Annotated in this window: 56 protein-coding genes (2 of these 56 cut by a window edge); 32 read left to right on the forward strand and 24 right to left on the reverse strand. The window is 60.3% G+C overall.

The genetic code is table 11. The features are described 5' to 3' along the window. From R6X40_RS08275 to R6X40_RS08295, 5 genes are all read right to left on the reverse strand, one after another. Window positions 1-721, reverse strand: partial view of a glutamate--cysteine ligase gene (locus tag R6X40_RS08275; protein ID WP_318412556.1) — the 5' portion only. The gene continues 653 nt to the left of window position 1, outside the view; the window shows 721 of its 1,374 coding nt (coding positions 1-721); it begins with the start codon at window positions 719-721; the stop codon falls past the left edge of the window. Between the two features lie 145 nt (window positions 722-866). After that, on the reverse strand, window positions 867-1,604 hold the full coding sequence (locus R6X40_RS08280) for a 16S rRNA (uracil(1498)-N(3))-methyltransferase (RefSeq protein ID WP_318412558.1): 738 nt from the start codon (window positions 1,602-1,604) through the stop codon (window positions 867-869). A gap of 9 nt (window positions 1,605-1,613) precedes the next feature. Next, on the reverse strand, window positions 1,614-3,119 hold the full coding sequence (locus R6X40_RS08285) for an inorganic phosphate transporter (protein WP_318412560.1): 1,506 nt from the start codon (window positions 3,117-3,119) through the stop codon (window positions 1,614-1,616). Between the two features lie 105 nt (window positions 3,120-3,224). Further along, a complete protein-coding gene (locus R6X40_RS08290) occupies window positions 3,225-3,731 on the reverse strand; it encodes an NUDIX hydrolase (RefSeq protein WP_318412562.1) in 507 nt (168 codons plus the stop codon). Between the two features lie 276 nt (window positions 3,732-4,007). Next, complete coding sequence (locus R6X40_RS08295) at window positions 4,008-4,802, reverse strand: FadR/GntR family transcriptional regulator (RefSeq protein ID WP_318412563.1); 795 nt, start codon at window positions 4,800-4,802, stop codon at window positions 4,008-4,010. 188 nt (window positions 4,803-4,990) lie between these two features. On the opposite strand from R6X40_RS08295, the gene R6X40_RS08300 reads away from it, so the two are divergent. Together R6X40_RS08300 and R6X40_RS08305 are read left to right on the forward strand one after the other, a co-directional pair. Then, window positions 4,991-6,274: a DUF3422 family protein gene (locus R6X40_RS08300; RefSeq protein ID WP_318412565.1), complete on the forward strand. Its 1,284-nt coding sequence runs from the start codon at window positions 4,991-4,993 to the stop codon at window positions 6,272-6,274. 41 nt (window positions 6,275-6,315) lie between these two features. Further along, on the forward strand, window positions 6,316-7,755 hold the full coding sequence (locus R6X40_RS08305) for a DUF6880 family protein (RefSeq protein WP_318412567.1): 1,440 nt from the start codon (window positions 6,316-6,318) through the stop codon (window positions 7,753-7,755). On the opposite strand, the gene R6X40_RS08310 is transcribed toward R6X40_RS08305, so the two are convergent. After that, window positions 7,740-8,636 (reverse strand): LysR family transcriptional regulator, encoded by an 897-nt coding sequence (locus R6X40_RS08310; protein WP_318412569.1) that lies wholly within the window; start codon window positions 8,634-8,636, stop codon window positions 7,740-7,742. The genes R6X40_RS08305 and R6X40_RS08310 overlap by 16 nt on opposite strands. A gap of 117 nt (window positions 8,637-8,753) precedes the next feature. On the opposite strand from R6X40_RS08310, the gene R6X40_RS08315 reads away from it, so the two are divergent. From R6X40_RS08315 to glcF, 3 genes are all read left to right on the forward strand, one after another. Continuing rightward, on the forward strand, window positions 8,754-10,193 hold the full coding sequence (locus R6X40_RS08315) for an FAD-binding oxidoreductase (RefSeq protein ID WP_318412571.1): 1,440 nt from the start codon (window positions 8,754-8,756) through the stop codon (window positions 10,191-10,193). Further along, a complete protein-coding gene (gene glcE / locus R6X40_RS08320; protein WP_318412572.1) occupies window positions 10,190-11,392 on the forward strand; it encodes a glycolate oxidase subunit GlcE in 1,203 nt (400 codons plus the stop codon). The genes R6X40_RS08315 and glcE overlap by 4 nt, the downstream gene beginning before the upstream one ends. Before the next feature lie 208 nt (window positions 11,393-11,600). Continuing rightward, window positions 11,601-12,908, forward strand: a complete 1,308-nt coding sequence (gene glcF / locus R6X40_RS08325; RefSeq protein ID WP_318412573.1) for a glycolate oxidase subunit GlcF — start codon at window positions 11,601-11,603, stop codon at window positions 12,906-12,908. 46 nt (window positions 12,909-12,954) lie between these two features. Here glcF and R6X40_RS08330 read toward each other — a convergent pair whose 3' ends face one another. The 3 genes from R6X40_RS08330 to R6X40_RS08340 form a co-directional block, all read right to left on the reverse strand. Further along, the gene (locus R6X40_RS08330) at window positions 12,955-13,587 is read right to left on the reverse strand and encodes an outer membrane protein (RefSeq protein WP_318413226.1); all 633 of its coding nucleotides are present in this window, start codon (window positions 13,585-13,587) and stop codon (window positions 12,955-12,957) included. A gap of 421 nt (window positions 13,588-14,008) precedes the next feature. After that, window positions 14,009-14,701, reverse strand: a complete 693-nt coding sequence (locus R6X40_RS08335; protein WP_318412575.1) for a L,D-transpeptidase — start codon at window positions 14,699-14,701, stop codon at window positions 14,009-14,011. A 168-nt stretch (window positions 14,702-14,869) separates the two neighbouring features. Then, a complete protein-coding gene (locus R6X40_RS08340) occupies window positions 14,870-15,631 on the reverse strand; it encodes a L,D-transpeptidase (protein WP_318412576.1) in 762 nt (253 codons plus the stop codon). A gap of 350 nt (window positions 15,632-15,981) precedes the next feature. On the opposite strand from R6X40_RS08340, the gene R6X40_RS08345 reads away from it, so the two are divergent. Continuing rightward, window positions 15,982-16,611, forward strand: a complete 630-nt coding sequence (locus tag R6X40_RS08345) for a DNA-3-methyladenine glycosylase I (RefSeq protein ID WP_318412578.1) — start codon at window positions 15,982-15,984, stop codon at window positions 16,609-16,611. A gap of 32 nt (window positions 16,612-16,643) precedes the next feature. Here the strand turns inward: R6X40_RS08345 and R6X40_RS08350 are convergent, their stop codons facing one another. Beyond that, window positions 16,644-16,862 carry a hypothetical protein gene (locus R6X40_RS08350; protein ID WP_318412580.1) on the reverse strand — a complete coding sequence of 73 codons (219 nt, stop codon included), beginning with the start codon at window positions 16,860-16,862 and terminating at the stop codon, window positions 16,644-16,646. A gap of 125 nt (window positions 16,863-16,987) precedes the next feature. Beyond that, entirely contained in the window at window positions 16,988-17,395 is a 408-nt protein-coding gene (locus R6X40_RS08355) for a DUF305 domain-containing protein (protein WP_318412582.1), read from the reverse strand. A gap of 218 nt (window positions 17,396-17,613) precedes the next feature. Here R6X40_RS08355 and R6X40_RS08360 point away from each other — a divergent pair, with 218 nt between their 5' ends. Continuing rightward, window positions 17,614-17,907: a hypothetical protein gene (locus R6X40_RS08360; protein WP_318412584.1), complete on the forward strand. Its 294-nt coding sequence runs from the start codon at window positions 17,614-17,616 to the stop codon at window positions 17,905-17,907. Here the strand turns inward: R6X40_RS08360 and R6X40_RS08365 are convergent. Continuing rightward, window positions 17,890-18,291 carry a hypothetical protein gene (locus tag R6X40_RS08365; protein WP_318412586.1) on the reverse strand — a complete coding sequence of 134 codons (402 nt, stop codon included), beginning with the start codon at window positions 18,289-18,291 and terminating at the stop codon, window positions 17,890-17,892. The two genes, R6X40_RS08360 and R6X40_RS08365, sit on opposite strands and share 18 nt — an antisense overlap. Before the next feature lies 1 nt (window position 18,292). Continuing rightward, window positions 18,293-18,415 (reverse strand): hypothetical protein, encoded by a 123-nt coding sequence (locus tag R6X40_RS08370; RefSeq protein ID WP_318412587.1) that lies wholly within the window; start codon window positions 18,413-18,415, stop codon window positions 18,293-18,295. 161 nt (window positions 18,416-18,576) lie between these two features. Between R6X40_RS08370 and R6X40_RS08375 the strand changes: the two genes are divergently transcribed. The 5 genes from R6X40_RS08375 to hisG all read left to right on the forward strand — a co-directional run bounded on the left by R6X40_RS08375 (window position 18,577) and on the right by hisG (window position 23,059). Then, window positions 18,577-19,200, forward strand: coding sequence for a helix-turn-helix transcriptional regulator (locus R6X40_RS08375; protein WP_318412588.1), 624 nt, complete (start codon window positions 18,577-18,579; stop codon window positions 19,198-19,200). Between the two features lie 111 nt (window positions 19,201-19,311). After that, window positions 19,312-20,835 carry a histidine--tRNA ligase gene (gene hisS, locus R6X40_RS08380; protein ID WP_318412589.1) on the forward strand — a complete coding sequence of 508 codons (1,524 nt, stop codon included), beginning with the start codon at window positions 19,312-19,314 and terminating at the stop codon, window positions 20,833-20,835. A gap of 3 nt (window positions 20,836-20,838) precedes the next feature. Then, window positions 20,839-21,207 (forward strand): VOC family protein, encoded by a 369-nt coding sequence (locus R6X40_RS08385; protein ID WP_318412591.1) that lies wholly within the window; start codon window positions 20,839-20,841, stop codon window positions 21,205-21,207. Between the two features lie 17 nt (window positions 21,208-21,224). After that, the gene (locus tag R6X40_RS08390) at window positions 21,225-22,364 is read left to right on the forward strand and encodes an ATP phosphoribosyltransferase regulatory subunit (protein ID WP_318412593.1); all 1,140 of its coding nucleotides are present in this window, start codon (window positions 21,225-21,227) and stop codon (window positions 22,362-22,364) included. After that, a complete protein-coding gene (gene hisG / locus R6X40_RS08395; RefSeq protein ID WP_318412595.1) occupies window positions 22,361-23,059 on the forward strand; it encodes an ATP phosphoribosyltransferase in 699 nt (232 codons plus the stop codon). Before R6X40_RS08390 ends, hisG begins: the two co-directional genes overlap by 4 nt. Before the next feature lie 62 nt (window positions 23,060-23,121). Here the strand turns inward: hisG and R6X40_RS08400 are convergent, their stop codons facing one another. Next, window positions 23,122-23,445, reverse strand: coding sequence for a type II toxin-antitoxin system RelE/ParE family toxin (locus tag R6X40_RS08400; RefSeq protein WP_318412597.1), 324 nt, complete (start codon window positions 23,443-23,445; stop codon window positions 23,122-23,124). A gap of 5 nt (window positions 23,446-23,450) precedes the next feature. Then, complete coding sequence (locus tag R6X40_RS08405) at window positions 23,451-23,714, reverse strand: ribbon-helix-helix domain-containing protein (RefSeq protein ID WP_318412598.1); 264 nt, start codon at window positions 23,712-23,714, stop codon at window positions 23,451-23,453. A gap of 180 nt (window positions 23,715-23,894) precedes the next feature. Between R6X40_RS08405 and R6X40_RS08410 the strand changes: the two genes are divergently transcribed. After that, window positions 23,895-24,602, forward strand: a complete 708-nt coding sequence (locus tag R6X40_RS08410) for a glutathione binding-like protein (RefSeq protein ID WP_318412600.1) — start codon at window positions 23,895-23,897, stop codon at window positions 24,600-24,602. A 93-nt stretch (window positions 24,603-24,695) separates the two neighbouring features. Beyond that, the gene (locus R6X40_RS08415) at window positions 24,696-25,913 is read left to right on the forward strand and encodes an NAD(P)/FAD-dependent oxidoreductase (protein WP_318412602.1); all 1,218 of its coding nucleotides are present in this window, start codon (window positions 24,696-24,698) and stop codon (window positions 25,911-25,913) included. A 23-nt stretch (window positions 25,914-25,936) separates the two neighbouring features. Here R6X40_RS08415 and R6X40_RS08420 read toward each other — a convergent pair whose 3' ends face one another. The 3 genes from R6X40_RS08420 to groES form a co-directional block, all read right to left on the reverse strand. Continuing rightward, the gene (locus R6X40_RS08420) at window positions 25,937-26,386 is read right to left on the reverse strand and encodes a hypothetical protein (RefSeq protein ID WP_318412604.1); all 450 of its coding nucleotides are present in this window, start codon (window positions 26,384-26,386) and stop codon (window positions 25,937-25,939) included. 603 nt (window positions 26,387-26,989) lie between these two features. After that, the gene (gene groL, locus R6X40_RS08425) at window positions 26,990-28,633 is read right to left on the reverse strand and encodes a chaperonin GroEL (RefSeq protein WP_318412606.1); all 1,644 of its coding nucleotides are present in this window, start codon (window positions 28,631-28,633) and stop codon (window positions 26,990-26,992) included. 66 nt (window positions 28,634-28,699) lie between these two features. Next, window positions 28,700-28,996, reverse strand: coding sequence for a co-chaperone GroES (gene groES / locus R6X40_RS08430; protein ID WP_275789194.1), 297 nt, complete (start codon window positions 28,994-28,996; stop codon window positions 28,700-28,702). Between the two features lie 175 nt (window positions 28,997-29,171). Here groES and chrA point away from each other — a divergent pair, with 175 nt between their 5' ends. From chrA to R6X40_RS08465, 7 genes are all read left to right on the forward strand, one after another. After that, the gene (gene chrA, locus R6X40_RS08435; RefSeq protein ID WP_318412610.1) at window positions 29,172-30,542 is read left to right on the forward strand and encodes a chromate efflux transporter; all 1,371 of its coding nucleotides are present in this window, start codon (window positions 29,172-29,174) and stop codon (window positions 30,540-30,542) included. Window positions 30,543-30,666: 124 nt separating this feature from the next. Continuing rightward, window positions 30,667-31,515 carry a TIGR01459 family HAD-type hydrolase gene (locus R6X40_RS08440; RefSeq protein WP_318412612.1) on the forward strand — a complete coding sequence of 283 codons (849 nt, stop codon included), beginning with the start codon at window positions 30,667-30,669 and terminating at the stop codon, window positions 31,513-31,515. Window positions 31,516-31,563: 48 nt separating this feature from the next. Beyond that, window positions 31,564-32,562 carry a bifunctional riboflavin kinase/FAD synthetase gene (locus tag R6X40_RS08445; RefSeq protein WP_318412614.1) on the forward strand — a complete coding sequence of 333 codons (999 nt, stop codon included), beginning with the start codon at window positions 31,564-31,566 and terminating at the stop codon, window positions 32,560-32,562. Between the two features lie 12 nt (window positions 32,563-32,574). After that, window positions 32,575-32,814: a BrnA antitoxin family protein gene (locus R6X40_RS08450; RefSeq protein WP_318412616.1), complete on the forward strand. Its 240-nt coding sequence runs from the start codon at window positions 32,575-32,577 to the stop codon at window positions 32,812-32,814. A 290-nt stretch (window positions 32,815-33,104) separates the two neighbouring features. Next, complete coding sequence (gene ileS / locus R6X40_RS08455; RefSeq protein WP_318412618.1) at window positions 33,105-36,008, forward strand: isoleucine--tRNA ligase; 2,904 nt, start codon at window positions 33,105-33,107, stop codon at window positions 36,006-36,008. Between the two features lie 135 nt (window positions 36,009-36,143). Then, complete coding sequence (locus R6X40_RS08460) at window positions 36,144-36,761, forward strand: hypothetical protein (RefSeq protein ID WP_318412619.1); 618 nt, start codon at window positions 36,144-36,146, stop codon at window positions 36,759-36,761. Window positions 36,762-36,767: 6 nt separating this feature from the next. Continuing rightward, window positions 36,768-37,244, forward strand: a complete 477-nt coding sequence (locus R6X40_RS08465; RefSeq protein ID WP_318412621.1) for a GNAT family N-acetyltransferase — start codon at window positions 36,768-36,770, stop codon at window positions 37,242-37,244. 18 nt (window positions 37,245-37,262) lie between these two features. On the opposite strand, the gene R6X40_RS08470 is transcribed toward R6X40_RS08465, so the two are convergent. Further along, complete coding sequence (locus R6X40_RS08470) at window positions 37,263-37,712, reverse strand: nucleoside deaminase (RefSeq protein ID WP_318412622.1); 450 nt, start codon at window positions 37,710-37,712, stop codon at window positions 37,263-37,265. A 76-nt stretch (window positions 37,713-37,788) separates the two neighbouring features. Here R6X40_RS08470 and R6X40_RS08475 point away from each other — a divergent pair, with 76 nt between their 5' ends. From R6X40_RS08475 to R6X40_RS08485, 3 genes are read left to right on the forward strand one after another with little or no spacing between them, the layout of a single operon-like run. Continuing rightward, window positions 37,789-39,822 carry a pseudouridine synthase gene (locus R6X40_RS08475; protein ID WP_318412624.1) on the forward strand — a complete coding sequence of 678 codons (2,034 nt, stop codon included), beginning with the start codon at window positions 37,789-37,791 and terminating at the stop codon, window positions 39,820-39,822. Window positions 39,823-39,828: 6 nt separating this feature from the next. Beyond that, window positions 39,829-40,389 carry a 16S rRNA (guanine(966)-N(2))-methyltransferase RsmD gene (rsmD, locus tag R6X40_RS08480; protein WP_318412626.1) on the forward strand — a complete coding sequence of 187 codons (561 nt, stop codon included), beginning with the start codon at window positions 39,829-39,831 and terminating at the stop codon, window positions 40,387-40,389. A 19-nt stretch (window positions 40,390-40,408) separates the two neighbouring features. Continuing rightward, complete coding sequence (locus R6X40_RS08485) at window positions 40,409-41,278, forward strand: patatin-like phospholipase family protein (RefSeq protein ID WP_318412628.1); 870 nt, start codon at window positions 40,409-40,411, stop codon at window positions 41,276-41,278. Window positions 41,279-41,335: 57 nt separating this feature from the next. On the opposite strand, the gene R6X40_RS08490 is transcribed toward R6X40_RS08485, so the two are convergent. After that, window positions 41,336-42,583: an alpha/beta hydrolase family protein gene (locus tag R6X40_RS08490; RefSeq protein WP_318412630.1), complete on the reverse strand. Its 1,248-nt coding sequence runs from the start codon at window positions 42,581-42,583 to the stop codon at window positions 41,336-41,338. A 170-nt stretch (window positions 42,584-42,753) separates the two neighbouring features. Here R6X40_RS08490 and R6X40_RS08495 point away from each other — a divergent pair, with 170 nt between their 5' ends. Beyond that, window positions 42,754-43,377, forward strand: coding sequence for a TetR/AcrR family transcriptional regulator (locus tag R6X40_RS08495; RefSeq protein WP_318412632.1), 624 nt, complete (start codon window positions 42,754-42,756; stop codon window positions 43,375-43,377). 9 nt (window positions 43,378-43,386) lie between these two features. On the opposite strand, the gene R6X40_RS08500 is transcribed toward R6X40_RS08495, so the two are convergent. After that, window positions 43,387-45,249: a monovalent cation:proton antiporter-2 (CPA2) family protein gene (locus tag R6X40_RS08500; RefSeq protein ID WP_318412633.1), complete on the reverse strand. Its 1,863-nt coding sequence runs from the start codon at window positions 45,247-45,249 to the stop codon at window positions 43,387-43,389. A 170-nt stretch (window positions 45,250-45,419) separates the two neighbouring features. On the opposite strand from R6X40_RS08500, the gene R6X40_RS08505 reads away from it, so the two are divergent. From R6X40_RS08505 to R6X40_RS08525, 5 genes are all read left to right on the forward strand, one after another. Then, entirely contained in the window at window positions 45,420-46,766 is a 1,347-nt protein-coding gene (locus R6X40_RS08505) for a TldD/PmbA family protein (protein WP_318412635.1), read from the forward strand. 56 nt (window positions 46,767-46,822) lie between these two features. Next, window positions 46,823-47,635, forward strand: coding sequence for a 3'(2'),5'-bisphosphate nucleotidase CysQ (locus R6X40_RS08510; RefSeq protein WP_318412636.1), 813 nt, complete (start codon window positions 46,823-46,825; stop codon window positions 47,633-47,635). A gap of 60 nt (window positions 47,636-47,695) precedes the next feature. Continuing rightward, entirely contained in the window at window positions 47,696-47,932 is a 237-nt protein-coding gene (locus R6X40_RS08515) for a DUF4170 domain-containing protein (protein ID WP_318412638.1), read from the forward strand. A 100-nt stretch (window positions 47,933-48,032) separates the two neighbouring features. Continuing rightward, entirely contained in the window at window positions 48,033-49,346 is a 1,314-nt protein-coding gene (gene waaA / locus R6X40_RS08520) for a lipid IV(A) 3-deoxy-D-manno-octulosonic acid transferase (protein ID WP_318412639.1), read from the forward strand. 23 nt (window positions 49,347-49,369) lie between these two features. Next, on the forward strand, window positions 49,370-50,077 hold the full coding sequence (locus R6X40_RS08525) for an HAD family hydrolase (RefSeq protein ID WP_318412640.1): 708 nt from the start codon (window positions 49,370-49,372) through the stop codon (window positions 50,075-50,077). 23 nt (window positions 50,078-50,100) lie between these two features. On the opposite strand, the gene R6X40_RS08530 is transcribed toward R6X40_RS08525, so the two are convergent. Continuing rightward, a complete protein-coding gene (locus tag R6X40_RS08530) occupies window positions 50,101-51,183 on the reverse strand; it encodes a flagellin (RefSeq protein ID WP_318412642.1) in 1,083 nt (360 codons plus the stop codon). Between the two features lie 322 nt (window positions 51,184-51,505). Between R6X40_RS08530 and lpxK the strand changes: the two genes are divergently transcribed. After that, window positions 51,506-52,537, forward strand: coding sequence for a tetraacyldisaccharide 4'-kinase (gene lpxK, locus R6X40_RS08535; protein WP_318412644.1), 1,032 nt, complete (start codon window positions 51,506-51,508; stop codon window positions 52,535-52,537). Between the two features lie 58 nt (window positions 52,538-52,595). Here lpxK and R6X40_RS08540 read toward each other — a convergent pair whose 3' ends face one another. Together R6X40_RS08540 and mutL are read right to left on the reverse strand one after the other, a co-directional pair. After that, entirely contained in the window at window positions 52,596-52,823 is a 228-nt protein-coding gene (locus R6X40_RS08540) for a DUF2093 domain-containing protein (protein ID WP_318412646.1), read from the reverse strand. 165 nt (window positions 52,824-52,988) lie between these two features. Then, on the reverse strand, window positions 52,989-54,788 hold the full coding sequence (gene mutL / locus R6X40_RS08545) for a DNA mismatch repair endonuclease MutL (protein WP_318412648.1): 1,800 nt from the start codon (window positions 54,786-54,788) through the stop codon (window positions 52,989-52,991). A gap of 281 nt (window positions 54,789-55,069) precedes the next feature. On the opposite strand from mutL, the gene R6X40_RS08550 reads away from it, so the two are divergent. Continuing rightward, window positions 55,070-56,278: the 5' portion of a response regulator gene (locus R6X40_RS08550; protein WP_318412650.1), read on the forward strand. It continues 528 nt past the right edge of the window; the window shows 1,209 of its 1,737 coding nt (coding positions 1-1,209); its start codon is at window positions 55,070-55,072; its stop codon lies beyond the right edge, outside the window.

The raw sequence follows: 56,278 nt of genomic DNA on the forward strand, positions 1-56,278 counted from the left end.
CGGCGCGCTGGTTGTCGGTGTCGCGCCAGATATCGCCGCGCCAGGACAGGAGGCCGTTCGGCTTGCCGTCGGTGAACGGCGAACTGGCAAACAGCGCCGTCGACAGCGGCTGAAGCTTCAGAGAGACCTGCATCTTGCGGCGCATGTCTTCTTCGGACGAAAAGTCGAGGTTCACCTGGATCGTGCAGGTGCGATACATCATGTCGAGGCCCTGCGTGCCGACCTTCGGCATGTAGCGGCTCATGATGTCATAGCGGGATTTTGGCATGCGCGGGGTTTCGGCAAGCGTCCATTTCGGCGAGCCGCCGATGCCGAGGAAACGGATGCCGAGCGGCTCGGCGATCTCGCGCAGAACAGCAAGATGCCGGTTGGACTCCTTGCAGGTCTGGTGCAGATTTTCGAGCGGCGCGCCGGACAGCTCGAATTGGCCGCCGGGCTCCAGAGAAATCGCACCCTGTCCGGATTGTTCGGCAAGGCCGATAATATTGCCGGCGTCGATGATCGGATCCCAGCCGGTCTTTTCCGCCATGCCATTGAGAAGAGCAGAGATGCTGGCCTCACCGAAATAGGGAACCGGGCTGTTGTCCGCCTTGAAGAAGGCAAACTTCTCGTGCTCCGTGCCGATACGGAACTTATCTTCCGGTTTGTTACCCTCAGCCAGATATTCGGTCAGGTCTGCAACGGAGGTAACCGGCGTCTGGTCGGTAGTATCTCTGGCCATGGGTATCTTCTTTTGAAAGGGCGGGATCTGCCGGACGGCAGGCATCAGGAGGCTGATTGAACCGGTTTCAGGTGTGGTGCAAGTGAAATTGTTTCAAGGCCGGTTCAATTTTTTAACACTTCGAATGACTTGAATTTCTCAGTTTCTATCGCCAGTCGCCAATCGCTGCCTGGATAACGGCCATCGCGGCCACGGCCGCCGTATCCGCCCGGAGAATACGCGGTCCGAGCGGGATGGCTGTAATGAAATCGAGGCTGCGCAGCAGAGACCGTTCGCTATCCGAAAAACCACCTTCCGGACCGATCAATAGCGCCAGTTTGCGCTCTTTTACCGCCGCCAGCACCGGCAGCGGATTTTGCCCGGCATCGCCTTCGTCGCAAAAAATGATCCGCCGGTCTTTCGGCCAGCCGTTGAGAACGTCCTCCAACCTGCGTGGCTCGGCGACTTCGGGAATGCCGAGAACACCGCATTGCTCGGCCGCTTCGATGACATTGGCGCGAACGCGGTCGATATTGCTGATCTTGCCCTGCACATGCTGGGTCATCACCGGCTGCAGCACGCCAGCACCCATCTCGACCGCCTTCTGCACGAGATAGTCAAGCCTGCCGACCTTCAGCGGCGCAAACAGGTAATGCAGGTCACACGGTGCCGGCTGTGGTCTGGCCTGCTCGGTCGCGGTCAGGAACAGGCGTTTCTTGGTCGGGAACGAAAGTTCGGCCTGCCATTCGCCGTCCTGTCCGTTGAAGACGAGCACGGCATCGCCCGCCTCGAAGCGTAGTACGTTGACGAGATAGTTGAACTGTTCCCGGCTGGCTTCGTAGATCGTGCCTTTTGCGAGCGGCACATCGATGAAAAGCCGCTGCATTCGGAAGTTGGCGCGCATGGAAAACCCTTAAATGAAGAGCGCCGCAAGGACGCTGTAGATGGCCGCCGAAAGCAGCGCGGAAACGGGGACGGTGATCACCCAGGCACTAACGATCGTCAGGAAGTGCGAACGCCGTACCAGCCGGCGGCGTTGCCATTCCTCGGGACTATGTTCGACCCGGCGCTCGAAGTCCAGTTGCCCGGTTTTCTGCCGCACATATTCCAGCCGCCGCTTTGAATTGCGGGTGTACCATTCGCGGAAGAAGCCGATGCCGAAGACAGCGCCAACGGCGGTGTGCGTGGTTGAAACGGGCAGGCCGAACGACGTCGCCAGGATCACGGTGATCGCGGTTGCCAGCGCTACACAATAGGCGCGCATCGGATTGAGCTTGGTGATTTCCTGCCCGACGACCCGGATCAGCTTCGGGCCGAACAGCAGGAGACCGCAGGAAATGCCGAAGGCACCGATCAGCATGACCCAGAGCGGAACATAGGTTGTCTGCGCGACAGCAAGGCCATTGACGTTTGCTACGATCGCTGCGAGCGGACCAACCGCATTCGAGACGTCGTTGGCGCCATGGGCAAACGACAGAAGTGCTGCAGACAGAATGAGCGGGATGCGAAACAGCTTGCGCAGTGATTGATTGCGGTTTTCGAGACCCCGAGCCTGGTGCCTGATCCAGGGTTTGCTGGCAACAGCGGTGATGGCGGCGACGGCGAGGCCGATCAGAAGGCCTCGGCTCATCGAGAGGTGGGCGACTTTCTCGACGCCGATCAAAGCAAAATAAGCGGCAAACGAGCCTGCCATCACGGCGGTCAGGATGGGCGTCCAGAAAATCGCCGCATCGATCTTGTCCTCGCGGTAGATGATGTAGGTCTTGATAAAGGCGAGAAGCAACGCAGCGATCCCGCCGCCAAGAATGGGCGAAATCATCCAGCTCGCGGTTATCCCGGCGAGCGACACCCAGTGCACGGACGAAAACCCGGCGGCCGCGACGCCTGCTCCAAGAATACCACCGACAATCGAGTGGGTGGTTGAAATCGGCGCGCCGGACCAGGTCGCGATGTTGATCCACACGGCGGCCGAAATCAGCGCCGCCATCATCACCCATACGAACGCCTCGCCGGAGGGCATCTGTGCTGCATCCACGATGCCGCTCTCGATGGTGGACACGACACGTCCGCCGGCAAACACGGCACCGGCGATCTCGAAGCTGGCGGCGATGATCAGCGCCGTCGTCATGGTGATCGCCTTCGATCCCACGGCTGCGCCGACATTGTTGGCGACGTCGTTGGCGCCGATGTTCATCGCCATATAGCCGGCGACCGCCGCGGCAGCGAGAATGATCAGATATTTGGGTTCATCGAAGACGTAGGCGGCGGCGAAAATTACGCTGATCAGCATGAACAGCAGGCCGAGGCCAATACCCGCCCACGGCCGCAGCACATGGTGCGTCGCTTCCTCGGTGAGGGTGACCTTGTCCAGATATTTGTCGAGGGTTGGCTTTTCGAGGCTCGGGCGCGGTTTTGTCACCGTCTGTTCTCCAATTCAGTCTGCCTGCCCGAGCTTCGGGCCGGCACTGTCCGGCGCAGCAGGATCGGCGATGCCTTGCGTCGTTCTATCCATGTGTATCGGCGTTTATTGTGCCGCGGCTTTTTGAACCGGATTCATGGTTGCAAGCAAGCGTTGTTCGAAGCCTAAGATGAGATCCTTGAGCATCGGTTCGGCCACGCGCTTGGCGCCTTCCCCGAAGCTGACCCACTCCATTTTCCGGCTGCCCTTTTCCGGAAAGCTCTTGAGCATATCCAGAACGACCAGCGGATAGACCTGGACCATGCACTGAACCTTCAGTCCCTGATCCATGCCTTTGTCATACATGTAGAAGCCGATCCGGTCGGCGCCGGTTTCACCCTTGACGCCTGCTTCTTCATAGGCTTCGCGTTCGGCAGCCTGATGACACATCTTGCCTTCCATCGGCCATCCCTTGGGAATGACCCAACGGCCGGTGTCGCGGCTGGTGATCAGAAGCATTTCGGGTGCCGCGCTTTTCTTCTTGAACCGGTAGCACAGAGCAGCACACTGCATTCGCACCGGGCGGCGGAACATCAGGCGGACATCAGTGACAATGCGATTCAGAATGTTCAACGTCGGGGCATCCTTTCAAAAACGAATCATTTTTAACTGCAATATCGTTTCAATATGCTCCCTTTAAGCAGCCTGTAAACGCGCAGATTTGGTGAGACACATATAGTTATCGCGGCGCTCCGTATGAAGGGCGCGGCAACGCGAAAGACGGGCAATTTAATGTGATTGCGCCAGCAAAATGTGCCGATAGCGGCGTTATAGAGCATGTTTGCGGCATTGGCGAGACACGCACAGAAATTTGCCTGGCGCGTGTCTTTTGTGTTGCTGATATATAGTTCAGGGGCCTGTCTGCCGGTCGCGCTGCTGCATTCTCAATTGCGAAATGCGGGCCCATTCGCCGGAACGCTCGGCATCCCGTGTGGCGGTGATGATGAAGTCGATATGGGCTTGCGCCGCCTCGCGCGCCTGCGCCGGGTTGCCGGCCATGATCGCGTCGTAAATCGCCTCATGCTGGGCAAGCAGCATATCGCCAGCGCCTGGTGCCGCGAACAGCATTTCACGGCTGAAGAAGATGCCGCCGCTCAAAAGCCGGTAACAGGCGCGCAATGTGTGCAGGAGGATGATGTTGTGGGCACATTCGCCGATGGCACTGTGCAGTTCGACATCGGTCTTCAGCCCGCCTTCGGCTGAGCCGGACAGATGGGCGGCCCGCATCTCGTCCATGATCCGGGTCAGCATGTCCCGGTCGAAGCGTGTCGCGCGGCGTGCGGCAAACTCCGCTGTCATGCCCTCCAACTCGCGGCGATATTCGAGATAATCCTGTGTCGCCTTCTGGTGGCGCGAGATCAGGTCGATCACCGGCTTGGAAAACACCTGGCCGATCACATCCGCCACGAACGTGCCGCCGCCGTGGTGGCTGACAAGCAAGCCGCGTGCCTCCAGTTCCTTCAGCGCCTCGCGCAGGATCGGCCGCGAAACGTCGAGGCGGCGCGACAGGTCCCGTTCGCTTGGCAGTCGCTCGCTGTCGCGCAGCACGCCTTCGAGGATGAGGAGTTCGATCTGCTGGATGATCTCGCCGGAGGTCCGGCTATGCGGGATGCGGGCAAAGGCATCAATGGTGTCATCTGTCACGGCGGCTCTCCTTGACGCCAACTTAGTCAGCCCGTCGAAAGTGGTCAATTTCTTTAGCCACTTTTCAAAGCCAAGCGATGCAGTGTCTTGCCAAAACAAAACCCGGCCTGCGTCAAAGCGTCCTTTCCCTTTTGCTCGACCTGTTGATAAGACAGTTCTGATTGATGCGTGAGAGGGGAAAACGCTTCATGGCCAAACGCAGTTTTGCATTTCCATCGGCTCCGGCCCGCGCGCAGGCGCTGGGCGAAATCCACGCGCGTCCATATGCGCTGGTGACATCGCCGCGCGTGATTTTCCAGCTCGCCTTCATGACCGATGGCGGGGCTGCCGTCGATCATGCCGTTCTCTCGGAATTGTCGCGTGCCCGGGGCGTGTCGCCGCCCAGCCGCGAGGCCAGTCATCACGCGCTGTCCTGGGGGCAGGGCACGCTACGCTGGGAAAGACACACCGAATTTTCGACCTATTTCTGGGATGGCGTCATTCCCGAACAGTTTGGCGGCGAGGTGACCACCCATCCTTTCGGCGACGGCTTTTCGCCGCCGGGAACGCTGATTTCCGGTATCCGGTTGGAAATCCGGCCGGATACGGAAGAAACCCGCGCGGCGATGAGCGCATTCGATCCGACCAGTCTCTGTTACAGCGACATCAAGAACGGCCAGTCGGTGGTGCTCACCGATTTCCGTCAGAACGGCGACGGGCTGACACAGATCCTTGTCATCGACCGCGGCATGACGGAGGCGGGAACAGGTGCGCTCGTCCAGCGGCTGCTCGATATCGAAACCTATCGCACACTGGCAATGCTTGGCCTGCCGCTTGCACAATCGCTGTCGCCGGATATCCGCCGGATCGAGGATGGGCTGACCGGCGTCACCCAGCGGATGCGTACCAGCGCCCGCGAAAAGGCCGACGAGATGCTGGCCGAGATCACGCTTCTGGCCGCCGAACTCGAAGCGGGGGCTGCACTCAGCCTCTACCGTTTCGGCGCCAGCCGCGCCTATTACGGCATCGTCCAGGAGCGCATCCGCTCGCTGATCGAAACCGGCGTGCCGGGCTATGAAACGCTCGGCACCTTCCTGGAGCGGCGCTTGGCGCCCGCCATGCGCACTTGCCAGTCGGTGGAAGAGCGTCAGGCCAACCTGTCACGCAAACTGACCCGTGCGACCGCGCTGCTTCGAAGCTGGGTCGATGTCGAACTCGAGCGGCAAAACAGCGTATTGCTGAATTCGATGGATCGCCGCGCCAAACTGCAGTTGCGACTGCAGCAGACGGTCGAAGGTCTCTCCGTTGCGGCGATCTCCTATTATGTCGTCGGGCTGTTCGGCTATCTTGCCAAGGCGCTGGAAAGTGAGGGCGTTCCAATCAAGTCGAGTGTGTTGACCGGGCTCTTCGTGCCGGTTGCCGTCCTGTCCATGTGGTACGTGGTGCGGCGCATCCGCAAGCATCATGCAGACGAGGACCGCGAAAGCCTTTAAGTCTTGCCGGATATTCGAAACGAATCGACCAGTGCAAGATCATGGCAAAAGTTGCAAAAGCGGCGAAGAAGGCAAAGCTCGACCGGGACGGCCTGACCGCTCTTGGTCTGGAGCGGCTGATCGAGATCGCGCTGGATGAGGCCGCCCTCAACACGTCCTTCAAGAAGCGCCTGAATGCTGCGCTCGCCGGGATCAGCGGTGCCGCCGGCGTCGCCAAGCTGATCGACAGCCGGCTGACGGCTCTCGAAAAATCGGGTACGCGCATCCGCTGGCAGAAGGAACGAGCCTTTGGCAACGATCTCGACAGCATTTCTGCCAGCATCATCAAGGAATTTGGCGCCGTTGATCCTGGCATGGCGCTGGAGAGGCTGATCCGTTTCGTTTTCGGCTACGAGGGCATTGCCGAGCGCGTCAACGATTCCAGCGGCCGCATCGCCGGCATCTACGTTCAGGCCTGCGAGGCTGCGACCCGGCTGGCGCCACTCGTGCCGGTCGACCAGCAATCGCATATCCCGGCGCTGCTGACGCCGGGTCTTCGGGGCATGGACTATCACGGCGTCAGGACATTGCTTGCGGTCCGGATCGCCGCCGCTCTGTCGCCGGATGTGCTGAAAGTCTGGGACGAAACACTGGCTGCGGCCATGAAGATACCGGCAGGCACAACGCTTTTGCCAGCCATTGTCTATGTACGCCGGGCCATTGCCGATGCCCGTGGTGATCTCGATGCTTATATTTCGATCGAGGAAAGTCTGCCGGAGCCGCTGCGCGAACCCGTCGTGATCGCCGAGCGGCTGTTTGCCATCGGCCGTCATGCGGAAGCCTTGATCTGGGTGCGCAAGCCGCGCAAGTCGCGGGTCGGCTTTGCCCGCCGCGCCGATATTCTCAGCGGCGAGATAAAGCCATTGCCAGACAAGGACCGGCTCGAGGCTGCCATTCTCGACGGCCTCAAAGATCGCTCTGCATCGCAGGCCGTGCGCTGGAAGATTTTCGAGCAGGGCCTCGACCCCGAGATGCTGCGCGAATATATCGCCAAGGCCGGCGATTTCGAGGAATTCGAGGCGCTGGACAAGGCCTTTGCCTTTGTCGAGCATCACCGCGAACCGCATGCTGCGCTACGCTTCTATCTCGCCTGGGCAAGGCTTGATCTGGCGGCGCGCTATGTCGTTGCCCGATGGGGTGTCTGGGAGGGAGAATTCTACGAGTTTCTTCTGCCCGCAGCCGAGGCCTTCGAAGCCGATTATCCGGCGGCGGCGACCGCGCTCTACCGCGCCTTGCTCGACCGCATCATCGGGCGTGGCCTGTCCGAGGCCTACGGATACGGTGCCGATTATTTATCAAGGCTTTCGGCACTGGCGAAACGCCCCGGCGGCAATGACGGTTTGATGCCGCATGCTGATTATGTCGCGGATTTGCGCAGGCATCATATCCGCCGCCACGGTTTTTGGGATCGCATTCCGCCGGAAACCTACCGTTCCCAGTAGGGATCAGGCCCGTAAAGCCCCGCCAGATAATCGATGAACAGCCTCACCTTGGCCGGCAGGAACTGGCGGCTGGGATAGAGCGCCGAGACGAACAGGTTGCTGGAGCCTTCCCAGGCGGGCAGGACCTGCACAAGTTTTCCCGATCTCAGGTCGCTGCCGACATCCCAGGTGGAGCGCAGCGCGATGCCGGCGCCGGACAGCACGGCTTCGCGCACCACTTCCGAGGAGTTGGTGATCAGCCGCCCCTGCGGCTTGTAACTCATCGAGCCCGCCTCGCTTTCCAGCTTCCAGATATCATGATTGTGCTGGCGCAGGCAGATATGGTCGCCGAGATCGTCGATGGTGTCCGGTCTGCCATAACGCGCGATATAGGCTGGCGCAGCGCAGAGGATACGCCGCACCGGCACCAGTTTTCGCGCCACCAGCGTCGAATCGCTGAGTTCACCGATGCGGATGGCGAGATCGAAGCTTTCGGCGACGATGTCGGTGAATTCGTCTGACAGCACGATGTTGAGGATGAGATCGGGGTGCGCCTCGATGAAGCGGGCGAGGTGCGGCGCCACATGCATGCGGCCGAAGGAGGTCGGGGCAGTGATGCGCAACGTGCCCTGCGGCTGGCCGGAACGGCCGGAGGCAAAAGCCTCGGCCTCCTCGATGCCGGCCATGATCCCGAGCACGCGGTCGTGAAACCCTTGTCCCGCTTCCGTCAGCGATATCTGCCGTGTGGTCCGCTGGAACAGCCGCGTGCCGAGCCGGTCTTCCAGCCGCTTGATGCGTTTGGAAATAACAGCTGGGGAAAACCCCAGTGCCCGCCCCGCCGCCGACATACTGCCGGTCGATACGACACGCGTGAACACCTCAAGATCGCCCAGATTTGTCATCAATCTTGACCATTGTTTCGAAAACAGAAAAACTGATTAGCATTTGCTGCGTCATGGTGAAAGTGGTAAAGAAAAAATACCAATCATGCCGCAAGACGACTATGCCGGGAGGCCGATATGCCGGAGACGATTGCCTTTCTGGAGCCGAAACCATCCGTACTGGCGCGGCGCCATCAGATCGTCGAGGATTTGGCCGATATCCTGCCGTCGGGCTGCCTGATCAGTGAAAAACGCGGACTGGTGCCATTCGAGACCGATGCCTTCATCGCCTACCGCCAGGTGCCGTTGGCCGTCGCGCTGCCGGAAACCACGGCGCAGGTGGCAGCCATTCTGAAATATTGCAGCCGTTACGGCATCCCCGTTGTGCCGCGCGGGGCGGGTACCTCGCTGTCGGGTGGTGCCATCCCGCAGTCCGATGCCGTGGTCATTGGCCTTTCGAAGATGTCGCGCATTCTCGATATCGATTTTGCCAACCGGACCGCGACAGTTCAGGCGGGTGTCACCAATATCAATATTTCCGAAGCAGTCTCTGCCGACGGCTTCTTCTATGCGCCGGACCCGAGCTCGCAGCTTGCCTGTACCATCGGCGGCAATATCGGCATGAATTCCGGTGGCGCCCATTGCCTGAAATACGGCGTGACCACCAACAACCTGCTGGGCGTCAAGATGGTGCTGTTTGACGGCGCGGTGATCGAGCTGGGCGGCAAGGCGCTGGATGCACCGGGCTATGACCTTCTCGGCCTCGTCTGCGGTTCGGAAGGCCAGCTCGGCATCGTCACCGAGGCAACCGTGCGGCTGCTTGCCAAACCCGAAGGATCGCGGCCGGTTCTGTTCGGCTTCATGTCGTCGGAAGAGGCAGGGTCTTGCGTTGCCGAAGTCATCGGCTCCGGCATTATCCCGGTTGCCATAGAATTCATGGACAAGCCTGCCATCAGTATCTGTGAGGCGTTCGCGCAAGCCGGATATCCGATGGATGTCGAGGCGCTTTTGATCGTCGAAGTCGAGGGATCGGAAGCCGAGATGGAGGCGATGCTGGCGAGCATCATCGAGATCGCCCGACGCCACGGGGTTGCCACGATTAAGGAAAGCCAGTCGGCGACGGAAGCGGCCTTGATCTGGAAAGGCCGTAAATCCGCCTTTGGCGCCACTGGCCGCATCGCCGATTATATCTGCATGGACGGCACGGTGCCGCTCAGCCAGTTGTCCTACGTGCTGAAGAGGACCGCTGAGATCATCGACAGTTACGGCCTGCGGGTCGCCAACGTCTTCCATGCCGGCGATGGCAACATGCATCCGCTGATCCTCTACAACATCAACGATCCGGAAGACGCCGCGCGGGCCGAAGCGGCAGGCAACGATATTCTGCGGCTCTGTGTCGATGCGGGCGGCTGCCTGACCGGCGAGCACGGCGTTGGCATCGAGAAGCGCGACCTGATGCTGCATCAGTTCACCCAGATTGATCTGAACCAGCAGATGGCGGCGCGCGCCGCTTTCGATCCTCAATGGATCATGAACCCCTCAAAGGTCTTTCCGCTGGAAGGACGCCCGGCGGCATGAGCATGAAATTCGAACCGACATCAGAAACGGAAGCCGTCGATATCATCAGGCTGGCCTCTTCAGAGGGAATGCCGCTTGCGATAACCGGTGGTAGCACGCGTTCGGGTTTTGGAAGCCGAGTGCGGGCAGAGCAGGTGCTGTCGACGCGAAAACTCTCTGGCATCGTCAGCTACAATCCGGCCGAGATGACGATGAGCGCCAGGGCGGGAACGCCGATGGCCGAGATAGAGGCGGCTCTGACCGGAAATCGCCAGATGCTCGCCTTCGAGCCGATGGATCATCGCGGCGTCATGGGCACCAGCGGCCAGCCGACCATTGGCGGCGTGTTTGCCGCCAATGTTTCCGGCCCGCGCCGCATCACGGCGGGAGCAGCGCGTGATCATCTGCTCGGCATCCGCTTTATCAACGGATCGGGCGAGGTGATCAAATCCGGCGGCCGGGTGATGAAAAACGTCACCGGGCTTGATCTGGTCAAGCTTCTGTGCGGCTCGCATGGTACATTGGGACTTCTGACGGAGGTTACGTTCAAGGTCCTGCCTTTGCCGCCTGCCGCTGCGACGATCGTGGCTTTCGGCCTCGACGATGCCCAGGCCGCAGCCGCCATGGCGCACGCGATGGCAATGCCGGTCGAAGTCTCCGGTGCCGCGCATCTGACGGAGAGCGTGCGCTACCGCTTCATCGGCAGCAGCTATCCGGAGGGTGCAGCGACGGTGCTCCGTCTCGAAGGACTGCCAGCCTCGGTTGCTGTCCGGGCCGAAAAACTCAAAGCTGCCTTTGCCCAGGTCGCACCCGCGACGGTACTAGACCAGGAAGCGACGGAAAGGCTCTGGCGGGACATCCGCGATGTCAGACCTTATGCCGATGGCACGCAAAAACCGCTCTGGCGGGTCTCCGTTGCGCCAACCGCCGGCCACCAGCTGGTGGCCGCCTTGCGACTGCAAACCGGCGTTGACACCTTTTATGACTGGCAGGGCGGTCTCGTCTGGCTGCGCATGGAAGCCGATGTTGAAGCGGAGATGTTGCGCCGCTTCATCAAGGGCCTTGGTGGTGGCCATGCGACGCTGGTGCGCGCCTCGGATGCGGTTCGCGATGGCACTGCGGCCTTCGAGCCGGAGCCTGCTCCCGTTGCAGCGCTGTCGGCGCGGCTGAAAGAGAAGTTCGACCCCAGGGGAATTTTTAATCCGGGGAAGATGGGGTGAGGGAGATTAAGATGAAGAGTATGCCGGGCGTTACCCCCCTCTGTCACTGCGTGACATCTCCCCCGCAAGGGGGGAGATTGTTCTTTTCCCCCGTCAGCATTTTCGTAATTCGAGCAAAGGGCTTGCGGCCAATCTCCCCCCTTGCGGGGGAGATGTCCCGGAGGGACAGAGGGGGGTATGCTTCCGCCCACTCGGAGCACAACGCCTGATGCAGACCACCTTCACTCCCGCCCAGCTGGAAGACCCGCATGTCGCCGAATCCGAGGGGATCCTGCGCAAATGCGTGCATTGCGGCTTCTGCACCGCCACCTGTCCGACCTATGTGACGCTCGGCAACGAACTCGATAGCCCGCGCGGCCGGATTTATCTGATCAAGGACATGCTGGAAAACGGCCGTCCTGCCGATGAGGAAGTGGTCACCCATATCGACCGCTGTCTGTCATGCCTTGCCTGCATGACCACCTGTCCGTCCGGCGTCAACTACATGCACCTGGTCGATCATGCCCGCATTCATATCGAGCAGACCTACAAGCGGCCGCTGAAAGACCGTCTGGTGCGCAGCGTGCTGGCGGCGGTTCTGCCGTATCCTGGCCGGTTCCGGCTGGCGATGAAGGCGGCGCAGCTCGGCCGGCCATTGGCGGGGGTGCTGAAAAGTGTGCCGTTCCTGAAGACCTTCGGCGTCATGCTCGATCTGGCGCCATCCGATATTGCCTCGAAATCCGCCGCGTCGGTGCCGGGCACCAGGATAGCGCAAACGGAAAAACGCGGCCGGGTCGCTATTCTCACCGGTTGCGCCCAGCCGGTGCTGAAGCCCGGGATCAACGAGGCGACGATCCGGTTGCTCACGCGGCTCGGCGTCGAGGTCGTGGTGCCGCAAGGCGAGGGCTGTTGCGGGGCGCTGGTGCATCACATGGGCCGGGAGGAACAGGCGCTTGCCGCTGCGCACCGCAATGTCGATGTCTGGGTAAAGGCTGCTGACGCCGGCGGGCTAGATGCCATCATCATCACCGCGTCGGGCTGCGGCACCACCATCAAGGATTATGGCCATATGCTCAGGCTCGATCCGGCCTATGCGGAAAAGGCCGCACGTGTCTCGGCTCTGGCTAAGGACATTACCGAATATCTGGCGACGCTCGACTTGCCGCGTCAGGAGCCGAAAAACGTCACTGTCGCCTATCATTCGGCCTGCTCGATGCAGCACGGCCAGAAGATCACCATGGCGCCGAAGCTTCTGTTGAAAAATGCGGGCTTTACCGTCCGCGATCCAGCCGAGGGTCATCTCTGTTGCGGGTCGGCAGGCACCTATAACATTTTGCAGCCGGAGATTTCGGCGACGCTGAAGGCCCGCAAGGTGAAGAATATCGAGGCAACCAAAGCCGATATCATCGCTACCGGCAATATCGGCTGCATCACCCAGATCGCCACCGGTACGGCCATGCCGATCTTGCACACGGTCGAATTGCTGGACTGGGCCTATGGCGGCGAAAGACCCTCGGAATTGCCGGCCCCAGTGTAGGCGAGAAGCCGGCCGAAAAGGCCGGTTTCGCGAAAACAATCCGGGCTTAGAACTTGTACGATACGCCAAAATTGATGGCGTTTGTCAGGATGTTGGTTTTTAGCGACGCGCCGCTGTCGATATCTACGTTCACCCAGGAATAGTTGCCCTTGTATTCGGTGAAGGCGGACCAGTTTTCCGTAAAGTCGTAGCGTATGCCGGCTTGTACTTGAACAGTCGGACCGCCAAATTCATATTCAAATGTCTTTCCGGACGGACGTGTCACTTCGACGTGTGGAATATTGACACCGGCGCCTGCGCCCACATAAGGCACGAACTTCGAAGCCTCGATCGGGAATTTGTAGAGTGCATTGACTGTCAGAAGGTTGAGGCCATCGGTGAATTCGAAATGGTCCCAGCCGGCTTTGGCCCTTGTCTCATCGTCCGAGTAAACCTTGGCGTGGGTATAATCCAGCGAGATCCCCCAGTTCGCCAAAGCGCCGCCATCGAACCAGTAGGCTCCGCGAACACCGAAATATGGCGGCATTTTAAAGGACCTTCCCTCCCAGCCGGCGGTGAAGTCCGGTTGGTCAGAGACTTCGACCGTGCTGTGCGGCGCCGTTTGGTATCCGCCATAGACGGAGAATTCGAAACCACTCGTATCCACAGGAGCGGCGGATGCCGCTGTGGCGGGAGCCATGTCGGCTGCTGAAGCTGGTGAAAGAACAATGAGGCCTGCAGCCATAAAGGTGGCGGCCAGGGAAAGCGGAATGAGTTTGTGCATCGTTAGGAAACCCGCGCGTGTCTTCTGCTGCGCCGGATATTACAGACGTCGGCTGTCACGATCTGTACCTTTTTTGCATCGATTCCTAATAAAGCTTCGTCGCGGAAATGTCATGAAATTGCAGCAGGACAACCAGCGGCCTCTAGGCCCACTCGGTTTTTCGTAGCGATATCAACGCGGATACCGATCAGCGAATGGGGAGCGGGTTAAGTCCTTTCCCATCAATCGACGGTGCGTTGCAAACGAAGAGCTGCGGCAGCGATGAGACATGCCCTGAAACAAACCGCCCGCGTCTCTTTCGATTCGCGGGCGCTTTTCAACTCGGCTTCAAGCAGGCTCAGCCGCCGAAGATCGTGCGCAGGATATCGACGCCGCGGTCGTCATAGGACACATCGCCCTGCTTGTTGCCGGGGCCGACGACGATGACCTTGGTGCCGATCGAGGCGCGCTCATAAAGATGCTCGACATCCTTGTTCATCATGCGGATGCAGCCGGACGACATGTTGAGGCCGATTGTCCAGGGCTGGTTGGTGCCGTGGATGCGGAAGCCGGAATCGTTGCTGCCCTTGTAGAGATAGAGGGCGCGGGCGCCGAGCGGATTGTCGATACCGCCTTCCTGGAAGGCCGGAAGGATATGGCCCTTCTTGCGCTCGCGGGCGATCATTTCCTTCGGCGGTGTCCAGCCCGGCCACTCGGCCTTGCGCTGAACCTTGACCACGCCCGACCAGCCAAAGCCTTCGCGGCCGACGCCAATGCCGTAGCGGGTCGCCCGGTTCGGACCTTCGATATAATAGAGATACTTGTTGTTGGTATCGACGATGATGGTGCCCGGCGCTTCATCGGTGCTCAGCCGCACCTTCGTCCGCCAGAATTTTTGGGCCGGCTTCTTCTCCATTGCCACCAGCGTGACGTCGGAGTTCGCTTTTGCGCCTGCCGGTTCACCCGGCATGAAAGCCGATGCACTCGAGGCACCAAAAGTAACCGCAGCCGCAAATCCGATCGCGGCCAATGTCTGCAAGGCATATTTCATAGGCAATTTCCCTCATCCAGTCCCAACCCGCGAAACGCTATTGAATATCGCGCTGTACGCAAGCCTCACGGGTTCTGGTTAGGGCAAATGTGATCGATCAGGTTGTAACCCAGGGCGCGGCTGTTGCCGAAAGGCCACGTTGTGGCCCTCCGGCGGGTAAGTGGCAGCTTAGATCACCACGACTTTGGTGCCGACCTTCACGCGTTCGTAGAGATCGGTGACGTCCTCGTTGCGCATGCGGATGCAGCCTGACGAAACGGCATAACCAATCGTCCACGGCGCATTGGTGCCGTGGATGCGGTAGAGCGTCGAGCCGAGATACATGGCGCGCGCACCGAGCGGATTTTCCGGACCGCCGCCCATGCTGGCGGGAAGATAATGCCCCTTGGCTGCCTCGCGGGCCCGCATTTCGGCGGGTGGTGTCCAGTTCGGCCATTCCGCCTTGCGGGTCACCTTGTGGGCACCGGCCCATTCGAAGCCCGGCTTGCCGACGCCGACGCCGTAGCGCCGGGCCTCACCGTTGCTGCCAACCAGATAGAGGAAGCGGTTATTGGTATCGATGATGATCGTACCGGCCTTTTCCTTGCTGGCATAGGCGACGGTCTGCGGTAGGAATTGCGGGTCCAATTGTTTGACGGGCCTTTGGGCGCGGGTCATGGCCACCGGCTGCGCGACACCGGCGCCGGAGCGCTGGACACGCTTCTGGAACAGATACTGTTTTCGGGTGGCGGCCTGCGGCTCGACTGCGATAGGCCGCTGCTGGCGATAGACGACGCGCTCGGGAGCACCGCCAAGCTGGGTGACCCAAGGGGCGGTGAGATCAGGGCTGATGACGACCGGCGGACGGTTCTGGTACCGGTCCTGCGCTTCCGCAAGACTGGAAATCGCTACGAACAGGGATGTGGCAAGGATCAGGGTTTTCTTCATCATCGGACGGACTCACTACCTTTCGCCGGATATCTCATAGCTTCGCCGTCCGCCGGTGGGGCGGATGGAGAGCGTTACGGACGCCAATAAAAACATTGGCGGAATGGAGAGATCGTGGCACCCGGCAGCAACCGAATGGTAAATGCCGGTTCATTAAAAGCCCTTGGTCCTGATAAAGCTTTGGGTAGGGTTATCGCCGGCTTTAGGACTATGGTTGGCAATTGGTAAACTGCAGCGCCGCGCGTTCATGAGGCGCAAAGGTGGCTGTAGGACTTTAAATTGGCCGCATCATTTCTCCCTAAATCGATCCCGGTTTAAGGAGTGATGCGACAGAGAATCTGAGGGAGAAGCGTGTGACGGCAAACGGCATCGTGACTGGAGAAGACGGAAAAGACCGTTGTGCCTGGCATGGCAATCTGCCGGATTACCTGGTTTATCACGATGAAGAATGGGGCAAGCCGATGGCCGATGATATCCGGCTGTTCGAGAAGATCTGCCTGGAGGGGTTCCAGTCCGGCCTCTCGTGGCTGACCATCCTGCGCAAGCGCGAGGCTTTTCGCGCCGCCTTTTCCGGTTTCGATTTCGATGTGGTGGCAACGTTTGGCGATGATGATATTGCGCGCTGCCTTGGCGATGCCGGTATCGTGCGCCATCGCGGCAAGATCGTTTCGACCATTAACAATGCCAAACGGGCACAGGCGCTGAAGGCCGAGTTCGGTTCGCTGGCGCGCTATTTCTGGAGCCATGAGCCGGGCGGCAATGAGCGGCCGAAGGTCGTCACCCGGGAGGCGATCGCGGCCAACCCGACGACGCCGACCTCGACACTGATATCAAAAGACTTGAAAAAGCGCGGCTGGACCTTTGTCGGCCCGACCACGGTCTATGCGTTCATGCAGGCAATGGGCCTGGTCAACGATCACATCGAAGGCTGCTATTGCCGGGGCAGGATCGAAAACCTGCGTCAGGCATTCGTGCGGCCCTAGAACGCGTCGTACCTGATCAGGACCGAACGAGCCTAGAACAGATCTTCGCCCGGCATGCCGTGCAGCCGGTGCGTCGGCCGGTTGTTCTGGTAGAGCAGCCCTATGGCGAAGATCACCAGCATGGCGCCGATCACCAACCACTCCCTATTGCCGGACATGGCCATGCCGGGAATGATATTGGCGCCTTGCAGCATCCACAGGCCTCCCAGCAAGATGATGACGATGCCTGCGATATTCTTGAATACCTTCATGACGTCCTCCCACACATTGGGAGAAATTATGTGCCGAAGGGCGCTTTCGGTCAACATCCGTCGATAGAACGGGCGCGCTGCGCCGGGAATGAACCCCGGCGCCGCCTTTCACAAGCTCAAAGCAATCAGCCGCCGTTCTTGGCGAGCCAGTCCGTCATCGTCTTGATCTCCGCTTCCTGGGCGGAAATGATGCCTTCGGCCAATGCGCGAAGCCCGGCATCCTTGCCGTATTCAAGTTCGATCTTCGCCATGTCGATCGCACCCTGGTGATGGGCGATCATGCCGCGCACGAAGTCGACATCGGCATTGCCGGTAAAAGCAATGTCCATGCCGCCATGCATCTTGGCATTGGCCTCGGCGAAGGCCTTGCTGGAAGGGCCTGTATCTCCCTTCGGCTGGGCCATGCTGTCCATGGTCATGGTGCCGTGGCCCATCTTGCTGTGATCCGTCTCCTGGGCAGCCAGGGGGGCGGCGAGAGGAGTGGTGAAGGCAATGGCCAGCAGTGTCGCAGCCGTGATCGCTCTCAGAGACATCGTGTGCTCTCTTTCGTTTCTATAGTCGCAATTTGCGGGCTTTTGGCCCGCGTTCAGGAAAACGAGAGAAAGGTCTTGGGAGGCGGGAAACGCGGCTTCAGGATCGTCGCCAGCATCGGTTTTTGCAATGCGGGGAGGAGAGCGCCTGCGGGAAGTTCTATCCGGTCGATGCCATGCGTTTCGAGAACGACGGCAAAACAGGCTGAACATGAGATCGGATGAACCATCTTTTGCTGATGGGAGCAGGATTTTGCGGCGACGCAGATATGATCGCCTGCATTGGCCGAAACTGCGTGATGGGTCGTGATCTTTTCATGATGACCCATGGCATTGCCACCAAGATCCTGCACTTGCGCAAGCGCCGCCGTCCAGCCGCTGATCAAGGCGCAAAAGACGGCAAGGGTGAGGATGGCGATACGCATGAGGCACACATAGGTACTGTTGATGTCGAAGAAAAGGCTGGTGGCGCGGACCTTTTTAAAGTGGCGGCCCGGTCAGCGCTCCATGTTTGAAAACGCAAAGACCCCTTGCATGCGGCCAGCCGCCGGCGTTGCGTCAAGCGTCGATGTCCCGATGCAGAAGAGTGGGCCAGCGGACGTGTCGGTGCAATAACAGAAGGACGAGGCCGCCGCCGTTGCCTCTTCCAGAATGCTGAGCACGATCTTGCGATGGTTTTCCGCGTATCCGCGGATAATATCCAGCAGCCCGCAAAGGCTCTGCTCAATCACATGAATATGCTGCGCCATCTCGCCGACGGAGAAGATGCCGGTGGAAAGATCGCAGTGCCAGCCCTCGATGACATAGTCATGCGCTGTGAGTTCGGCGATCCATTCTTCATGGGCGCGCGCATCCTCGGGAAGGATCGTACCGAAGCCCGGTTTCACGAATCTGAGCATGCTATTCCATTTTTAATGGCCGCTTGCGCGCGGCTTTTTTCAAGTCTGAGACACTTTCTGCAACCTGTTCGGCGCCCTTATCAAAAAGCACTTTACCGGGGGCCGGAAAAGCGCTGATCATCATGATGCGCCACCACGTTGCAGTCAGCAGAAATTGGTCTTCATGGTTTCAAAAAATAGTCGACAAAAGCTTTCGCCGAAACGGCGGCAATTGATCATTGACTCTCCCTTTAGCGCATTGAAATTATCAGGCACAACTCCTGATTTTATGAAAAGCCCTCTCCTATGAACCTCATTCGAGGCGAATTAATCCGGCAATTGCTGACTTTCCGGCTGAAGGCCGGGCTGACACAGGGGGATATTGCCTGGAAACTGGGCTTTTCCCTACCAACCGTCTCCCGCTGGGAGCGGGGCATCTGCACGCCGGACCTGCGCGCCATCGGTGCCATCGTCGATTTTCTGCGGCGTGCTGACGCACATACGGAAAAGGCCCTGCTGCGGTCGATCCTGTCGGCCAAGGACAGCCGTAATCTCTGGGAAGGAGAGGACATCCGCTATCTCGCTGGGTCGCGGCAGGAATTCATGGACACGCCGCTGATGCGGACGGTGGTCGGCAAGAGTATCCGCCGCTACATGACCGGGCTCTATCACGATTTCATCGAGGATCAGGCAACCGTTTCGAGCCTGAAATCTGGCGAACTGGCCAGCATCGATTTCTACGGCGGCGCGGCCATGTCGGTGACGAGCATCCCCGATGGGTTCGTGCAGTTCAAGCGGATGAGCTTCCAGTCGGAAGTCAGAGGCGTCATCCGCGGCGATACCCATTCGATCCTCATTCCTGAGACCGAAGCTCCGATGAGCGAGGGGTCGATCGTTCACACCTGGGATACGCTGTCGCGGCCGCTTTAGACCCGCGCCTGAAGCGCAAAGACTTGCCGCATTGGCCCTGATCGGATAGGGAAAGCGCCAATTCCCATGACGGATCGGGCATGACCGATCGACGCTGAAAGTGCCGCTGCCATGAACGACAAAAAGAAGAAGCCACAGAAGCTGAAAGCCCGCCTGCCGCGCGGTTTCGTCGATCGCTCCGCTGCCGATATCCGCGCCGTCGACGAGATGACGGGAAAGATTAGGGAAGTCTACGAGCGCTATGGGTTCGATCCGGTCGAAACGCCGCTGTTCGAATATACCGATGCGCTGGGAAAGTTCCTGCCCGACAGCGACCGCCCGAATGAAGGCGTCTTCTCGCTGCAGGATGACGACGAGCAGTGGATGAGCGCCCGCTACGACCTGACGGCGCCGCTCGCCCGCCATGTGGCCGAAAATTTCAACGATATCCAGCTGCCCTACCGCACCTACCGTGCCGGCTACGTTTTCCGCAACGAAAAGCCAGGTCCGGGCCGTTTCCGCCAGTTCATGCAGTTCGACGCCGATACGGTCGGTGCCGCCGGTGTCCAGGCTGATGCCGAAATGTGCATGATGATGGCCGATACGATGGAAGCACTGGGCATTGCCCGCGGCGACTATGTCATCCGTGTCAACAACCGCAGGGTTCTGGACGGCGTGCTGGAGGCGATCGGTCTCGGCGGTGACGAGAATGCCGGACGTCGGCTCAACGTCTTGCGTGCGATCGACAAGCTCGACAAGTTCGGCCCGGAAGGCGTCAAGCTGCTGCTTGGTCCCGGCCGTAAGGACGACAGCGGCGATTTCACCAAGGGTGCAGCGCTGAACGATGACCAGATTGCCAAGGTGATCTTCTTCATCGGCATCACAGACTATGCGGCCAGCGCTGCCGATCTGGCAGCGCTCGTCGCCGGAACGTCGAAGGGCGCCGAGGGCGTCGAAGAACTGAACCTGATCGGCAGTCTGGTGACAAGCGCTGGTTATGATTCCGGCCGCATCAAGATCGACCCGTCCGTCGTCCGTGGTCTCGAATACTATACCGGCCCGGTCTTTGAAGCCGAACTCCAGTTCGCCGTCACCAATGAAAAGGGCGAGAAGGTCGTTTTCGGTTCGGTCGGCGGTGGTGGCCGTTATGATGGCCTCGTCTCCCGGTTCATGGGCCAGCCGGTACCGGCGACGGGTTTCTCCATCGGTGTCTCGCGCCTGATGACGGCGCTGAAGAACCTCGGCAAGCTCGGCATGGAAGAGGTCATTGCCCCGGTCGTTGTCTGCGTCATGGACCGCGACACGGAAAGTCTCGGTAAGTACCAGCAGTTCACCCAGTCTCTGCGCCATGCCGGCATCCGCGCGGAAATGTACCAGGGCAACAAGAAGAACTTTGGCGACCAGCTAAAGTATGCCGACCGCCGCGGCTCGCCGCTCGCGATCATTCAGGGTGGCGACGAACGCGCTGAGGGCATCGTCCAGATCAAGGATTTGATCGAAGGCAAGCGCCTGTCCGGCGAGATCGAGGACAACACGGCATGGCGCGAAGCCCGCGTCGCGCAAGTCTCGGTGCCGGAAGCAGATTTAGTGGCCAAGGTACGTGAGATGTTGGCGGAGCAGGCGGAAGATCGTCTGCGCACCGCAAACCACGGCTGAGAGATGGCGCTGCTGGGTCTCGATCATGTCCAGCTCGCCATGCCAGCGGGCGGCGAAGATCAGGCCCGTGCTTTCTATTCCGGTTTGCTCGGCCTTCTCGAACGGGAGAAGCCTGCCAATCTGACCAAACGTGGCGGCTGCTGGTTCGGGGCCGGTGCGGTGAAGGTGCATCTCGGTGTCGAGGCAGATTTTCGCCCGGCTCTTAAGGCCCATCCGGCCTTTCTGGTCGATGATGTCGCCGCCTTGGCGAAAAACCTCAAGGCTTCTGGTTGCTGGGTTGTTGAAGATGAGCCGCTTGAAGGATATGAGCGGGTCTATGTCCATGATCCGTTCGGCAATCGCATCGAGCTGATCCAACCTTTGGTTCCTTGAAGGATAGTTGCCGGTTCATGCCCTTGATCAACCTTCCAGTCTTTGCCGCTGATCTGCTGGCCGATTTCGAGCGCTTGGGAACGCTGCGCGTCGATACGCCAGTGATCCAGCCGGCCGAACCGTTCCTCGATATGGCCGGTGAAGATCTGCGCCGCCGTATCTTCATGACCGAGAGCGAGACGGGCAAGAGCCTTTGCCTGCGCCCGGAATTCACTATTCCCGTCTGCCTGCGCCATATCGAGACCGCCACCGGCACGCCGCAGCGCTATTCCTATCTCGGCGAAATTTTTCGGCAGCGGCGGGAAGGGGCGAACGAATTCTATCAGGCCGGTATCGAGGATCTTGGCGAGACGGATGTGGCGAGCGCCGACGCCCGCGCCATCAGCGATGCCATCGCGATCCTGACCGCGCGCCTGCCCGGCAAAAAGCTGGACGTGACACTCGGTGATCAATCGGTTTTCGAGGCCGTGGTCGCCGCCTGCGGCTTGCCCGCGGGCTGGCAGAAGCGCCTGATCCACGCCTTTGGCAATCCCGCGCAGATCGAAGCATTGTTGACGCGGCTGTCGAGCCCGCAGCCGGTCACGGGGCTGAGTGCCGAGATCGAAGCGCTGCTGTCCTCCGGTGACGATGCCACGCTGATCGCCCATCTTGACGAGACAATGGAGGCGACCGGTTATTCCACCAATGCCAGCCGCAGCCCGAAGGAAATCGCTGATCGGCTGAAGGAAAAGCGGGCGCTGGAAAAGACAGCACTTGACGGCCGCACGCTTGCCGTCCTGCGGGAGTTCCTGTCGTTGAACATGCCGCTTGCCGACGCGCCTGCAGCGCTTTTCCTGTTTGCGGAAAAATCCGGCCTGACGCTCGATGGTGCGCTGTCGCGTTTTGATGCGCGTGTCGCAGCGCTCGGCAATGCCGGTGTTGATGCCAATGCGCTCACCTACCGCGCCGCCTTCGGCCGCCCGCTCGATTATTATACCGGCATGGTCTTCGAGATCGTCATCGAAGGCTCGTCGGCGGTTCTCGCCGGTGGCGGCCGCTTCGACCGCTTGATGACGCTGCTGGGCGCTCAGGAACGTATTCCGGCCGTCGGCTTTGCGCTCTGGCTTGACCGGATGGAACAGGCGCTGGCCAAGCCGCAAGGGGAGGCCGTTCAATGACCATCACCATCGCGCTGCCCTCCAAGGGCCGGATGAAGGACGATGCCTCTGCCATTTTCGAAAAAGCGGGCCTGAAGATCGTCGCCGTTGGCAACGAACGCTCCTATCGCGGCCGGATCGAAGGTCTGGACGATGTCGAGATCGCCTTCCTGTCAGCGTCTGAAATTTCGCGCGAGATCGGCAGCGGCTCGATCGATTTTGGCGTCACCGGCGAAGACCTGATCCGCGAGGGCTTGTCGGAAGCCGATGCCCGCGTCGAATTCTGCGCCCGGCTCGGATTTGGCCATGCCGATGTCGTCGTCGCCGTTCCGGAAATCTGGCTCGACGTCGATACCATGGCCGACCTCGGCGATGTCGCCGCCGATTTCCGCGCCCGGCATGGACGCAGGCTGGCGATCGCCACCAAATACTGGCGCCTGACCCAGCAGTTCTTCTCCGCCCAGCACGGCATCCAGCTCTACCGTATCGTCGAAAGCCTCGGCGCAACTGAGGGTGCGCCGGCCTCCGGTTCCGCCGATATCATCGTCGATATCACCTCGACCGGCTCGACGCTGAAGGCCAACCACCTGAAGATCCTGTCGGATGGCGTGATGCTGCGGTCACAGGCCTGCCTGGTGCGGGCACGCAAGGCCGAGCATGCGGGCGATCCGGTCGTGGCGAAGATTGTCGAGGCGGTGAACCGGGCGCTCGCTTAGCTTTCTATCCGAAGGGTGAGGCGGGCGGTTCCGCCTGTTGGAAGCGGCTATGTCGGACGCTCTCATTCATTCTTCGGGGCTTGACGCATAAGCGCCGCATAATCTCGGCGACCCGAGAAAATATTAGTGATCCAGACGGTCTGGTCACGAACGATGTAGAGGATAACGGCCTTTCTTTCGAAAGGAACAATCCTGATGCCAGGACCGAGATCGTTTCTCGAAATGCCAGCAAAAGGAGCGTTGCCAATTTTCTCGCAGCGTTCAAAAATACGATCGGTAAAGCGAGCTGCAGTTACGGCATCGAAACTGGTCTCGAGGACATAGCTGAAGAGCTGCTCGATATCATCCACGGCATCAGCGCGGTATTCGACCGGAAAGCGCTGCATCTCCCTCAACTGTTGTGTTTTGAGTACAGCGTATTGAGCCGCGCGCGCACATCCGCGCCGGATAGGTTTGGTCGAGGATCTTCGAGAGAATGCTGCACACGAGCGCGAAGTCCCGCGATGCGCTCTTCATGCTCTTGTTCCTGACGAAGCCATGTCCGCATCGCTTCGCGTATCACCTCACTGGTTGAAGCGTGTGATCCAGCCTCAACACGGCTTTTAATAGCGTCGACCATTTCAGACGGAAGCGTAATGCTCAATTTTTCAACCATGAGATAGCTCCAGAGTTCGTCCACTAAAGAGTAGGATAAAATGCTACCGTTCGCAATTGGTCATCGGCGGTGCGGCTGTCCGAAAAAAGTCACCAAAGCGTGTTGAAAAAGCGGGCGCTCCGCCCTGACAATTTGGACGCGACCGTCCTACATTCGAATTCCAACCTCAAGGAGTTCCTTATGGCCGACCTCAGTGCTTTTCCGATCACCACCCGCTGGCCCGCTCAAAATCCCGATATCATTCAGCTTTATTCGCTGCCGACGCCGAACGGTGTGAAGGTCTCCATCGCGCTCGAGGAGCTCGGTCTGCCGTATGAGCCGCATCTGATTTCCTTCGGTACCAACGACCAGAAGACGCCGGAATTCCTCTCCCTCAATCCCAATGGCCGTATTCCCGCGCTCATCGACCCCAATGGCCCGGATGGAAAGCCGATCGGCCTGTTCGAATCCGGCGCGATCCTCGTCTATCTCGCCGAAAAGACCGGCAAGCTTATTCCGGCCGATGCCGCCGGACGCTACGAGACGCTCGCATGGGTGATGTTCCAGATGGGCGGCGTCGGGCCGATGTTTGGCCAGTTCGGGCATTTCTTCAAATTTGCCGCTGACAAGGTCGCCAACAATTCCTATCCGATGGAGCGTTATCGCGACGAGGCCAAGCGGCTTCTGGGCGTGCTGGAAGCGCGTCTCGAAGGCCGTCAGTGGCTGATGGGCGACCAATATACCATCGCCGATATCGCCACCTATCCGTGGATCGAGGGCGCTCGAAAATTCTACGGCGGTGCCGATGTGCTGGAGTATGCAAGCTTCCCGAATGTCATGGCCTGGGTCGATCGCGGCCTTGCCCGTCCTGCAGCCCAGAAGGGCATGGAAATCCCCAAGCGCGATTGATCGCGCCAGATCGTGCCGTCCGTCCGAGTTGACGACACTCGGGCGGACAGGCTACGTCTGAGGAAAAGAAGCATTCTCGACGGGTGAACAAACGTGACAGGCAGACTTGTTGTTGTGGGCGGCGGTCAGGCCGCTTTTGCGTTGGTGGCCAAATTGCGGGCCTTGAAGGACGAGCGGCCGATCACGATCGTTGCGTCGGAAGCAAGCCACCCTTACCAGCGGCCACCTCTCTCGAAGAAATATCTGCTGCGCGAAATGGATCTCGACCGGCTGCTGTACCGGCCGGAAAGCTGGTACGGCGAGCACAATATCGATATCCGCCTTTCCACGTCGGTCACGGCCATCGACCGGTCTTCAAAGACAGTCACCCTCAGCGACGGCGCGACGCTTGAATACGATGTGCTGGCGCTCGCCACCGGCTCGACCCCGCGCAAACTGCCGGCGAGTGTCGGCGGTGATCTCGATGGTGTCTTCGTGGTGCGCGATTTCACCGATGCCGACCGTCTTGCCGATGAAATGAAGCCCGGCAAACATGCCTTGATCGTCGGTGGCGGCTATATCGGCCTTGAGGCGGCAGCCGTTGCGCGATCGAGTGGGCTTGACGTGACCGTCATTGAAATGGCCGACCGTATCCTGCAGCGGGTCGCGTCGGTTGCAACGTCCTATCTCGTCAAGGACATCCATACATCGCGCGGCGTCGATATCCGCGAAGGCACTGGCCTTGTCCGGCTGGTCGGCACCGATGGCCGGGTGACATCCGCTGAGTTGACCGACGGTAGCACCATCCCGGTCGATCTGGTCATCGTCGGCATCGGCGTGACCGCCAATGACGCGCTGGCGCATGCCGCCGATCTGGAGGTTGCCAATGGCATTGTTGTCGATTGTTTCGGCCGGACCTCGGATCCCGCCATTCATGCGATGGGCGATTGCGCCGTGCTGCCTTGGAATGACATGCGCATCCGGCTGGAATCGGTCCAGAACGCCGTCGACCAGGCCGAAGCCGTGGCGGCGCTCTTGGCTGGCGGCGAAGCGCCCTATGAGCCAAAGCCGTGGTTCTGGTCGGATCAATATGATGTCAAGCTGCAGATCGCCGGCTTTGGCCACGGTCATGATGAGACGGTGGTGCGCAAAGGGCAGCGCGAAGGCAGCATCTCTGTCTGGTATTTCATGGACGGCAAGTTGATCGCCGTCGATGCGCTCAACGATGCCAAGGCTTATGTCACCGGCAAGAAGCTGCTCGATCTTGGCCTGACGCCTGACCGCATGGCCCTGGAGGACCCGCAGATTGACCTGAAGACGCTTCTGCCGTAACGGCCAAGCGGTTCCTTCCCCGCTTATTGATGATGGGTGAAAACGTGTCTGCGCGCTTCCAGCTGGAAGTGGGGGAAGAAGAACACGCCGAGGATAGAGCCCGAATAGCGCTGTTCCAACCCTGTGGATTCGCCGATGCAGAAAACCGGTTGTTTCTGACCGGAGGACAGGATGATCGTGGTCGAGAAGCAAAAAGACGAGGAGGTGGTTGCCGCCTGCTCGAAAAGCGCCAGTACATGATTGCGGTCGGCGCTGTCGTAGCAGCGGACCAGATTGAGCAAGCCGCATTCGGCCTGATTGAGGCCGTGCATGGCAGCTGCACTTTCGCCAAGACGGAACAGGCCGTTCGACAGGTCGCCTGACCATCCCTCGGAAAAGCAGAATTGGCCGAGCATCTCCAGCCCGCTTTCACCACGGGCAAATGAATCCGCGCCGGGCGGCTGTAAAAGGCCTGTTCTTGCAATTTTAAACAAGGCGGACCCCGGTATATTCACAAAATCCGAAATTCATTCGTCTGTTCCCGTAAGTGTTCACAAGAAACAATTTCCATCTTCTCAACAGAACTGTACGGCGCGAAAATATATGACGAGGCGTCGTTTGCTGCAGAAGATAGAAAGCTCAATTTTCAGGTCTTGGGCACGTTTATCGGCAAGACGAAATAAATTGTATGCGAGGAAAATCTATAAGCTTTGTGGTCTGGAATCAAAAGGATGTTGGGCAGACGGTTAATACGGAAAAATTGAACTGTCTTATTGTTAAATCGTCCGAATTCTTGATCCCTGTGAATCTGTGGTTCACTTGGTGCGCTTTTATAATTGCTTTTTCTCGCGCTTCAATGGTGTTTCGAGAAATATTTTGTGATCCGAGATAAATAGTCCCGATTGCACCGATTTAGCCAAAATACAATCAGAACATGATCCGGGCGTGTGGGCGCTGAGCCTGCCGCTTTTGCGTGGAATAGCTTGTCAACCCACCAAGCAAGAACGAAAAAAGGGCAGACCTTGCGGCCTGCCCCTCTCCAATCCGGAAACCCGGAAAGCTTTATGGTCGTCATTCGTACTAAGGCAAACGCCTTATTACATCATGCCGCCCATGCCACCCATGCCGCCCATGTCAGGCATACCGCCGCCGGCGGAATCCTTCTTCGGAGCTTCGGCAATCATGGCTTCAGTCGTGATCAGCAGCGAAGCAACCGAAGCCGCGTTCTGCAGAGCTGTACGAACGACCTTGACCGGATCGACGATACCCATGGCGATCATGTCGCCATATTCGCCGGTCTGGGCATTGTAGCCGAAGTTGTCGGTGTCGCTTTCGAGGATCTTGCCGACGATGATCGAACCTTCGTCGCCTGCGTTTTCAGCGATCTGGCGAACCAGCGACTGAAGCGACTTGCGAATGATGCTGATACCGGCGTTCTGATCGTCGTTTGCACCCTTGATGTCGAGGACGACGGAAGCGCGAAGCAGGGCAGTACCACCACCAGGAACGATACCTTCCTGAACGGCAGCGCGCGTTGCGTTCAGCGCGTCGTCGATACGGTCCTTCTTTTCCTTGACTTCGATTTCAGTCGCACCGCCGACGCGGATAACGGCAACGCCGCCAGCGAGCTTGGCAAGACGTTCCTGCAGCTTTTCGCGGTCGTAATCGGAAGTGGTTTCTTCGATCTGGCCCTTGATCTGAGCAACGCGGCCTTCGATTTCGGCCTTCTTGCCAGCGCCATCAACGATGGTGGTGTTTTCCTTGGAGATCGAAACCTTCTTCGCACGGCCGAGCATTTCGAGCGTAACGTTTTCCAGCTTGATGCCGATGTCTTCGGAGATAACCTGGCCACCGGTCAGGATCGCGATGTCTTCGAGCATGGCCTTGCGGCGATCGCCGAAGCCTGGAGCCTTGACAGCAGCAATCTTCAGGCCGCCACGCAGCTTGTTGACGACCAGCGTAGCAAGAGCTTCGCCTTCAACGTCTTCCGAGATGATGAGGAGCGGCTTGCCGGTCTGAACGACGGCTTCCAGAACCGGAAGCATTGCCTGCAGGTTGGAGAGCTTCTTCTCATGGAGAAGGATGTAAGCGTCTTCCAGTTCTGCAACCATCTTTTCAGGGTTGGTTACGAAGTAAGGGGAGAGGTAGCCGCGGTCGAACTGCATGCCTTCGACGACTTCAAGCTCGGTTTCGGCGGTCTTGGCTTCTTCAACCGTGATGACGCCTTCATTGCCGACCTTCTGCATCGCTTCAGCGATGTACTGGCCGATTTCCTTTTCGCCATTGGCGGAGATCGTGCCGACCTGGGCCACTTCTTCCGAAGTGTTGATCTTCTTTGCCTTGGCAACGAGGTCCTTGACGACGGCTGCAACAGCCAGGTCAATACCGCGCTTCAGGTCCATCGGGTTCATGCCGGCTGCAACAGCCTTGCCGCCTTCGCGAACGATGGCCTGGGCGAGAACGGTAGCAGTCGTCGTGCCGTCACCGGCGATGTCGTTGGTCTTCGAAGCAACTTCGCGGACCATCTGGGCGCCCATGTTCTCGAACTTGTCTTCGAGTTCGATTTCCTTGGCGACGGAAACGCCGTCCTTGGTGATGCGCGGTGCGCCGAAGGACTTGTCGATGATGACGTTGCGGCCCTTAGGACCGAGCGTTACCTTGACTGCGTCTGCGAGGATGTCGACGCCGCGCAGCATCTTTTCGCGCGCGATGCGGCCGAACTTAATTTCTTTGGCTGCCATGTTAAAAACTCCCGGGCTGATGCCCAATTGGTTTTATGGAAAGTGGAAAGGTGGCAATCGGCTAAATCAGCCGATAACGCCCATGATGTCGGCTTCCTTCATGATCAGAAGGTCTTCGCCGTTGAGCTTGACTTCTGTGCCGGACCACTTGCCGAACAGGATACGGTCGCCAGCCTTGACGTCGAGCGCGATGAGAGCGCCCTTGTCGTCACGGGTGCCGGTGCCGACAGCGACGATTTCGCCTTCCTGCGGCTTTTCCTTGGCGGTATCCGGAATGATGATGCCGCCCTTGGTCTTGGCTTCAGCCTCGATACGGCGCACGACAACGCGGTCATGCAGCGGGCGGAAATTGGTGCTTGTCATTGTCTAATCCCTCGATCAAATGACTTCACGGGTCGTCTTTGCGGCCCGATGGATGGATGTTAGCACTCCTATTGCTTGAGTGCTAGCGACTTGCAGATAAGGATGGCCGCGAGGTGAGTCAAGAACGGGCTGTCGAAAATATTTCATCGATCATGGTTATCTGACTGGCATGTTCTTGACCCAACAACACGACCTGAATGTGACACCCGTCCATCCTTCCTTCACTGAGACCGCAAAAGTCTGGGCAAGGATCGGATTGCTGAGTTTCGGCGGTCCGGCAGGGCAGATTGCGCTGATGCACCGGGAACTGGTGGAGGAGCGCCGCTGGATCTCGGAAAGCCGGTTCCTGCACGCTTTGAATTTCTGCATGCTCTTGCCAGGGCCCGAGGCACAACAGCTCGCCACTTATATCGGCTGGCTGCTGCACGGCACGCGCGGCGGCATCGTTGCGGGGCTGCTGTTCATCCTGCCGGGTTTTATTGTCATCCTTGGCCTGTCGTCGGCCTATGCGGTCTTTCACGAGAGCGGCTGGTTGACCGGCCTGTTCTTCGGCCTGAAGGCAGCGGTGCTGGCAATCGTCATAGAGGCCGTCATCCGTGTTGGCCGCCGGGCGCTGAAAACCCGCTTTGCGCTCATCGTCGCGGCGCTCGCCTTCGCCTTCCTGTTCTTTTTTGATCTGCCTTTCCCGCTCGTCGTGCTGGCAGCCGGCATCGCCGGATACGTCGCCACGCGCCTGCAGCCGGCAACAGGTGAAAAAGCGATTGCCGCTGCAGCGAAACAAGCTGCAGCCGACAGGCCTTCGGTCATAGACAGCAGCTTTCCCGATGTTGCTTCAAGCTGGAAGCGCACGATTCAGGTTCTTGTTCTCTGGCTCATCCTCTGGATCACGCCGTTTGTCATTATCGGAGCGATGCTCGGGTTCGGGACCGTCTACACCGCCATCGGCCTGTTCTTCTCCAAGATGGCCGTGGTGACCTTTGGCGGTGCCTATGCTGTTCTGGCCTATGTCGCCCAGCAGGCTGTCGAGACCTATCATTGGCTGAAACCCGGCGAAATGCTGGATGGATTGGCACTGGCGGAAACCACCCCCGGTCCGCTGGTACTGGTTCTGTCCTTTGTTGGCTTCATGGCGGCCTTTCGCGCACCGCTCGGTCTTGATCCGCTTGTGTCCGGCTTGCTCGGCGCCACGCTTGCCACATGGGTGACCTTTGTGCCGTGTTTTCTCTGGATCTTTCTCGGTGCGCCCTATGTTGAGGCTCTGCGCAACAACCGGGCCCTGTCCGGCGCGCTTGCGGCGATCTCGGCGGCGGTCACCGGCGTCATCCTCAATCTGGCCGTCTGGTTCGGTCTGCACGTTGTTTTTTCCAGTGTGGATCGCTTTGTGGCAGGGCCTGTTTCCATGCCGCTTCCCGCTTGGCAGACATTCCAGTTGCCAGCTTTCGGCTTGGCGTTTTTGGCAGCCGTACTGCTGTTTTTCTTCAAGCGCGGCGTCGTGACGACGCTGGCCATCTGTGCGGTTGCCGGTTGGATGATCCGGGGATTTTAGCGGTTACAGCTCGGTCCACGCCGGAAACCTTGGAATTCAGCCGCCATTTTCCGGATGGAGACTTGTGTTTTCAACGCCTGCCTGCGATGTCAGCCCGACCATTTCTTTTCTGCGGGAAGCCAGCATGGCCGTTCGGATCAACAGTTTTCGCGACATTGCCAGCCGTTATGATGTCGTGCTCTGCGATGTCTGGGGCGTGCTGCACAATGGTGTCGAGGCGTTCAAGGGCGCTTGCGAAGCGCTGACCGAAGCGCGCGCCAAGGGTCTGACGGTTGTTCTGATCACCAATTCGCCCCGCCCGCATCCCGGCGTTATCGTCCAGATCCGTGGCCTTGGCGTGCCGGATAGTGCCTATGACCGCATCGTCACATCCGGCGATGTCACCCGCGCGCTGATCTCAGCCGGTCCGAAGAAAGTCTATTTCATCGGTGCGGAAAAGGATCTGCCGTTGCTCGAGGGCCTCGGCGTCAGCATGGTTTCTTCCGAGGAGGCGGAGATCATCGTCTGCGCCGGCTTTTTTGATGACGAAACCGAGACTGCCGAGGACTATCGCGCCACGCTCTCAAACCTTGCCAAGCGTAAGGTGCCGTTCATCTGCGCCAATCCGGATCTGGTCGTCGAGCGTGGCCACAAGCTCATTCCCTGTGCTGGCGCCATCGCCAAGGTCTATGAGGAGCTTGGCGGCGAAACCCGGATTTCCGGCAAGCCCTATGTGCCGATTTATCGCGCGTCCCTGACGGAAGCCAAGGCCGTGCGCGGCGGGCTCGACCTGTCACGGGTGATCGCGGTCGGCGATGGCATGCCGACGGACGTCAAGGGCGCACAGGATTTCGGTCTCGATGTTCTCTATATCAGCGCCGGTATCCATGCGGCTGAATACATGACTGCTGAAAAGACCGACGAGACCAAGCTGACGGCATTCCTGAAGAACGAGGGTGCCACGCCAAAATGGTGGATGCCGAGACTGGCGTGACGCATTGAGCGTGATTGACCTGCACTGAGAGATGACTGGCTAACAGACATGACGGTTTTTCATCGTAACGAGACCCGCGAACCTCTTCCAGAAGCGCTGCGCGGCGGGGTCATTGCCATCGGCAATTTCGACGGCGTACATCGCGGCCATCAATCGGTGCTCGACAGGGCACTGGAAGAAGCGCGGGCGCGCGGTGTTCCGGCCCTTGTGCTGACGTTCGAACCGCATCCGCGCAGCGTCTTTCGGCCGGACCAGCCGGTTTTCCGCCTCACACCGGCGCCGTTGAAGGCGCGTATCCTCGAAGGCATGGGCTTTGCCGCTGTCATTGAATATCCGTTCGACCGCACCTTCTCGCAGCTGTCCGCATCCGACTTCATCCGCTCGATCCTGATGGACTGGCTGCATGCCGGCCATGTGGTCACCGGCTTCGATTTCCATTTCGGCAAGGGCAGGGAAGGTGGCCCTGCCTTCCTGATGGCCGCCGGTGGCGAAAACGGTTTTGGCGTGACGCTGGTTGACGCTTTTCGCGACGAGAATGCCTCGGTGATTTCCTCCAGCCATATCCGCGGACTGCTGGGTGAGGGCGACGTTTCCCACGCGGCCGGTTTGCTCGGTTATCGCTATACGGTGGAATCCGAAGTCATTGACGGCAAGAAGCTCGGCCGGACGCTCGGCTACCCCACCGCCAACATGCAGCTCCCGCCGGAAGTCGAACTCAGGAATGGCATTTACGCCGTGCGCTTCCGCCGTGCTGATGGCAGTATCCACGACGGCGTCGCCAGCTTCGGCAAACGCCCGACGGTCGATAGCGACGGTGTTGCGCTGCTCGAAACCTTCGTCTTCGATTTTTCCGGCGATCTCTACGGCGAAATCTGTTCCGTCTCTTTCTTCGGCCATCTGCGCGACGAGCTGAAATTCGAAGGCCTCGATCCGCTGGTGGTGCAGATGAAGCAGGACGACGCCGAAGCCCGCGCCTTGCTCTCCGGCGTCAAGCCGCTCAGTATGATCGACAGTAAAATCGCATTCGGTCTGGATGCACACTCGTAAAGGATGATCCCGATGGCCACCACGCCCCGCCGGCCCGTCAGCGCCATGGATGCCGCCGAAGCTTTGTTCAAGCCGGTCAAGAAGGCACCGGCGGCGCCCGTCGAAAAGCGTGCTCTGCCGGAAACCAAGGAACTCGTGTCGATCAAGCTCGACAGCGCCATCCTGCACTATTTCCAGGACGACGGTCCGGGCTGGCAGGATCGTATCAACGACGCGCTGCGCGCCGTGATGCTGGCAAACCCCAAGGACTGAGTTTGCGGTTTTGCGGCGCGATCACAAGATACGGCCGTGCCGATGCACAATCCTGCCCTGTGCGCCGCTAGCCTCTTCCTTTTCGCGCGAAAACCGCTTAAACAACCGCCACCATGACCCGATATCGTCGATTGATACGTGATCAGCGAATTATTGGCCCGGCCTTCCCAGCGCTTTGATAGCCGCCGGAAGGTCCGGGTTTTCGGCGTTCGACATGAGCGCCACCGTTTCCCTTATGATATCCCGTTCGCATGCGCGGCGACACGCGCCCAGATATGATTGCTGAAACCATGACCGATACCGCTGACAAGCTTGATTATTCCAAGACACTCTATTTGCCGGAAACCGAATTCCCGATGCGCGCCGGTCTGCCGCAGAAGGAGCCGGAAACGGTTGCCCGCTGGCAGGAGATGGGCCTCTACAAGAAGCTCCGCGCCTCTGCCGCCGGCCGCGAAAAGTTCGTGCTGCATGACGGCCCGCCCTATGCCAACGGCAACATCCACATCGGCCATGCGCTGAACAAGATCCTCAAGGACACCATCACCCGCTCGTTCCAGATGCGCGGTTTTGATGCCAACTATGTTCCGGGCTGGGATTGCCACGGCCTGCCGATCGAATGGAAGATCGAGGAAGCCTACCGCGCCAAGGGCAAGAACAAGGACGAGGTTCCGGTCAACGAGTTCCGCCAGGAATGCCGCGACTTTGCCGCCAACTGGATCAAGATCCAGTCGGCCGAGTTCAAGCGTCTGGGCATCGAGGGCGACTTCGACAATCCCTACACGACCATGGCCTTCCATGCCGAAGCCCGTATCGCTGGCGAACTCCTGAAGATCGCCAAGAGCGGCCAGCTCTATCGCGGCTCCAAGCCGATCATGTGGTCGGTGGTCGAGCGCACCGCGTTGGCGGAAGCCGAGGTCGAGTATGCCGATATCGAGAGCGACACGATCTGGGTGAAGTTCCCTGTTCTCGAAGGGCCAGAAAGCCTGAAGGCCGCCTTCGTCGTCATCTGGACCACGACCCCCTGGACTATCCCGGGCAACCGCGCGATCGCCTATTCGTCACGCTATCCCTATGGTCTGTTTGAGGTCGAAAGCGCAGAGAACGATTTTGGGCCTCAGCCGGGCGAACAGTTGATCTTTGCAAAGCGCCTTGCTGATGAATGCGCTGCAAAGGCGAAAGTAACGCTCAAGCTGGTCCGCGATGTTACGGCGGAAGAGTTGGGCGCGATCACCTGTGCCCATCCGCTTGCTGCCCTCGGCTACGACTTCAAGGTCCCGCTTCTGAATGGTGATCACGTCACCGACGAGGCGGGTACCGGTTTCGTCCACACGGCGCCCGGCCATGGTGCCGATGACTTTGAAGCCTGGATGGACAATGCCCGGGCTCTCGAAGCGCGTGGTATCTCGTCGAAGATCCCGTTCACTGTCGATGATGCCGGCTTCTATACGACCGATGTCCCGGCTTTCGGCCCGGATCGCGAAGGCGGTGCTGGCCGGGTCATGGATGACAACGGCAAGAAGGGTAATGCCAACGAGCTCGTCATGAAGGCGCTGATCGAGGCGAAGACCCTCTTTGCCCGCGGTCGCGTGAAGCACAGCTATCCGCATTCGTGGCGCTCGAAGAAGCCGATCATCTTCCGCAATACGCCGCAATGGTTCGTCTATATGGACAAGGATCTTGCCGACGGTACGACGCTGCGCTCGCGCGCCCTATCGGCCATCGACAACACCCGCTTCGTGCCGGCAGCCGGCCAGAACCGCCTGCGTGCCATGATCGAGAACCGTCCGGACTGGGTGCTGTCGCGCCAACGCGCCTGGGGCGTCCCGATCGCCGTCTTCGCCGACGAGCAGGGCGAAGTGCTGATCGATGAAGCTGTCAACGCCCGCATCATCGAGGCCTTCGAGGCCGAAGGTGCGGATGCATGGTTCGCAGAGGGTGCCAAGGACCGTTTCCTCGGCAATGATCATGATCATGCCAAGTGGATGCAGGTCATGGACATCCTTGATGTCTGGTTTGACTCAGGCTGCACGCACACCTTCACGCTGGAAGACCGTCCGGACCTGAAATGGCCGGCCGACGTCTATCTCGAAGGCTCCGACCAGCACCGCGGCTGGTTCCATTCGTCGCTGCTCGAAAGCTGCGCGACGCGCGGCCGTGCGCCTTACAATGCCGTCGTCACCCACGGGTTCACGATGGACGAAAAGGGCGAGAAGCAGTCGAAGTCCAAGGGTAACGTCGTTGCCCCGCAGGACGTGATGAAGGAATCGGGCGCCGATATCCTGCGCCTCTGGGTCGCCACCACCGATTACTGGGAAGACCAGCGTCTCGGCAAGGCGATCATCCAGACCAACATCGACAGCTATCGCAAGCTGCGCAACACCATCCGCTGGATGCTCGGCACGCTGGCGCATGACAAGGGTGAAGACATCGCCTTTGTCGATATGCCCGAACTCGAACGCCTGATGCTGCACCGCCTGTCGGAACTCGACCAACTGGTGCGCGAAGGTTACGACGCCTTCGATTTCAAGCGCATCGCCCGCGCGCTGATCGACTTCTCGAACATTGAGCTGTCGGCCTTCTATTTCGACATCCGCAAGGACGCGCTCTATTGCGACGCGCCGTCGAGCCCGCGCCGCCGTGCAAGCCTTGCGGTTATCCGCAAGCTGTTCGATTGCCTCGTCACCTGGCTCGCCCCGGTTCTGCCGTTCACCACGGAAGAAGCGTGGCTGTCGCGTGATCCGTCGGCTGTCTCGGTGCATCTGGAACAGTTCCCGTCCGTGCCGACCGAATGGCGCGACGAGGCACTGGCTGAAAAGTGGAAGAAGATTCGCACGGTGCGCAAGGTCGTCACCGGGGCACTCGAAGTCGAGCGCCGCGACAAGCGGATCGGTTCTTCGCTTGAGGCGGCCCCCGTCGTCCATGTCGGCGACGCCGATCTGTTGGCTGCAATCGATGGCGAGGACTTGGCGGAAATCTGCATCACCTCGGCGGTGACGATCGTTGCCGATGCCGGTCCGGCAGAGGCCTTCCGGCTTGATGATGTTGCCTCGGTCAGCGTCGAGCCGACACTTGCCGAAGGCGTCAAATGCGCCCGGTCCTGGCGCATTACCGCTGATGTCGGCTCCGATGCAGCGTTCCCTGACGTATCGGCGCGTGACGCATTGGCGCTGCGTGAGCTCGGTTACGCTTCTTAAGGGATTGTTTACCGGGTGAATTGCGTAATTGCGGTTCATCCGGTAAACCTGCCTGAAAATCGGCGGATTTATCCGTCATGGGCGCTGCAATGCCGCTCAAATATCGATCGTGCCGGCACCGCTGGAAGGGTTTTCATGGGAATGACGCGAGAGTTTCGACTGTATGCTGGCCTGTTCGGTATTGTAACCGGCAGCTTCGCCCTGAGCGGCTGCATCGGCGGCCCGACCTACGGGACGGACAAGACAGCCGGCGAACATCTGATTGACGATCTCGGCAGTTCCGTCAGCCTTGGGGCAACCAAGCCTAACAACGTCAAGTATCAGCCGCGTCCCGGTTTGGTGTTGCCACCATCAGGCGAAACCGCTCAATTGGTTCAGCCGCAGCAGAATATGGCGACCAAGGACAATCCACAGTGGGTCGAATCGCCGGAAGACGCGCGCCAGCGTCTGCGCGAAGAAGCCGACGCCAATGCCGACAATCCGAGCTACGTTTCGCCGCTGGCCAAATCGAGCGCCAATGGCCGCAAGCTGACGACGGCCGAGCAGACGCAGGCCTATCGCGATGCCCGCAAGATCCAGATGGGCGCCTATGCCGACAAGCGCCGGTTCCTCAGCGACCCGCCGCTCGAATACCGCAAGCTGCCGGAAGAGGCGACGGCGGATCTGGGTGAGCCGGAGCAGGTCAAGGAGCGCCGCCGCAAGAAGGAAGCTGCGATCAAGGGCAGCGGCAAGAAATGGTACCAGATCTACTGATGCACGATGTTTGAGATTCGCAAAGCGACCCCCAAGGACGCAGAGACCATCCTGCGCTTCATCACCGAACTGGCTGTTTACGAAAAAGCCGGTCACGAAGTTGAGGCGACCGTTCAGTCGGTTACCTCTTCGCTTTTTGGCGAAAATTCCGTTTCCGATGCGGCTATATGCGAGCGCGATGGCGTGCCCGTGGGTTTCGCCGTCTGGTTCTTCAGCTATTCCACATGGCTGGCGCGCAATGGTCTCTATCTCGAAGATCTCTATATCACGCCGGATCAACGTGGATCGGGTGCCGGGCGTTCGATGTTGCGCTATCTGGCGCGAATTGCAGTCGAGAAGGGATGTGGCCGCTTCGAGTGGAGCGTGCTCGACTGGAATGAGCCGGCCATCAAGGCCTATGAGGCGATCGGCGCCGAGCCCCTGTCGGAATGGACGCGCTATCGTCTCTCCGGTGCAGCACTTGAAAGCTTTGCCGCAGGTTAAGATTTTCGGCTTGCGCGCTCAGCGTCTCCCGGCAAAGAATTCCTTGAGGATGTCTGCCGCGCTCTGACCGGAAAGACCGGAATAGACGTCGGGTGCATGATGGCAGGTCGGCTGGCTGAAAAAACGCACGCCATTGTCGACGCCGCCGCCCTTCGGATCTTCGGCGCCGTAGTAAAGCCGGCGCAGACGGGCAAACGAGATGGCTGCCGCGCACATGGTGCAAGGCTCGAGCGTGACGTAGAGATCGGCGCCGTTCAGCCGCTCAGCTCCGATGGCGCTTGCTGCGGCGCGGATCACTTCGATTTCGGCATGCGCGGTCACATCGTTGAGCTCGCGCGTCCGGTTTCCGCCGCTGGCGGCGATCGCGCCATTGACGACCAGGACTGCGCCAACGGGAACTTCGCCACGCGCAGCCGCCATTCTGGCTTCTTCCAAGGCCAAATCCATAAAGCGGTTCGTTTCAGCCATCGTTGAGACCCGTAATAATTTCTCTTAACCCAAGGGCTGTGACCTGATAGGACAGCCCAAAAGGCAGGCAACACAAATGACATTCAAAGACAAGCCCCAGCGGCCTGGCGGCAAACCCGCACGGTCCGACAAGAAGCCCTATACCGGCGCGCGCAACACCGCTGCCGATTTTTCGGCGGCTGACAGCACCGAAACGGAAAAGCCGCGCAAGCCGCGTCCGACTGCAACGGAAACCGTCAGTGCCGAGGTGCCGCAGCGCATTTCCAAGATCATGGCGCGCGCAGGCGTGGCCTCGCGCCGCGATATCGAGCGAATGATCATGGAAGGCCGCGTGTCGCTGAACGGTAAGCTGCTCGACAGCCCGGTCGTCAATGCGACACTCGCCGATCACATCGAAGTGGACGGTCAGCCGATCCGCGGCATCGAGCGCACCCGCCTCTGGCTCTATCACAAGCCATCCGGCCTGGTGACCACCAACTCCGATCCGGAAGGCCGTGCCACGGTTTTCGACAATCTGCCGGAAGAGCTGCCGCGCGTTCTGTCCATCGGTCGCCTCGACATCAACACCGAAGGCCTGCTGCTGCTGACCAATGACGGCGGACTGGCTCGTGTTCTCGAGTTGCCCGCCACCGGTTGGCTGCGCCGCTACCGCGTCCGCGCCCACGGCACCATTGATCAGGCAGCCCTCGACAAGCTGAAGGACGGTATCGCCGTCGACGGCGTGCTCTACGGCGCCATCGATGCGACGCTCGACAAGGTTCAGGGCTCCAACGTCTGGATCACCATGGGTCTGCGCGAAGGCAAGAACCGCGAAATCAAGAACGTCATGGGCGCGCTCGGTCTCGACGTGAACCGGCTGATCCGAATTTCCTACGGTCCGTTCCAGCTCGGCGAACTGCCGGAAGGCCAGGCCCAGGAAATCCGCGGCCGCACGTTGCGCGATCAGCTCGGTCCGCGCCTGATCGAGGATGCCAAGGCGAATTTCGATGCGCCGATCTTCGATGCCGGTGTTGCCGAAGAAGAGAAGCCGCAGAAGAACGAATGGGCGGCTGGAAAGCCGGAAGCCCGTGAACGCGGCGGGTTCAAGGAAAAGGCCGGCGACAAGCGCGAGCGTGCTCTGTCGCGGCTGGATACGACAAAGCGTGACGACCGCAGCGGCGGCCGTCCTGACCGCAACGATCGTGGCGGACGCGATGCGCCGGCGGCGAAATTTGATGAGCCGAAGCGCGAACCGGGTTTCCGCGCCCGCAAGGCCAATGTCTGGATGGCACCGGGTGCCCGGCCCTTGGCCGAAAAGAAGCCGAAGGATGCCCAAGGCGCCGAGGCTGCAGAAAAGCCCGTGCGCCGCGAGCGCCCGGAAGGCGCGCCGGACGTCAAGCGTTACGGCAAGTCCAGGGATGGTCTGGCGACCAAGTCTAACCGGAAGTTCGATCCGGACCGCAAGAAGGCGTCGGTCTACGATCGTCCCGATCGCGGCCCGCGCGTGATCGTTACGCGTGACGCAGATGACAATGACTGGATCCGTGCAACGGAAGAGCCAAGCCGTGACGAAGGGCGTGGTGGCGACCGCAAGCGTTCCGGCGGCGACGATCGCGGTGGCCGCAGCTTCGGTGACCGCGCTCCACGTGGCGATCGTCCGCAGGGTGACCGTCCCCAGGGTGACCGCCCGCCGCGCCGCGATGGTGACAAGCCATTCGGTGACCGCAAGCCGCGTGCCGAAGGTGCGCGCTCGTTCTCCGACCGGCCGAGAAGTGACCGGCCTGCCGGTGACCGTCCGCAAGGCGACCGCCCCCGCAAGCCGTTTGGCGAAAAGTCGTTCTCGCGTGAGGATGGCGACCGCAAGCCGCGGGATTTCGGTGATCGTCCGCCGCGTGGTGATCGTCCCCAGGGCGACCGTCCGCCACGCCGCGACGGTGACCGTCCGTTCGGTGGCAAGCCTTCGGGCGACCGGCCAGCCGGCGGAAAATCCTTCGGCGGCAAGCCGGGTGGTGCAAAACCGTTCGGCGCAAAGACCGGTGGTCCGCGCAAGCCGGGCGGTGGTGGTGGAAAGCCTTCCGGCGGACGTCCTGCGCCCGCAGGTGGCGGCAAACCACGCGGACGCGGGAACTAAACGCCGGTGCGGATCGTCGGTGGCGAGTTTCGCGGACGCGGGCTCGCAACGCCCAATTCCAACGACATCCGGCCGACCACGGACCGGACGCGCGAAAGCCTGTTCAATATCCTCAGCCATTCCTACCCGGAGGCGCTTGAGGGCGCCCGGGTTTTGGATCTGTTCGCCGGTACCGGCGCGGTGGGGCTTGAGGCTCTGTCGCGCGGCTGCCGTCAAGCCCTGTTCGTTGAAATGGGGACTGAGGGCAGGGGGCTGCTGCGCACCAATATCGAAGCGTTCGGCCTGACCGGCCGGGCGCGTGTCTTCCGCCGTGATGCGACCGATCTCGGTCTCGCCGGTACCGTTGAGCCGTTCCATTTCCTCTTTGCTGATCCACCCTATGGCAAGGGCCTGGGGGAGAAGGCGCTGGCGTCGGCTGCCAATGGCGGCTGGCTGGTGCCGGGCGCACTGGCCGTGCTCGAAGAGCGGGCCGATGTGCATCCTGTGCTGCAGGATGGCTTCGACTTCATCGACGACCGTCTGTTTGGCGAAACCAGGATGCATTTCTACCGTTACCGCGCCGCGTGACACCGGAAAGACGCTGAGCATGACGCAAGGCCTTTACGCATCGAAAACATCAGCCGAACCGACCGTCGCCCTTGCTCTCGGCGGCGGCGGTGCGCGCGGTCTTGCTCATATTCATGTCATCGAAACGTTGAACGAACTCGGCATTCGCCCGGTTGCCATCGCCGGTTCGTCCATCGGTGCGATCATGGGTGCAGGCATGGCGGCGGGCCTGAGCGGTGCCGAAATCCGCGAGCATACGCTGGCAACGGTCGGCCAGCGCAAAGAGATCGCCAGCCGGCTTTGGAGCCTGCGGCCGGCGAGCTTCGCCAAGGCCGTGACCGGCGGTTTTCGTGTCGGCCAGTTCAATATCGAACGTATCCTTCCCGCTTTCCTGCCGGATGCCATTCCGAAGAATTTCGCCGATCTGCATATTCCGTTGAAAGTGATGACGACGGACTATTATGGGCAGACCGAGCGGGTTTGTGAGCACGGTGATCTGCATCAGGCGCTAGCTGCCTCTGCAGCCCTTCCGGCCGTCTTCATGCCGGTCCGTATCGATGGCCGCGTGATGATCGACGGCGGCATCTACAATCCCGTACCGTTCGACCATCTGACCGGCCTGGCCGATATCGTCATCGCGGTCGATGTCGTTGGCGGGCCGGATGGAGATGGCGAAACCATGCCGAGCCGGATCGACAGCCTGTTCGGCGCCAGCCAGTTGATGATGCAGTCGATCATCGCCATGAAAATGAAGGCGAACCCGCCGGATATCCTGCTGCGCCCCGAGGTCAACCGCTTCAAGGTGATGGATTTCCTCAGAGCCCAGGAAGTGCTGACCGCTACCGCCGCGGTCAAGGATCAGCTGAAGACAGCACTTGGCGAAGCAATCGAATCCCGGATTAAGGCTTAATTTTGCAGAACCGGCCGCCGCACCCGGCGACCGGAAGCAAAGAGACGGCAGCTTCGATCAGCTGTCGCAGTTGCTGGGGGCCGCCTTGCCAGCGAACCTGTCCTTGATCCAGTCGAGTTGGAAGCCGGTGGACTCGCTCATCACAGGGTCGTGGTCGAGACCGGGATAGCTGCGATATTCCAGCGTGGGCTTCAGGGCGCAGGCTTTCTCGACCGTATCGCGGATGGCCTCGACTGGCACGGCATTGTCGCCTTCGCCGGCAATCACCAGCATCGGCCCGGCAATCGGCGTAGCTCCCGCAGAGTTCTCCAGATAGAATTTCCGCACCCACGTATTGTCGCGCCATTCCGGCTTGACCATCTGCGGCGCCTCGATACCTGAATAGGTCAGGAAGCCATAGAGCCAGCAACCGTTTTCGGTGACATCCTTGTAATGGGCCTGGCCGATATCGGAGAGCATGTCGGAAGGCTTGAAACCCGGATAGCGCTGCGCAACGGCATAAGCGTGCCAGGCGAGATAGAACCCTGCGCCCTTGGTAGCCTCCGGATGATCGAGGAACCAGCCAAGATGCGTAGCACCTGCTACAGACACGGCACCGAGATAGTTTTCGTCCGGTTTGGCTTTCTGATGCTCAGCGACGCCCCAGGCGGCGAGGCCGCCCTGCGAATGGCCGGAAACGACCCATTTCTTACCAAGTTCGGGAACGGCAGCTTGGGCTGCCGGGATCGCGTTGATGATGTCCTGCGCCTGATCGGTCTTGTTCATGTAGGGATGGGCGCCAGGAGCGCCGAGCCCATGGTAGTCGGTGGCAACAACGGCAAACCCGGCGGCGAGCATGTCGGTGAGACCTTCTCCGCCGTAATAGACGTCCTTCATCGCCGAGGGTGCGCATTGCCGCGCAACGCCGCTGGTGCCGTGAGCCCAGGCAATGACTGGCCAGCCCTCCGCAGGCGGCGTGCCAGCGGGCGTAAGAACGACCCCGGAGGTCACCGCGTCCTTCCCGCTCTGGATGGAGTGATAAAGAATACGCGTCGCGCCTATACCGGCGGGCAGCGTGTAATCGATGTTTTCCTTGGCAAGAAGGGCTCCGGCGCGGCTGGTGCTAAGCGTGAAGGCTTGGTTGTAGAAATCCGTCAGCGGCAGCGCATTACTCTTCTCGGCTTCAACTGCTTGCGCGACGGTCTCCGGAAACGGTGGCGGGTCGTCTGCCCTGACAGTTGCGGCACCGGCGAGGATGCTGAGTGACAACACTGCCGCTTTCAACAGTCTTCTGGTTTGAAAACGCTCTCTTTTTTCCATGCGCATTGGATCTCCTCCCATAGTTTGAATAGTAGCGACAGAAATACGAGTATTAACTCGCATTTGTCAATTACCGAGGTTTGCCGAATTGTCGGTGCTCTGATAGCGATGGAGTTTGCCCGCTAAAGCGTTTTATTGTGGCAGGCACGCCCCTGTATTTCGGAGCCGTTTACCGCATGATCGAAGCTAGGAAAAAACCGCGCCAGCAGCGATCGCAGGAGATGGTCGAGCGCATCGTCACGGCAGCGCGCGATATGCTCAACGAGCAGGAATTCAAGGGGTTGACGACCAACGCCATCGCGCAGAAGGCTGGCCTGTCGGTGGGATCGCTCTATCAGTATTTCCCAAACAAGGAAGCGATCCTGCTTGAACTGGTTCAGCGCTGGCTGGCGGCCTTCCGGCCGGTATCGGCTTTCTATGCTGCCAAGCCACGGCCTGAGAATTGGACTGGATTTAGTCGCGATTTTTGCGCGTTCACCAGAGAGATCGCGTCCGTTTATGCGCAGAACCGTGCATTGCTGCCGACGCTGGAGGCGATGCAGTCCCATCCGGAGCTTCGCCGGATCGCCAAGGACCATGACCGCGGGATTATCGAGACCCACGCGGCATGGTTTCGCAACGCCGATCCGCAGTTGCCTGCGGACATCGCTTCGCGTTTGGGCATGCTGGTGCTGGAAACCGGCAATATCTGTTTCACAATTGCACTGATGCGGGATGATACCGTCTATGACGCCATCATTGATGACGTCATCATCATGAATGAAGCGCTGTTGCGCGCGCATTTGCGGTTGCCGGAGTGAGACGCGACCTTATCGATCCGCGTTGGCAAGGACATCCTCGGCTGGCTTCGGTTTCACCGGCGCCGAGTCCGGCAAAATATCGTCGTCGGCCGCCAGCGATGGTGCCGTCTCGCGGCGGGGCTTGATCAGCGGCTCCGGCTTAACCGGTTCGAAATGCAGCATGTCGCGGCCGGCGCTGATGCCTTCGGCCTCCTGAACCACCAGCCGGGCTTCGTCGCGGCGGCGGATATCGTTCATGATTTCCTCTGCCTCATTGTCGGCGATCCCCAATCCTTCCAGCGCCTTGCGGCCGAACACCAGGCCGGACTCGAACGTCTCGCGCAGCTCGTAATCCACGCCACGGGCCCTCAGCGACAGGGTGTGCAGCCGGTCATAGGCGCGGGCATAAATCCGGGCATTGGGATATTCCGCCTGCACCATGTCGACGATCCGGTCGGTGATCTCCTGTTTCTGCGTGCAGATGGCAACGATCTTGGCACGCTCGATGCCCGCGGCGCGCAGCACGTCCAGCCGTGTCCCATCGCCGAAATAGATGCGGAACCCGAACGTCGCCGCCTGCCGCACGCGGGCTGCAGAGTGATCGATGATCGTCACTTCGCGGCCACCTGCAAGCAGGATCTGCGAAGCAATCTGCCCGAAGCGGGAAAACCCGATCATCAGCACATCGGCGCCGGCGCCGTTGAAATCCTCTTCCAGCTCTTCGGTTGCCTCTTCCTGGTCCTGCATCATAAGCCCGGCCAAGGCGGATGCAGCAGGCGTCAGCGCCATCGACAGGGTGACGATGACGATCAGCAGGGACGCCCAGCTGTCGGTAAATACCCCGGCAGTGGCCGCTGCGGTGAACAGGACGAACCCGAATTCCCCGCCCTGCGGCAGCAGCAGGCTGATCCGCACGGCGTCATTGTGCGGCGAACCGGTGAACCGGCAGACCGTGTAGAGAACCACAGCCTTGACCAGCATCAGCACGGGCACGGCGATCAGGATCAGCATATAGTTCTCGACGATGACACGAAGGTCCAGCGACAGTCCGACCGCCATGAAGAACAAGGCGAGCAGCAAGCCGCGGAAAGGCTCGATATCGGCCTCCAGTTCGTGGCGGTAGGATGATTCCGCCAGAAGCACGCCGGCGAGGAACGCCCCCATCGCCATGGAAAGCCCAGCGAGCTGCATGAGGGTGGCGGCTCCGAGCACGATGAACAGCGCTGCCGCGATCATGATCTCGCGTGCCCCTGTGCGGGCGATGACCTGGAACAGCGGATTGAGCAGATAGCGGCCGGAAATGACCATAATCAGGATCGCGCCAACAGCGATGCTGAAATCTTCGAGCGGCGGCGTCGTATCTTCAGGTGCCTGCAGCGCGAGCAGCGGGATCAATGCCAAAAGCGGTACGATCGCCAGGTCCTGCAGCAGCAGCACCGAAAAGGCCCGCTGGCCATAGCGCGTGTTGGTGTCGCCATTCTCGTCGAGGATCTGCAGCGCAAAGGCCGTCGACGAGAGCGCCAGTCCGAAGCCGGTGATGACACTGCCGCTCAAGTCGAGCAGGCCGGCCCAGAAAACGATTGCCGAAACCACGGCGCCGGTCACCATCACCTGCGCCGTGCCAAGCCCGAAGATATCGCGCCGCATCTGCCACAGCCTCGACGGTTTTAGCTCCAGTCCAATGACGAAGAGCAGGAACACGACGCCGAGTTCGCCAAAGCCGAGGATCTGCTCGCCGTCGATGATCTGGTGCAGCAGAGGGCCGATGATGATGCCGGCTGCCAGATAACCGAGAACGGTGCCGAGCCCGAGCTTTTTGAAGATCGGTGCTGCCACGACGGCACCGCCGAGCAAGAGCAGAGCCTGTGAGGTAAGCGCGGGTGTCGTCGACATAGGTATTCTTTCCTGGCGCGCAGCCGCGTGTTGCAGCTCTGGCGTGTCTGGTTGGGCAGAAGTTTGCCCGAAAATCGGCATTTGGTCGGGGGCGGTGATCAAGAATCAGGATATGCCCTTGATGCCGGTCCTACTGCACAATAAATGGAGCGGGAATGAAAGGCTAAATCATGTCCGATATTATCGATTCCGGTGTTCTGCAGACAAGGGCGGCCGCGCTCATCGATTTGGCGCTGAAAGCTGGCGCCGATCAGGCCGATGCCGTGGTGGTCCGGGGCCGCTCCCGTTCCGTCTCCGTGCGTCTCGGCAAGGTCGAGGGTACCGACGCCTCGGAAAGCGATGATTTTTCGCTGCGAGTGTTTGTCGGCCGCCGTGTCGCCAGCGTTTCGGCCAATCCGGGTTTTGATCTGAAGGTGCTGGCCGAGCGCGCCGTGGCGATGGCCAAGGCCTCTCCCGAAGACCCGTATGCAAGCCTTGCAGACAGCGAGCGCCTGGCACGGTCCTATCCGGATCTTGAACTTTACGACCCGACGGAAGTCTCGACGGAGACCCTGACCGCCGCAGCGCTTGAGGCCGAAGAGGCAGCACTTGCCGTTAGCGGTGTTACCAATTCGAGTGGTGCTGGTGCCTCTGCCGGCATGGGCGGCATGGTGCTGGTCACGTCGCACGGGTTTTCCGGCGCCTATATGGGCACCCGTTTTGGCCGCTCCGTCAGCGCCATCGCCGGCGATGGCACCAAGATGGAGCGTGACTATGATTTCGACAGCCGTCTCTATTTCGCTGATCTGAAATCCTCTGCCGAGATCGGCCGGACTGCCGGCGAAAAGGCTGTGGCCCGTATCGGTCCGCGCCAGGTGCCGACCCAGAAGAATGTCACCGTTGTTTTCGATCCGCGCATGTCGCGCGGTTTTGCCGGGCATATCGCCGGTGCGATCAACGGTGCCTCGGTTGCCCGCAAGACCTCGTTCCTGCGCGACATGATGGGAAAACCGGTGATGAAGGCCGGTATCACCGTCACCGACGATCCGCTGGTGGTGCGCGGCTCTTCCTCGCGCCCTTTTGATGGCGAAGGCGTCACCGGGCAGAAACTGTCGATGATCGAGGATGGTGTGCTGCAGCAGTGGTTTCTGTCCACCTCGACCGGCCGTGAGCTGGGTCTGGAGACCAACGGGCGCGGCGCACGTGGCGGTACGGCCGTTTCTCCCTCGGCGACGAATTTCGCGCTGGAACCCGGCAACGTCTCGCGTGAAGATCTGATCCGCAGCATCGGAACGGGTTTCTACGTGACCGAACTGATCGGCCAGGGCGTCAACATGCTGACCGGCGAATACAGCCGCGGTGCTTCCGGCTTCTGGATCGAGAACGGCGAATTGACCTTCCCGGTTTCGGAAGTCACGATTGCCTCCAATCTCAAGCAGATGTTCTTTGCCATCACGCTTGCCGACGATATCGACCGCAAGTTCGGCGTCGCAGCCCCGACGCTTGCCATTGAAGGCATGACGCTTGCGGGCAAATAAGTGCCCGTCTACGCATCTTTAACGCGGCCGATGCCGCGGGAAATGGAAAGACCGAGATGAATGCCGCCCGCCCTTCGCCGGAGCCGTGGACCAGCGATCTGGACTTGATCACGACGGCGGCGAAGGCTGCGGGCGAAAAGGCACTCACCTATTTCCGCAAGGATCCGGACGTTCAGTGGAAGAACGGTGGCCGTTCGCCGGTTAGCGAAGCGGATTTTGCCGCCAATGATATCCTCAAGGAAAAACTTCTTGCGGCCCGGCCAAACTATGGCTGGCTGTCGGAGGAGACCGATGATGATGAAGCAAGGCTTGGCTGTGACACGGTCTTCGTGGTCGACCCGATCGACGGTACCCGTGCCTTTATCGCCGGCAAGGACGTCTGGTGCGTCAGCGTCGCCGTCGTGCATCTTGGCCGTCCTGTCGCTGGCGTCCTTTTTGCTCCGGCACTTGGCGAACTGTTTCAGGCGACAGCAACGGGCGAGGCGTTGAAGAACGGCGAGCCGATCAACGTCAAACCGGAGGGCGGGGCGGTTCTCCGGATCGCACTGGCCGAAGAAACGGTCGGATTGCTGGAGCCCGGCTACCGGGCCAGCGTGTCGCGTATCCCGCATGTGCCATCGCTTGCCTACCGGATTGCGATGATTGCCGATGGCCGGATCGATGGCACCGTCGTCAAGAAGAATTCGCATGATTGGGATCTGGCAGCGGCCGATCTGATCCTGGAACGGGCCGGTGGCGCGCTTTCCAACCTCGATGCGCAGCCGCTTTCCTACAATCGCCCCAATGTTCGCCATACGGTCCTGTGCGCGGCCGCAAAGCCCGCATTACCGGCATTGATTGCGGCGTCGCAGGGTCTGGAAGGCCATTGACCTTTCCGGCTGAATGCCGCAAACCACAGGCAAAATACAGCAAGAAAATTGGAAGGTCTGATGGCTCAGAATTCGGAAGTAAAACAGCGGCTGCATCTGGTATTCGGCGGTGAATTGACAACGCTGACCGGTGTCCAGTTCCGCGACCTGGAAAAACTCGATGTCGTCGGCATCTTCCCGGATTACGACAGCGCCCTGACGGCCTGGAAATCCAAGGCCCAGCTGACCGTCGATAATGCCCATATGCGCTATTTCATCGTGCACATGCACCGGTTGCTGGATCCGGAACAGGCTTGATGCCAGGGCGTTTCGGACAGGCAAGCCGTGCGGCTGAACAGGCCGCCGCCGCCAAAGCGGACAGCTTTCGGGCTGGCCGTAGCGCGGGGGGCTTGTCCCTATGACCCGCATGCTCGCCCGGCTGGCCTTGTCCAGTTATCGCTGGATCGGCACGGCGGCCTATCCACTGGTCTGGGGCTATCTTGCCGCCCGCGCCGCCAAGGGCAAGGAAGACAGTGCGCGCCGTCAGGAGCGCTACGGTCATGCCAGCGCGCCGCGCCCGCAAGGACCACTGGTCTGGTTTCACGCTGCTAGCGTCGGCGAAACCACTGCCATCATCCCGCTGATCAATGAAGTCTCCCGCCGTGGTATCTCGGTCGTGTTGACCACCGGCACGAAGACATCGGCCCGCATTGTCGCCGATCGGCTCGGATCGCGTGTCATCCACCAATATGTGCCGCTCGATTTCAAGCCGGCCGTCAGCCGTTTCCTCGATTACTGGGAGCCGGATCTGGCGATCATCGCGGAATCGGAGATCTGGCCGATGACGATGATGGAGCTCGGGCGGCGCCATATTCCGCAGGTGCTGGTCAACGGCCGATTGTCGGACCGCACCTTCGGCCGCTGGAAGAAACGTCTCTGGCTTGCCGATGCGCTGTTTGAAAACCTGGCGCTGGTCATTGCCCAATCCGAGACCGATGCGGAGCGCTTCCGCACCCTTGGTGCGCTGCCGGTGATGGTGTCCGGCAATCTCAAGGTTGATACCGATGCGCCGCCGCATGACAATCAGGCGCTCAAGCACTACCGCCAGCAGATTCGCGATCGCAAGACCTGGGCTGCCATCTCGACCTTCGAGGGTGAGGAAAATGCCGCCGGCATGGTCCACCGCGCCCTGAAGGAGCGCACCGGCCTCCTGACCATCGTCGTGCCCCGCCATCCGGAGCGCTGCGATGCGATCGAGGCGATGCTGACCTCCAAAGGATTGACGGTCGCGCGTCGCACCCGCAACGATCCGATCACGCCGGAAACCGATATTTTCCTGGGAGATACGATCGGCGAGATGGGGCTTTATTTGCGTTTGACCGAGGTGGCCTTTGTCGGCCGCTCGCTGTTTGGCGAAGGCGGGCAAAACCCGCTGGAGCCCGCCATGCTCGGCTGCGCCATCCTGTCCGGCGGCAATGTCCAGAATTTTCGCGACACCTACCAGATGCTCGCCAAGAACGGCAGTGCCAAGATCATCCGCGATGTCGAGATGCTGGCCAAGGGCGTGAACTATCTTCTCGTCAACGACGAGGTTCGTCGCAAGATGATCGATGCGGGGCTCGAAACCGTGCATGAAATGCGCGGAGCATTGTCGGCAACGATCCGGGGTCTTGAACCCTATATCAACCCGCTGACGGTGAAGGCACGGCTGCAGCCACGCAGCGACAACTGACACTTTCTTCCGGTGGGATGCTCATGACGACCGACAAGACTATTTCCGGTATCCTCTTCGACAAGGACGGGACGCTGCTCGATTATGTGAAGAGCTGGGTTCCGGTGAACTATGAAGTTGCCAGCATCGCCGCCAATGGCGATGACGCGCTGGCCAGGCGCCTGCTGGTTGCCGGTGGCATGGATCCCGACACCGGCCATGTGCTGCCAGACAGTCTTCTGGCTGCGGGCAACACCGTCGAGATCGCCACCGGCATGGTCGCGGCAGGTGCACCCTACACAGTCGAGGCGCTGACGGTGAAGCTCGACGGGCTGTTTGCCAATTCCGCCGAGTATGCAGTGCCTGTCACCGACCTCGCCACGTTCTTTGCGGGCCTGCATGCCAAAGGCTACCGCCTCGGCGTCGCTTCAAGTGATAATGAACGCTCGATCCGCGAAACCGCCAAGCGCTTTGGCTTCGACGGTTACCTCGATTATGTCGCAGGGTATGACAGTGGCTTCGGCACCAAGCCGCAGCCCGGCATGGTGCATGGGTTTTGCGCCGCGACCGGGCTTGAGCCTCACCAGATCGCCGTCGTCGGCGACAACAATCACGACCTGCATATGGGGCGTAATGCCGGGGTCGGCCTGACGGTCGCCGTCTTGACCGGCACCGGCTCGCCGCAATCGCTCGCGGCGGCATCGGATCATTGCCTCAACGATATCACTGAACTCGAGACGGTGTTGGCTTAGGCGGTGGTGGCTGTCTGCCTATCCTAACGGAACAGCTGCATCAGCAGCGACGGTGCGTTGTTGGCGATGTTGAGTGCTTGAACGGTCAGCTGAACTTGTGCCTGCACGGCTTTGAGCTTGGTCGAAGCATCGTTCATATCGGCATCAACTAGCCGGCCGATACCCTTCTGGATTGTCGCTGTCAGCGTCTTGTTGAAGTCTGTCTGCATGTCGATGCGCATGCTGAGCGATCCAAGCGTTGCCGCCCGGTCGATCAGTGTGGAATGGATGTCGTCATACCGCTTCAGCAGGAGATCGGTTGCGGTTTCAACGAGGTTGGCAGGCACCTCGCCCATATGCGAGGCGCTGAACATGTCGTCGGTGCCAAGGCCGATCTGGGTGCGGCCGTTAAAGGCCGGTAGCCATGCCGTGCCCTTGGCGGGGTCCGGGTGCGGTACGCCGCCGGTCATGCCGTCGGCCTGCGGGGTATCGACCAGCCCGTTCTGCGCTGAGGTGCTGCCGTCATCGTTCTTGTAGGTGGCCGGGCCGAAGACATTGAGGTTGCTGTCGCCATAGATGTTGATGATGCCGACCGTGCCCTTGGTGTAGCTGGCAACGATGCCGCCAAAGGCGACGTTGGTGTCCGGGGGACTCATCTCGATATAGTTCAGCGTCTTGCCGTTGCCGTCGACATAGCTTTTCTCGGTGTAGTGCAGCTGGCCCGGCGCCAGAAGGTTGCGGCCGTTGAACGACGAGGATTGGGTGGTCGAGAGAAACTGTTTTTCCAACTCGTAGATTTCCGAACTGACCTTGTAGCGGTCCACGCCCGGCTCCTTCATCGCCATGATTTTGGTCTTGATTTCGGATGTGATGGCGATGAGGTCTTCCATCCCCTGATAGGACACATCAACCAGCGCAGCGCCCAGTTCCAGCGCGTCGATCACGGTGCTGGTGGCCTTGGTGGTGTTGCGCATATCGGTTGCGATCGACCAATAGGCGGCATTGTCCGCGGCTTCTGATATCCGCATACCGGTGGTGATGACATCCTGCATCTTGGCATGGGTGCTGTCATTATGGCGCAGAATCGCCAAAGCGGCGGTGGCCGCCGCGTTGAAACTCATGTTCATTTTTAGGTCCGCTACAAAAAACAGGAAAACGGAAAGGCACCAAATCTGGTTAACCCAGAGTGCCCCAGACTGGTTAATACTCGGTATATCGCCGGGGTTGCTGCGGGCTTCTCGGAGGTGTTTGACGCTAACGTGTGAATGGCTGATCATGCCTGCCGATGCGCGCGCGGCTTGCAATTGCCGGCAATCTGACGTTTTGTATCGCGGATCGAGATCATTTTCTGTGCTGAAAAAATGTTTTCGATGGGACAAGAATTTTGCCGCGCACGGCATTGCGAAAGCCGGGAGAAACCGGCCGGCGCGGGGAGGCCTGGAAGGACTGATGGTTTCTGATGCACCGCCATTCTGGTGGACAAAAGCGGATTGGCGCGCTTACGGCCTCTGGCCTTTCTCCTGGATCTATGGACGCATTTCCGGCTCGCGTATGGACCATGCGCGGCGCGCGTCCGTGCCGGTGCCGATCATCTGCGTCGGTAATTTCACCGTGGGTGGAGCGGGCAAGACGCCGACCGCGATCGCGCTTGCGCGTGCTGCCCGCCGGCGCGGGCTGAAGCCCGGCTTTCTCAGCCGCGGCTATGGCGGTTCGCTCGATGTCACCACAGTCGTCGATCCCGCCCATCACCGTGCCCGCGACGTCGGTGACGAACCGCTGCTTCTCGCCCGCGAGGGCCTGGCCGTGGTTTGCCGCAAGCGTGTCGAGGGCGCCCACCGGTTGGTCGCTGAAGGCGCCGATATCATCATCATGGACGACGGTTTCCAGAGCGCCCGGCTGACATTCGATTTTTCCCTGCTGGTGATCGATAGCCGCCGCGGTATCGGCAATGGCTTCCTGATCCCGGCCGGTCCGGTGCGGGCACCGATCCGCCAGCAGATCCGTCACGCCTCTGCGCTTCTGAAGATCGGCAATGGCGATCGAGCCGATGCCCTGATCCGCCGCTCCGCGCGCGCCGGCAAGCAGATTTATGCCGCCAATGTCGAACATCTCGACGATGGCTGGCTGAAGGATGTGCAGGTTTTGGCCTGGGCCGGGATTGCCGATCCGGAGAAGTTCTTCCGCACGGTGCGCGAGACGGGTGCTGTGATCGCCGAAACCCGCAGCTTTCCGGACCATCACCACTTTTCCGAGGATGAGATCGCCGATCTGCTCGACCATGCCGCCGCTCATGGCTACCAGCTGGTGACCACTGCCAAGGACATGGTGCGGCTGGAGCCCGGGCATGGCCGTGCCGGGGAGCTGATGGAAAAGAGCAGGGTGATCGAGGTGGAGGTCCGCTTCGACGATCCCGGTTCACCGGGCAAGATCATCGACGCGGCGGTCAAGGCGGCGCGGACCCGCAACCTCCGCAAGTCGTAAGCCCAGTGCTGCTGAGGGACGGTGCCGCTGCAAGCGATCCCGTTGGAATGATCGAGGTTTACGTCTGGTTTGGCAGAATGCCGGCGCGCTTGTCGGCCTCATAGGAGGCTTCGGCGTCGGCATAGGGTTCCTGCCGCGCGACGCTCCAGTAGCGCAGTTCATCGACGGGGATGATGGCGCCGGTCATCGCACAGATGACATGCGATCCGGGCAGCACGATCTGGAAGTCGCCATCGAGATAGCGGATCTTGGCTTCCCGGTTGCCGTTGCCCTCAAATCTGTTCATCGTCCTGCGACCCCGCATGATTTCTCGCCCGCTCTTTGGAAGCACCGTCTCGATACGCATCCGGAACGGACGCGATCAGGCGACGTGCATCCAAGCGCCATCTGTTGTGTCCATGCTCTAGCGCGACACCGTCCGGATTTCCAGCGCAATTGACAAGCCGGTTGCTTAACTGCGCCCGAACAGTCGCTCGATATCGGAAAGCTTCAGCTCGATATAGGTCGGCCGGCCGTGATTGCACTGACCGGATCCGGGCGTTGCCTCCATCTGCCGCAGCAGTGCATTCATTTCCTCTGGCCGTAGCCGCCGGCCGGAGCGCACCGAACCATGGCAGGCCATGGTGGCAGCGAGATAGTCGAGGCGGCTGGCAAGGCCATTGGCCGTGTCCCATTCAGCCAGCTCGTCGGCCAGTTGCCTGACCAATCCCACCGCATCCATCTCGCCAAGCATGGAGGGTGTCTCGCGAATGGCGATCGCCCCGGGACCGAAGCGCTCGATGCCGAGCCCCAGCCGCGAGAATTCGGCGGAATGGCTGATCAACCGGTCGCAATCGTCTTCCGGCAGATCGACGATCTCCGGAATGAGCAAAGCCTGCGCCGGGATCGCCCGCGAATTCAGGCCCTTGCGCAACTCCTCAAACACCAGCCGCTCATGGGCCGCGTGCTGATCGACGATGACCAGGCCATCCTCGGTCTGGGCAACGATATAGTTTTCGTGCAGCTGCGCCCGGGCCGCGCCAAGCGGGTGGGCCTTGTCCGGCTGCGGTGCGGAGCCAAGTTCGGGTTCGCTCATCGGAGCGCGGGCCGACGGCATGGTCATTTCGGCAAAAGCTGCCTGCGGCCGTTCGCTGAAACCATTGGAAGCCGAGCCGAAATCCATCGGCCGGTAGGGGGAGGCGGCAGCCGTCCAGTTCGCGTTCGGGCGCTGCTGCTCCGGCCGGAAGGCCCGCATCAGGCCGCTTGCACCGGTCGTCGAAGCGCGGTCGCCATCCTGCGTCAACGCTTGGCGGATCGCGCCGATGATCAGGCCGCGGACCATGCCGGGATCGCGGAAGCGCACGTCGGATTTTGCCGGATGAACGTTGACGTCGACCACATCGGGGTCGACCGTCAGCGATAGAACGGCCACCGGATAGCGGCCCTGTGGAATGGTCTCGGCATAGGCGGCGCGCAGTGCCGACCAGATCAGCTTGTCCTGCACCGGACGTCCGTTGACGAAGGCATATTGCTGCAGCGAGTTGCCGCGATTGAAGGTGGGAACTCCTGCAAAACCGGTCAGCCGCGCGCCCTCTCGTTCGGCGTCGATCTCGATCGCATTGTCGCGGAAATCCCGGCCGAGGACCTGGGCGATGCGGGCCAGCCGGTCGTCGCCGGTGGAGGCGAATTCCAGTGTCGTTCGGTCCGAACCGGACAGCACGAAACGCACGCCCGGAAAGGCGATCGCCATGCGGCGGACGACATCGGAGATGGCTGAGGCTTCCGCGCGTTCCGTCTTCATGAAATTGAGCCGCGCCGGCGTGGCAAAGAACAGGTCGCGTACCTCAACCACGGTGCCCTGGTTGACGGCGGCCGGCTTCACCGGTTGCAGCTTGCCGCCGAAAACGCCGATCTCGGCGCCATGGCTGGCTCCGGCAGGCCTGCTGGTGATCGTCAGGCGCGCCACCGAGCCGATCGAGGGCAGGGCCTCGCCGCGAAACCCGAGCGTGCGGATATCCAGAAGATTATCGTCGAGCTTGGAGGTGCAATGGCGCCGCACCGCCAATTCGAGATCGTCCGGTCCCATGCCGGAACCGTTGTCGGTCACCCGCAGCAGCGTCTTGCCGCCGCCTGCCGTGGCGATCTCGATGCGGGTAGCACCGGCATCGAGCGCATTTTCGATCAGTTCCTTGGCGGCGCTGGCGGGGCGTTCGATGACCTCACCGGCGGCGATCTGGTTGATAAGGGTTTCTGAGAGCTGCTTGATGGCCATGGTCTATTGTCCGGGATTCGGCTGCACATGAAAAGTGCGCTGGAGGATCTATCCCCGGCTGTGTCGAGGTGTGGGTCTGTGACAAATTCGGCCGGGTTTAATCTGGCCTTAATACAAAGATGCGACGGTCTGCGACAACCTGAATGAGCACAGGTTTTGTCATTTGGAGCCTGTGGCGCAGCTGTCCGCCCGGGAACGGAACTCCAGATACGGCCTGATAGGCGCGTTTGTCAGCATGTCCCCGGAAAAAGAAGCCGCCAAGGTTATAAGAGGGCTATGCAATGAATGATGTAGCGTCTTTCGGCGCGAACATCCAGAAAACCGTGCTTGAGGCGACATCAGACGCGCTCGGCTTGGCCATTCTTGTCTGTGACAAGAATGATGAGATTGTTTTTGCCAGTCGCCCCATTCTCCAGTTCTACCCCATTCCGGCGCATTTTCTGGAGGCGGGAACACGGCTGAAGGATTTTCTCGGCGCGATCTTCGATTCCGGCGTTCGTAGCGGCACTGCGCCTGAGACTAGCCGCCGCCATGCCAACCGCGATGAATGGATTTCCGAACATCTGTCGCACCACTGGCGCGAGCGTTTCGACGTCGTCGAGCGTATCGGCCGCCACCGCTGGATCAATGTGCGCAAGCGGCGCCTGTCAAGCGGCCTCGGTATCGTGGCGATCAGTGACGTCTCCGAGCAGAAGAAGCGCGAAGAACAGATGCAGCTCGACATGGAGCGCGTCGAGCTGACAGAGGGTATCCTCGATTGCCTGCCCAACCCGATCTGCGTGAAGGATCGAAACCTCAGCTATATCGCCGTCAACAAGGCATTCTGTGCCATCCACGGCATGACGGCGGACGCCATTCTCGGGCGGTCTGTCTGGGATCTCCTCGAGCCGGATCTGGCTGAAAAGTTCGAGCGCTCCGACCGTGCAACGCTGGAGAGTGGCGATGTGCATTGCCAGCCGGAGCAGATCGTTCAGGCGGATGGCGAGGATCTCTGGGTTGTCACCCGCAAGTTCCGCGTTGGAGACCCCGGTAAATATCTGCTGGTTACCTGCATGAACGACGTGACTGATCTGGTCGTCGGCTATAGCGGGCTGGATGACATCACGTCCGGCCGGTCGCCGTTGGATGTCAAGGATTACAGCGCCTTTGTTCCAGCGCAGAATTGTTATGATCCCTTCCGCTCGATCGATATGCAGCATCTGGTCGAAGCTGGCGCCATCATAGACCCCGACATGAAGGGTAAGCAGAAAATCCTTTTGATGACGACCGCCCCTGCACTTGAAATCAATCTGGTGCCGCAGTTGCGCCGCTGGGGTTTTGATGCCTGCGCGGTCAGAAACGCCACAGAGCTTGAAGCGTTCAAAGAAGCATGTTTGGCGCGCGGTATCACGATCGAGACACTTCTGATCGATGGCATGATGACAGACGCATTGGCCACGGTTTCGAGCTGGACGATGTCGCCGTCCCTGGTGATCGCCAAGGATTGGAAA

The sequence above is a fragment of the Rhizobium sp. PL01 genome (assembly GCF_033447125.1).
Lineage (GTDB): Bacteria > Pseudomonadota > Alphaproteobacteria > Rhizobiales > Rhizobiaceae > Pararhizobium.

Bases quoted from the DNA above. Each gene is read 5' to 3' on its own strand.
- R6X40_RS08280 (WP_318412558.1), bottom strand. From the start codon at position 1,604: ATGCGCGCCAACTTCCGAATGCAGCGGCTTTTCATCGATGTGCCGCTC.
- R6X40_RS08300 (WP_318412565.1), top strand. From the start codon at position 4,991: ATGGCCAAACGCAGTTTTGCATTTCCATCGGCTCCGGCCCGCGCGCAG.
- R6X40_RS08305 (WP_318412567.1), top strand. From the start codon at position 6,316: ATGGCAAAAGTTGCAAAAGCGGCGAAGAAGGCAAAGCTCGACCGGGAC.
- R6X40_RS08310 (WP_318412569.1), bottom strand. From the start codon at position 8,636: ATGACAAATCTGGGCGATCTTGAGGTGTTCACGCGTGTCGTATCGACC.
- R6X40_RS08315 (WP_318412571.1), top strand. From the start codon at position 8,754: ATGCCGGAGACGATTGCCTTTCTGGAGCCGAAACCATCCGTACTGGCG.
- glcE (WP_318412572.1), top strand. From the start codon at position 10,190: ATGAGCATGAAATTCGAACCGACATCAGAAACGGAAGCCGTCGATATC.
- glcF (WP_318412573.1), top strand. From the start codon at position 11,601: ATGCAGACCACCTTCACTCCCGCCCAGCTGGAAGACCCGCATGTCGCC.
- R6X40_RS08330 (WP_318413226.1), bottom strand. From the start codon at position 13,587: ATGGCTCCCGCCACAGCGGCATCCGCCGCTCCTGTGGATACGAGTGGT.
- R6X40_RS08335 (WP_318412575.1), bottom strand. From the start codon at position 14,701: ATGAAATATGCCTTGCAGACATTGGCCGCGATCGGATTTGCGGCTGCG.
- R6X40_RS08340 (WP_318412576.1), bottom strand. From the start codon at position 15,631: ATGATGAAGAAAACCCTGATCCTTGCCACATCCCTGTTCGTAGCGATT.
- R6X40_RS08350 (WP_318412580.1), bottom strand. From the start codon at position 16,862: ATGAAGGTATTCAAGAATATCGCAGGCATCGTCATCATCTTGCTGGGA.
- R6X40_RS08355 (WP_318412582.1), bottom strand. From the start codon at position 17,395: ATGTCTCTGAGAGCGATCACGGCTGCGACACTGCTGGCCATTGCCTTC.
- R6X40_RS08360 (WP_318412584.1), top strand. From the start codon at position 17,614: ATGAACCATCTTTTGCTGATGGGAGCAGGATTTTGCGGCGACGCAGAT.
- R6X40_RS08365 (WP_318412586.1), bottom strand. From the start codon at position 18,291: ATGCTCAGATTCGTGAAACCGGGCTTCGGTACGATCCTTCCCGAGGAT.
- R6X40_RS08370 (WP_318412587.1), bottom strand. From the start codon at position 18,415: ATGATGATCAGCGCTTTTCCGGCCCCCGGTAAAGTGCTTTTTGATAAG.
- R6X40_RS08375 (WP_318412588.1), top strand. From the start codon at position 18,577: ATGAACCTCATTCGAGGCGAATTAATCCGGCAATTGCTGACTTTCCGG.
- hisS (WP_318412589.1), top strand. From the start codon at position 19,312: ATGAACGACAAAAAGAAGAAGCCACAGAAGCTGAAAGCCCGCCTGCCG.
- R6X40_RS08385 (WP_318412591.1), top strand. From the start codon at position 20,839: ATGGCGCTGCTGGGTCTCGATCATGTCCAGCTCGCCATGCCAGCGGGC.
- R6X40_RS08390 (WP_318412593.1), top strand. From the start codon at position 21,225: ATGCCCTTGATCAACCTTCCAGTCTTTGCCGCTGATCTGCTGGCCGAT.
- hisG (WP_318412595.1), top strand. From the start codon at position 22,361: ATGACCATCACCATCGCGCTGCCCTCCAAGGGCCGGATGAAGGACGAT.
- R6X40_RS08400 (WP_318412597.1), bottom strand. From the start codon at position 23,445: ATGCAGCGCTTTCCGGTCGAATACCGCGCTGATGCCGTGGATGATATC.
- R6X40_RS08405 (WP_318412598.1), bottom strand. From the start codon at position 23,714: ATGGTTGAAAAATTGAGCATTACGCTTCCGTCTGAAATGGTCGACGCT.
- R6X40_RS08410 (WP_318412600.1), top strand. From the start codon at position 23,895: ATGGCCGACCTCAGTGCTTTTCCGATCACCACCCGCTGGCCCGCTCAA.
- groL (WP_318412606.1), bottom strand. From the start codon at position 28,633: ATGGCAGCCAAAGAAATTAAGTTCGGCCGCATCGCGCGCGAAAAGATG.
- groES (WP_275789194.1), bottom strand. From the start codon at position 28,996: ATGACAAGCACCAATTTCCGCCCGCTGCATGACCGCGTTGTCGTGCGC.
- R6X40_RS08440 (WP_318412612.1), top strand. From the start codon at position 30,667: ATGGCCGTTCGGATCAACAGTTTTCGCGACATTGCCAGCCGTTATGAT.
- R6X40_RS08445 (WP_318412614.1), top strand. From the start codon at position 31,564: ATGACGGTTTTTCATCGTAACGAGACCCGCGAACCTCTTCCAGAAGCG.
- R6X40_RS08450 (WP_318412616.1), top strand. From the start codon at position 32,575: ATGGCCACCACGCCCCGCCGGCCCGTCAGCGCCATGGATGCCGCCGAA.
- ileS (WP_318412618.1), top strand. From the start codon at position 33,105: ATGACCGATACCGCTGACAAGCTTGATTATTCCAAGACACTCTATTTG.
- R6X40_RS08460 (WP_318412619.1), top strand. From the start codon at position 36,144: ATGGGAATGACGCGAGAGTTTCGACTGTATGCTGGCCTGTTCGGTATT.
- R6X40_RS08465 (WP_318412621.1), top strand. From the start codon at position 36,768: ATGTTTGAGATTCGCAAAGCGACCCCCAAGGACGCAGAGACCATCCTG.
- R6X40_RS08470 (WP_318412622.1), bottom strand. From the start codon at position 37,712: ATGGCTGAAACGAACCGCTTTATGGATTTGGCCTTGGAAGAAGCCAGA.
- R6X40_RS08475 (WP_318412624.1), top strand. From the start codon at position 37,789: ATGACATTCAAAGACAAGCCCCAGCGGCCTGGCGGCAAACCCGCACGG.
- R6X40_RS08485 (WP_318412628.1), top strand. From the start codon at position 40,409: ATGACGCAAGGCCTTTACGCATCGAAAACATCAGCCGAACCGACCGTC.
- R6X40_RS08490 (WP_318412630.1), bottom strand. From the start codon at position 42,583: ATGCGCATGGAAAAAAGAGAGCGTTTTCAAACCAGAAGACTGTTGAAA.
- R6X40_RS08495 (WP_318412632.1), top strand. From the start codon at position 42,754: ATGATCGAAGCTAGGAAAAAACCGCGCCAGCAGCGATCGCAGGAGATG.
- R6X40_RS08500 (WP_318412633.1), bottom strand. From the start codon at position 45,249: ATGTCGACGACACCCGCGCTTACCTCACAGGCTCTGCTCTTGCTCGGC.
- R6X40_RS08505 (WP_318412635.1), top strand. From the start codon at position 45,420: ATGTCCGATATTATCGATTCCGGTGTTCTGCAGACAAGGGCGGCCGCG.
- R6X40_RS08510 (WP_318412636.1), top strand. From the start codon at position 46,823: ATGAATGCCGCCCGCCCTTCGCCGGAGCCGTGGACCAGCGATCTGGAC.
- R6X40_RS08515 (WP_318412638.1), top strand. From the start codon at position 47,696: ATGGCTCAGAATTCGGAAGTAAAACAGCGGCTGCATCTGGTATTCGGC.
- waaA (WP_318412639.1), top strand. From the start codon at position 48,033: ATGACCCGCATGCTCGCCCGGCTGGCCTTGTCCAGTTATCGCTGGATC.
- R6X40_RS08525 (WP_318412640.1), top strand. From the start codon at position 49,370: ATGACGACCGACAAGACTATTTCCGGTATCCTCTTCGACAAGGACGGG.
- R6X40_RS08530 (WP_318412642.1), bottom strand. From the start codon at position 51,183: ATGAACATGAGTTTCAACGCGGCGGCCACCGCCGCTTTGGCGATTCTG.
- lpxK (WP_318412644.1), top strand. From the start codon at position 51,506: ATGGTTTCTGATGCACCGCCATTCTGGTGGACAAAAGCGGATTGGCGC.
- R6X40_RS08540 (WP_318412646.1), bottom strand. From the start codon at position 52,823: ATGAACAGATTTGAGGGCAACGGCAACCGGGAAGCCAAGATCCGCTAT.
- mutL (WP_318412648.1), bottom strand. From the start codon at position 54,788: ATGGCCATCAAGCAGCTCTCAGAAACCCTTATCAACCAGATCGCCGCC.